The sequence below is a fragment of the Prosthecobacter sp. genome (assembly GCF_014879935.1).
Taxonomy (GTDB): Bacteria; Verrucomicrobiota; Verrucomicrobiia; order Verrucomicrobiales; family Verrucomicrobiaceae; genus Prosthecobacter.
This window is the reverse complement of record NZ_JACSRD010000113.1, coordinates 1-57,671: the sequence shown is the minus strand read 5'-3', so window position 1 is coordinate 57,671 and position 57,671 is coordinate 1. Positions and strand designations below refer to the sequence as shown.

The following is a 57,671-nucleotide window of genomic DNA, read 5'->3' as shown; positions in this document are numbered from 1 at the left end:
TTGGAAAAGATTCCCGAAGGCGAACAGATCAGCACGTTTACTAACGGCGAGTTCATCGACCTCTGCGCCGGACCGCACGTGGGCTATACCTCGAAGTGCAAGAACGTGAAGCTGATGTCGGTCAGCTCGTCCTTCTACATGGGCGACGAGACGAAGCCGCAGCTCCAGCGCCTCTACGGCACCGCCTTCCCGACGAAGGAAGAACTCGACGCGCACCTCGTGCAGCTCGAAGAGGCCAAGAAGCGCGACCATCGCAAGCTGGGCCGCGAATTGAAGCTCTTCCACATCGACGAGGACGTGGGCCAGGGCCTCATCCTCTGGACGCCCAATGGCGCGACGCTGCGCCAGGAACTGCAAAACTTCATCAGCGAGGAACTGCGCAAGCAGGGCTACTCGCAGGTCTTCACGCCGCACATCGGCAAAACGGTGCTCTACAAGACCAGCGGCCACTTCCCTTATTACAAAGACAGCCAGTTCAGCCCGGTCATCGAGAACGACGACCTTAGCAAGATCATCAAGGAAGGCTGCGGCTGCTGCGAGATGATGGAGCGCCTCGGCGCGGTGTCCGCGAAGCTGCGCAGCCAGCTCAATGAGCGTGCCGGCACGGAAGTCGTGACCGAGGACCGCGTGCTGCCGGACGACAAATTGCTCGATGGCTTCCTGCTGAAGCCGATGAACTGCCCGCATCACATCAAGATCTTCGACAGCCAGCCGCGCAGCTATCGCGACCTGCCGGTGCGCCTCGCCGAATTCGGCACGGTGTATCGTTGGGAGCAAAGCGGCGAGCTCAACGGCATGACCCGCGTCCGCGGCTTCACGCAGGATGACGCGCACCTCTTCTGCACCGAGGAACAAGTCGCCGCCGAAGTGCTCGGCTGCCTTTCTCTGGTCAAAATCGTGCTCAACACGCTCGGCATGCACGACTACCGCGTGCGCGTGGGCCTGCGTGATCCCGACAGCAGCAAGTTCACCGGTGATCCTGCCAAGTGGGACGCCGCCGAAGACGCCTGCCGCAAAGCCGCCGCCACGCTCGGCGTGCCCTTCACCGAAGAACCCGGCGAGGCCGCGTTCTACGGCCCGAAGATCGACTTCGTCATCAAGGACGTCATCGGCCGCGAATGGCAGCTCGGCACCGTGCAGGTCGATTACGTCCTGCCCGTGCGCTTTGATTTGAGCTACATCGGCCCCGACAACAAGCCGCACCGCCCCGTCATGATTCATCGTGCGCCGTTTGGCAGCATGGAGCGCTTCTGCGGCGTGCTCATCGAGCACTTCGCCGGACACTTCCCCGCCTGGCTCGCCCCCGAGCAGGTCCGCGTGCTCACCATCAGCGAAAAGAGCGAGCAGTTCGCCACCGAAGCCCTCAACCAGCTCAAAGCCGCCGGTCTGCGTGCCACCTACGACGACGCCTCCGAAAAAATCGGCGCGAAGATCCGCAACGCCCAGCTCGACAAGATCCCCTACATGCTCGTCATCGGCGAAAAAGAAGCCGCCGCCCAGTCCGTGGCCGTCCGCCACGCCAAACGCGGCGATCTCGGCGTGAAGTCGCTCGCGGAATTCGTGAGCGAGATCACCGCGGAGGTGAAGGAGCGGAGGCTGTAGCTGCGAAGGGTTATCGGGACTGCGAGGGTGTTGTTGATCTACACCCTCGCCATCGCCAGCAAGGCCTTCACTCGTTCCATTTCCGTCGCCGACGTCTTCGCTACAAAGCCCCGGGCGTGGGCGAAATGGACATCGGGTTCTTTCTCGATGCGGGTGAAGTCGTAGTGAGGCGCATCGTTGTGCCGGGAAAGGCCGTAGCCGCTGCCGCGACGGTCGGGGTAGATGAGGGCGACGACGCTTGCGTTTTTGCCGATGCTTTCCAGGTAGCGGCCGATGCCAGCGGAAGGTTCGTCTCCCAACGGTTCGATGCGGGGCAAGAAAAGCACCTCATGGTCGTCCATGCTCCAAATCTGCGCATTCAACGCGATGAAGTCGAGGCGTGCCCGAAGCTCACGCAGATAGTCCAGCAGGTCCTGGCCGATGTAACTGAGGATTTCCCACAAGGGCTCGCCGGGTTCGAGACGTTTGGCTTTGGCAAAGCGACGCAGCACCGTGACATCGACTGGCGAGTTCAGCTTGTTCATCGCCTCGCGGTTCACACCGAGCCACTTGGCGGTCACGTTCGGGCCGCGAGTATCAAACCACTCCGCAGGCTCAAGCCAGTCGCAAAACTGGCGGGCGTCCTCATAGACGCCGAGATGCTGCAGCACGAGGCTCAACGCGCACACCGGCGGATGATCGGCTGGAAACTGATGGTGGTCGAAGTTGTGCCGTTCGGGCGCGTGCTCGCCGCCGACATCGACCACAGCCGTCGAAACGTCCGCCAGCTCCTCGGCTGTGGGCTCACGCCTCACGATGGGCACGCGATGAACGGCGGCTAGAAGGCTGCAGGCCAGGAATTCGTCTTTATGGGCACCGCCGGGATGAGTCAGAATGAGCTTCAGGGACATGAGGATGGCCTCCGCCTCTCCGCCGAACGGAAGGCGGGTGCAAGTGCGGAATGGAAACCCACTGCAACGTGCAGGCGCTGCAAGTTCAATCCCACAGTCCCAGCACTCGCAGCGCCTTGTGTCGTGTCGCCCTGGTTGGGAAGGAGAAGTGAACGTCAATCGGATGCGCTTTGCCGGAAGCCATGACGATCACGTTGTCTTCATGAACGTCGGTGACCAGAATGTTTCCGGCTGATCCGCCATTCACCCAGAACTTGGATTGGCGGCTGTTCTGTTGTTCATGGATGAGACCCTGGGCTTCAAGCAGTTCCACAAGCTCGTCCCAGTCTGGGTGCCGACCAGCAACGAATGGCTGTGTCAGAAGCACGTGGAGATGTGACTGCTCAAAATAGAGGCCGTGCAGCCGGATGTCGTCGCCGAAGAAGTGATTGGCAAGCAAGTGGTCAGTCAGGTACTCGAACAGCAGTTCTGCTGGCTTGTGGAAATCTCGAAGGTTTCCGGATCAAACACACGCGGATCATGGTCCTTCAAGACGCAGTTCATTCCTTCTGGCACCACAACCACATGTTCCATGCCTTTGCCCACAAACTCGGCACCGCTCATCAGGTGACGGTGCTGGTCTCGAGAATCAATCCCACATCATGGCCGAAACGGGCGAGTGCGCGTATTTCCTGCTCTGTTGGATCTTCCGGATGGCTGCCTTCGTCACCGGTCCCTGGGACTGCAACTGCTCCCGCAGCGCCTCGGAGAAGCCCTTGCGGACCTCCGAATAAGCCATGAGCTTTTTGGAGATGTTGTGGTTCGTTGGCATGCGGAGATTCCAATCGCTTGAACGATGCTTTCAGCCCTGGGTGATGCAAGGAGAATGTCCGGCCTCGATCTTGTGAAGCAGAGCGTTGAGAACGGCCATCTCCGCCCGGCTCACGCCACCACGCCCTTCACCAGGTTTCCGTGGATGTCCGTGAGCCGGTAGTCGCGGCCCTGGAAGCGGAAGGTGAGGCGTTCGTGATTGAGGCCGAGGAGATGCAGGATCGTGGCATTCAAATCGTGCACGTGGACGGGATCACGTGTGATGTTGTAGCAATAATCATCCGTTTCGCCGTAGGTGATGCCTTTTTTCACGCCCGCACCGGCCATGAAGAGGGTGAAGCAGCGCGGATGATGATCGCGGCCGTAGTTCGTCTCGGTCAGCGTGCCCTGGGAGTAGATGGTGCGGCCGAATTCGCCGCCCCACACGATGAGCGTGTCGTCTAGCAGGCCGCGTTGCTTCAGATCCCTGATCAACGCGGCGGTGGGCTGGTCGGTGTCATAGCACTGGCCTTTGATCGCGTTCGGCAGGCCGCCGTGATGGTCCCAGCCCATGTGGAAGAGCTGGATGAAGCGCACGTCGCGTTCCGCGAGGCGGCGGGCGAGCAGGCAGTTCGCCGCGTAGGTGCCGGGGTTCCTGACCTCCGGGCCGTAGGCGTCGAGCACGTGCTGCGGTTCCTTCGAGGTGTCGATCAAATCGGGCACGCTGGACTGCATGCGGAAGGCCATTTCATACTGCGCGATGCGGGCGGTGATCTCCGGATCGCCGAAGAGCTGATGATCGCGTTGATTCAAGGCGGCGAGCTCATCCAGCATGCCTCGACGCATGCCGCGGTTCAGCCCGGAGGGATCGGAGAGATACAAAACAGGATCGCCCACATTGCGGAACTTCACTCCTTGATGCTGCGTGGGCAGGAAGCCGCTGCTCCACAGGCGGTCGTAGAGCGGCTGGTCATCGCGACGGCCGGTGCCGAACGAGGTGAGCACGACATAAGCGGGAAGATCGCGATTTTCGCTGCCGAGGCCGTAGCTGAGCCACGAACCGATGCTGGGACGGCCGGCGAGCTGCGAACCGGTCTGGCAGAAGGTGATCGCGGGATCGTGATTGATCGCCTCCGTGTGCATGGAGCGGATGAAGCACAGCTCGTCGGCGATCTTCGAGATGTTCGGCATCAGCTCGCTGATCCACGCGCCACTCTGGCCATGCTGCGCGAATTTGAACATCGACGGCGCCACGGGGAAGGTCTTCTGGCCCGAGGTCATGCCGGTGAGGCGCTGGCCCATGCGAATGGAGGCCGGCAGATCCTCGCCGCGGCGCTTTTCCATCTGCGGCTTCGGATCGAACAGGTCCATCTGCGACGGAGCGCCGCTTTGGAACAGGTAGATGATGCGTTTCGCCTTCGGCGCGAAGTGCGTTGGCGAGGCAACAAGTTGTGACGCGAGCGCGGTGGAACCGAGCGCGAGACCGCTTTGCTTGAGGAAGGCACGGCGATTGAGGCGGTCTTGGAATTGAAGCGTGGCGGAGGGCATGTCAGTCGCGGGTGATGGTGCGGTCGAGATTGAGCAGGATGCTCGCCGTCGTGGTGTAGGCGGCGAGTTCAGGCGCGGGGATCGAGGCATCGGGCTTCGAGGCGCCGGTGGCGATGAGCTGGGCGGCCGATTCGGGGTTCGCCTGGAATTCAGCGAGGCGTTGTTTCAAACCGGCGAGCAGCAGACGCTTCGTGTCGGCATCCGCAGCGCGTGAGGTCACCAGGCGGTAGGCGAAATCGAGCCGCGCTTCAGGCGTGTCGCCGCCTTCCTGGATCACACGCTGCGCCAGGGCCCGTGCGGCTTCGACAAAGGTCACCTCATTGAGCAGCGCGAGCGCCTGCAGCGGCGTGTTGGTACGGGAACGCTTCACGGTGCAGAGTTCGCGGGAAGGGGAGTCAAACAGCAGCATCGTCGGCGGTGCGGCGGTGCGCTTCCAGATGGTGTACATCGTGCGGCGATAGAGTCCCTCGCCCGTGTCGGCCTTGTAGCCGCGCAGATTGCCGTACTTGCTCGTTTCATCCCACACGCCTTCGGGCATGTAGGGCTTCACGCTGTCGCCGCCGATCTTCGGCACCAGCAAACCGCTCAACGCCAGCGCCTGGTCACGCACGAGTTCGCCCGCGAGGCGGAAACGCGGCCCGCGTGCGAGCAGGCGGTTGTCGGGATCTTTGGCGAGCAACTCGGGCGTGACCTTGCTCTGCTGCCGGTAGGCATGGCTCGTCACCAGGAGCTTCTGCATCGCCTTCATGTCCCAGCCCGTGCGCACGAACTCGGTGGCCAGCCAGTCGAGCAACTCGGGATGCACCGGATAGTCGGCCTGCGAGCCGAGGTTCTCCGTCGTCTTGCACAAGCCGTAGCCGAAGGACTTCTCCCACGCGCGGTTCACCCACACCCGGGCCGTGAGCGGATTGGCCGGATCGACCAGCCACTTGGCGAGACCGAGGCGGTTCATGGGCGCCCCTTTCGGCAGCGGTGGAAGCACCGCGGGCAGGCCCATGCCGACCTTCGTGGTCGGCTTGTCGTATTCGCCACGGTTCAAGATGAAGGCGTCGCGTGGCTGCGGCATTTCCTCCATGACCATGACGCTGGGGAGCTGCGCCCGGGCGTCTTCCAGCGCCTTCTGCTTCGCGGTGACCACGTCGTTGGCGCGTTTCAGCGGGCTGTCCACGTTGGCGATGAAGAACTTCTGGATCTCGCCCTTCTGCTGCGCGGTGCGCTTCTCCACAGGCACTTCGAGGATGGCCTTCAAGGCCGCGAGCTGCGTGTCGCCATCCAGCTTCAGCGTCTCCGCGGGCGTGGAGGACGCGGAGATGCGGAAGCGGCCGATGTTGTGGCCGCCGATGGCCTCATGGCGGAGACGCAGCAGCAGTTGCGTGCCTTCCGGTGCATTCACCGGCGTTTGCAGCACAAACATCGCTCGGCGTGGATCGCGTTTCGTCGGCCCGTCGATGGCCCAGCCTTTGCCACGCGCACGTTTGAGCACTTTCTCAATCTCGTAGCCTTTCTGCGAGTAGTCCGCGCTGACGCGGGCCAGCGTCTGTTTCTCCGGCTTGCCGCCGGGCTTCTGAACGAAGACATCGAAGTCGGTCAGCACGAAGTTGCCGTTCGAATAACGGCCAAGGCTCTGATTGGGCAGCGAGGCATCGGGCAGGCATTCCAGCAGCAAGGCCGTCACGCCGCCCTTCGGCAGCGGGGCGTCGAAGAGGTAGGTGTCTTGGGCTGGATTCGGCCCGCTGGCCAGGTAGGAGCCATCGCTTTGACGCGTGAGCTTCGCCCCTTTGTCGCCCAGCTTGGAAACGACCTGCGTCGGTGCCAGCGGTGCCCACGCGGTCTGGCCTTGCGCCAGGTTCTTGAGCGCCGTCGCCTCCCATGCGGCGATGAGTTTGCCGAGATCCTTGCGCGCTGCGGTCGCTTGCTGTTTCGCCGCATCGATCTCCTGCTGAAGCGCCGCCAGACGCGCTGCCGCGGCGGGATCAGCCACGGTGACCACGGGTGCCTCGTTGCCGCCGGAGCGGTTCGAGCCGCCGGTGATGGTGCCGCGGTCGGTGGTGTTGTTGAAGAAGGAGAAGAGCTGATAAAACTCCTTCTGCGTGATGGGGTCGTATTTGTGATCGTGGCAGCGGCAGCAGTTCAGGCTCAGCGCCAGCCAGGTGAAGCCGGTGGTCTCGACGCGGTCGATGACGTTTTCGATGCGCCACTCCTCGGCGATGATGCCGCCTTCGCCATTGATGCGGTGGTTGCGGTTGAAGCCGGTGGCGATCTTTTGATCGAGCGTGGCGTTCGGGATCAAATCGCCGCCGATCTGCTCGATGGTGAACTGGTCGAAGGGCTTGTTGTCATTGAAGGCGCGGATCACCCAGTCACGCCAGGGCCACATGCTGCGGCTGCTGTCGGTCTGGAAGCCATGGCTGTCGGCGTAGCGGGCGAAATCCAGCCACTGCATCGCCATGCGCTCGCCGTAGTGCTTCGAGGCCAGCAGGCGGTCCACCAGCTTCTCATAGGCATTTGGGGCTGCATCCTGCTCAAAGGCTGAAACCTCGGCTGGCGTCGGCGGCAGCCCGGTCAGATCCAGCGACAGCCGGCGAATCAGCGTGGCGCGATCCGCCTCCGGTGAAGCTTTCAGTCCTTCCTTGGCAAGCCGGGCGGTGATGAACGCATCGATGGGATGCTGATCCGGCTTCTGAGCCGGAACGGCGGCGCGAACCGGCGGCAGGAAGGCCCAGTGGCCCTGGTATTCGGCCCCTTCGGTGATCCACTGCTGCAGCAGGTCCTTCTCGCGTTGGGACAGCGGCTTGCCGAGCTTCGGCGGCGGCATCAGCTCGTCCTTGTCCGCCGTGAGGCAACGGGCCACCAGCTCGCTGTGGGAGGGATCGCCTGGTTGGATCGCGACCGCGCCGGATTCGGCCGGTTTCAGCGCCGCGTCACGCACATCGAGCCGCAGCCCGCTTTTGCGCTCCTTTTCATCCGGTCCGTGGCAGTGAAAGCACTTGTCGGAGAGGATGGGACGGATGTCGCGATTGAAGACGATCTTCTCCGCCGCCGGTGCCAGGGCAGGGAGGGTGACGAACAGCAGAAACAGGGGGCGCATGCGAGGAAAAGAAACGCCACAGCGACCCGCGTTCTTAGAAAAGCCGGTCCGATCCCCCAGGGATGAGGGATGAGCTTCTGGGAGCCTCCAGTCTCATGGTCTCATCGTCGCCCTTGGCCTCCCCTCATTCCACCACTCCATCGATCCATCAAGCGAATGACGACCCGTTCTCCGTAGCAAGACTGCGAAGGATGAAATGGCGAATGCGGAAGAGTTGGAGACATGGAGGCTTTGAGAAGGGGGGAGCGAAGGGCGACTGGCTTGCGAGCCGAGGACAGGGCCGTTGTCGTTGTTCAAGGCGGGTGCCGTGGGGGCGAAGCGGTGGGGCAGGGACTCTTGCTGCGCCCGTCCGGAGGAGTGACCTGGGCCGGCGTGACCCGGGTCAGGCAACTGTCCAACTCATTCTCTGAGCAGGCCGGCACGGCGTGAGCAGACGAAGGGCGGAGGGACAGTAGGTCGGTGGAGCAGTGGGGCAGTTGGAAACTGGGAGAAGGGGGAGCGCCCCGTTTTCCGCAGCATGACGATGGGGGAGGTCCCTTTGACGATGGTAGGGGCCCCCTTGGGTGACGTCGAGGGTGCCAACGCCCCAAGCCCGGGCGGCGGCAGGCATGAAGCAGCCTTAGTCCTCCGCCGCGCCTTCTTCGCCGTGGCCTTCCTCGGCCATGCGCTGGATGGTGCCGCTGAGCAGGTCGATGTAGCCGTTCACGTCGAGCGATTCGGCTTCAGGCTCGCCACGCACGGCGTAGAGCCAGCCTTGCTCGTAGGGGTCGCTGCGGACGATGCAGGCATCGACCTTGAGGCCGGGATTGCCGCCGGCGAAGGTACCGGTCATCACACAATAGACATCTGACGCGGCCTTGAAGCCTTCCACCCAGCCGATGTTGTCACCGGGGGCCACAGGGTCGCCTTCCTTCATCTTCCAGTCGCAATCGACGAGCTCCCCGAGCATGCGGGTGGCGAACTTGGTGAAACCGACCCGCCACAGGCCGGGCTCGCCTTCCACGGGAGCCATCCAGTAGTGGGAGCGGGAGTAGCGGAAGCTGTCGGGGAAGCGGGCGGAGAAGCGGGCGTGCTTGAAGCGGACGAAATTGAGCATGACGGGCGCGAAAACTGAAAGAAGGCAGACGGGTCAATGAGTGGTCAACGGTCAAGCCTCGTCAAGAGTTGCACACTGGAGCGTTCGTGCGCACGATCCATGACCCACCTTGACCTTTGACGGCGCAGCCATCGTGACTTCAAAGCACTACGCACGGCGGCGCAGGCCGACGTAGGCCATCACGACGCCGACGAGGAAATGCACGCCGAGCATGATCATGGCGAGATTCGGGGCGGCGAACCAGGTCTTCACGAACAGGTCGATCGGTTCGAAGAAGGGTGTCTTTTGCAAGGAGTCGATGATGCCGGACCAGCCGTAGTGCGCGGTGATGAAGGGGTGCACCACATGGCCGAGCGCGGTCGGGAAGCCGAGCAGAGCCCCGCAGAGCAGCACATTGATGCTGAGCAGGGTGAGGGAGACACTGTGGGCACGTTCGGAGGTGCTGGAATTGGCCGAAATGCCCAGGCACAGGGCGAGGAAGGCGGCTCCGGACAGGGCGGGGAGCAGCAGCTTCGCCAGTCCGGCTCCAGGCAGGCCGCCGGAGACGATGTCGAGGAACATTTCCATCCAGACGCCCTGCACGAGAATGATCGGCAGCATGAAGAGCAGGGTGCCCAGCAGCCAGGCCGCGGGGGAAACGCCACCGACGCGCTCGCGCTCATAGATCGCACGACGGGCGGCGATTTCGCGGGCACCGAGGCGCAGGGCCATGAACATGACCAGCAGGACCTGCAGCAGGGTGATCATGGAAACGGTGTGGCTGGCGGGCCAGAGCACCTCCGGCGTGGTCACGCCGCCGGCGGCTTCCTTGATGAGCTTTTTGTTTGGCCAGAGAAGCAAGGCCGCGATGGCAGGGCCACCCGCCAGCAGGGAGGCGTGCACGATCCACTCACGCGGCGAGCGGCGGAGCAGCGACCAACGGCGCTTCACCAGGTGCTGCGCCTGACCAAAGAGGCCGGGCAGGGGAATGATCGGCTTCACCTCGGCTTCGTCGGTCTTCTTCGGCGTGGCCTCCTCCTCGGACTTCTGCTTCATCACGATGGTGCGGTCCGCGTCATCGGGATCTTCCTCCGCGGCGGAGAGGCTCTCAGCGGCACCGCCCAGCTTGAAGGCGGCGTAGTAGGCGTCGCGATGCTTCATCCAGGAGTCGCCCCAGCGTTGCGCCGGGCGTTTGGCCAGACGCGCATAGACCTCGTCGTAGGTCGGCACGGTGAAGTAGTGAGGGATGGCCCGTGCGGGGCCGTGGAAGGCCACGTAGCCCTCGTGCAGCACGACGACGGTGTCATACGCGGCCAGATTGGCCAGGGAGTCGGTCGCATGGACCACGATGCGGTCCGGGCGGTCGCTGGCGACGAGCTTCAGCAGCGCCTCGAACTCGCGTTCGCTGCGCACATCGAGGCCGACGGTGAAATCATCGCACAAGACGATCACGGGATCCGCCACGAGGGCGAGCCCCAGCTTCAGGCGGCGGCGCTGCGGCAGCGCCAGGGTCGAAGTGCGCTCCGTGGCGATGTTTTCCAGGCCCACCGTGACGAGAACGTGGGACACGCGGGAGAGCAGCTCGTCGCGCGTGCGCCCAGCCCCGCGCAGGAGTGCGGCGCTGATGAGGTTTTCGCGCACGGTGAGGTGCTCGATCAGGTTGTCGTCGCCGGAGGGCACCCAGCCGAGCTGGTTCGGATAAAGCGGCTGCTTCAGCAGGTCCCGGCTGCGCAGGGTGATGGTGCCGCCCTCGGGCTCCGTCAGGCCGGCCAGGATGCGCAGCAGGGTCGTCTTGCCGCTGCCCGAGGGCCCGATGACGGCCAGCACATGACCGCCCGGCGCCATGAAACTGACCTGCTCCAGCACGCGGAGCGGTTCCTTGTTCTTGCCGGGGACAACATGGGAGAGATTGTTGATTTCGAGCATGATGACCGATCTAAGCTGCTCCCATGCCGGGAGCCAAGGTCTAATTTTCAGTTCGCCGTTCGCGGTCCGCCGCTCTCTGTTTAACATATCGATCCCGCCCACTAGAACCGCGAACCATGACCTCCATCCTCCAAGTCCATCCTGCCGACGACGCCCTTGTCGCCCTGCGCGACCTCGACCCTGGTGCCAACGTGTCGTTGAACAGCCGTCGTTGGACGCTCCGCGACAAGATTCCCGCCAAGCAGAAGTTTGCCGCGAAGGACTTCGCCGTGGGCGATCTCATCACCATGTATGGCGTGACGGTTGGCAAAGCCACGCAGCCCATCGCGGCGGGTGCGCTCATTCACACGCACAATGTCGTCCACGCCACGGCCGCCTTCAGCGGGAAGCAAAGCGACTATGCCTGGACGCCGCCGGACGTCTCGAAGTGGCAAAACCGCACCTTCAAGGGTTTCAAACGCAGCCACGGACCGGCAGGCACCGCGAACTACTGGATCGTCATCCCGCTCGTGTTCTGCGAGAACCGCAACCTCGCCTTCATGCGCGAGGCGCTGGTGCGCAGCCTCGGCTATGGCAAAACCTCGCCGTATGAGCAGTTTGCCCATCGTCTGGTGCAGATGCACCGTGAAGGGGCCTCCAAGGCGCAGGTCGAGGCCGCCATGCTGGAGGCGGAGGCATCCGCGACTTCCACCCGCGTTTTCAAGAACATCGACGGCGTGAAGTTCCTCGAACATGGCCTCGGCTGCGGCGGCACGCGGCAGGACTCGCAGGCGCTGTGCCGTCTGCTGGCCGGTTACATCAACAGCTCGAACGTCGCCGGTGCCACCGTGCTCAGCCTGGGCTGCCAGCACGCGCAAGTGAGCCTCCTGGAGCAGGAACTCGCCGCGTTTTATCCGCAGATGAACAAGCCGCTGCTGATCTACGAGCAGCAGAAGAGCAAATCCGAGCGCGACATGATGGCGAACGCCATCCGCGACACCTTCCTCGGCCTCGCCCAGGCCAACGAGCAGACGCGCGAGCCATGTGCGCTCAGCAATCTCATCATGGCGGTCGAATGTGGCGGCAGCGACGGCTTCTCCGGCATCTCCGCCAATCCCGCCATTGGCCACACCGCCGATCTCCTCGCCGCGCTCGGTGGTGCGCCGGTGTTGAGCGAGTTCCCTGAGCTCTGTGGCGTGGAGCAGAGCCTGTGCGATCGCTGCGTGAGCGCCGACCTGGCCGATAAATTCGTCCACCTCATGCGTGCGTATGAAGGTGCCGCGCAGGCCTGCGGTTCCGGCTTTGATGCCAATCCCAGCCCCGGCAACATCCGCGACGGCCTCATCACCGACGGCATCAAGTCCGCCGGTGCGGCGAAGAAAGGCGGCACCGCGCCCGTCGTCGATGTCCTCGACTACGCCGAGCCGATCCGCCAGCACGGCGGCCTCACGCTCTACTGCACACCCGGCAACGACGTCGAAAGCACCACCGCGCTCGCCGGTGGCGGCTGCAACATGATGCTCTTCACCACCGGCCTCGGCACGCCCACCGGCAACCCCGTCTGTCCTACGCTCAAAATCGCCACCAACAGCACGCTCGCTCAGCGCATGCCCGACATCATCGACTTCGACACCGGCCCCATCATCACCGGCGAAAAGACCGTCGAGCAGATGGGCGAGGAGATGCTCGAACTCGTCATCGCCACCGCCAGCGGCGACTACACGCCCAAGGCCGTCGCGCTGGGTCAGGACGACTTCCTGCCGTGGAAGCGGGGTGTGTCGCTGTGAGGGGACATGACGGACACGCAGTCAGTGGCTTTCCGAGAAAAACTGAATACTGCGAAGCTTGTCTCCCTCTTTAAAAGTGACTTTGCGAGACCATCGTTCCTTCAAGTTCTCTTCGTAGTACTCGTTTTCTGAAACCTTGTGTTCACCAAGACCGAGTCGCTCAGCAAACTTGTGAAACACCTCACGATCGCCCGGAAACTTTAGCGAGTATGAGTTGTCGCCGACAAAGGTGTAAAGGGATAGATTTTCCTCATAAAAACCCACGAAGCCCATGGCGGTTTTGGCTGTTGGCTTAAACAGAGAAAAAACAAAGCCTGCCAGAGGTAAGGCTGCGACCCCAAGTAGGAACCATGTGACGCGGCTGCTAGAGAAACGACGAAGCATTCGTCAGCATAGCTCGCTTGCCAAAAGGTCCAATAGCTCTCTCATAGCTGGGTGAATCGATTCGTGCTTTTACCTTTAGCTTTTGTCGTTGCTGCCTCAGCCGCTCAAATCCCCGTCGTAGACGCCGCTGCGTTCGCGGAGGCCGCCAAATCCGTCGCTGCGGGTGACACGATCATTCTTCAAGATGGCACCTGGGCGGATGCACGGTTGAAGATTCATGCCAGCGGCACGGCGGAGAAGCCGGTGTCGATCAAGGCGCAGACGCCGGGGAAGGTGGTGCTGACGGGCGATTCGCGCATCTCCGTGGCGGGTGAACACGTCGTGGTGGACGGGCTGTGGTTTCAGAATCCGACGGGTGAGGAGGCGATCGAACTGCGCATTGATTCCGACGAACTCGCTCGTGACTGCCGCGTGACGAACTGCTCGGTGACAAACGAGTTGCAGGCGGCACCGGGGAAGTCGGCGCGGTTTGTGTCGATCTACGGCGCACGGAACCGCGTTGATCACTGTTATATCGCCGGGAAGACGTCCGAGGGCACGACGATGGTCGTGTGGCTGTCCAACGAGGCGAAGGATCAGGGGAGGCATCAGATCGACCACAATCACTTCGGCCCGCGCCAGAAACTCGGCAAGAACGGCGGCGAGACGATCCGCCTCGGCGACAGCAAGACGTCCATGCTGACCGCCGCGTGCGTGGTGGAGCAGAACCTCTTTGAGAAGTGCGATGGCGAAGCCGAGTGCATTTCCAACAAGTCCTGCGGCAATGTTTATCGCCATAACACCTTCAAAGGCGTTTCCGGCACGCTGACGCTAAGGCATGGGAACAAGTGCATCGTCGAAGGAAACGTCTTTGATGGACAGGGTGCCAAAGGCACCGGGGGCGTGCGTGTCATTGGCGAATATCACATTGTCACCGGCAACCACTTTGAGAACCTCACCGGCGACGATGAACGCAGCGCGCTATGCATCATGCTCGGCATCCCGGATTCGCCTGCGAACGGCTACTTCCAGGTCAAACACGCGGAGATCAGAGGGAACAGCTTCAGCAACTGCGAGCACAACATCCTCATCGGCATGAGCGGTGACAAGAAGGCCACGCTGCCTCCGGTTGAAACCTTCATTGCCGACAACCAGATCGACACGATCAAAGGGAAAGCCTTTGAGATCAAGTGCGCTATTAATGGGGTCTTCACCAAAAACAACAGTGACAAGAAGAGCGATCAGCCGAGGCATTCTCGGATCCCTGAACCCACCGGCCCTGGTTGGTGGAAGTAGTTTCGATTGGTAATCGAAGCCGTATGCCCGCTTGATTCGAAGGCCAGTCGAATCTACCCGGACTCATGCGCACGAACGTCCTCGGCACTCCGCTCATCTGCTGCTGTCGCCAGCCCATGACCGGGTTCTATCGCGATGGCTACTGCCGAACCGGGCCGGGAGATGTCGGCCTGCACACGGTCTGTGTCCAGGTGACGGCCGAGTTCCTGCGGTTCTCGCAGCTTGCGGGCAATGATTTGTCCAACCCTGTGCCGGAGTTTGAGTTTCCAGGACTCCAACCGGGCGACCGCTGGTGTCTCTGCGTGACGCGCTGGAAGGAGGCGCTCGACGCTGGAGTCGCACCGGCGGTATGTCTTTCCGCCACACACGAATCCGCGCTGGAATGGGTGGATCTCGCAGACCTGAAGGCTCACGCCCTCGACGAGCCCGGAGAAGTCATCGAGTAATGCGCGGCGGTGCGACCGAAAAGCAGGCGCAGCTTTGTGGTGATCGAGGCGAAGGAACGGCGGATGAGGCTCCACAGGCGCGGGATCACCAGCCACAGCACGATGAGCACGATCGTGAACAGGCAGAGGGCCAGCACCGGTTTCATGACCATGACGAGCGTGCCCGCCGCCACGGTGATGTCTTCAGCGATGCTCAGGGTGATGTTCGATACCGGTTCCGGCGAGTGATTGACCAGCAGGCGCGTGCCGGCCTTCGCGCTGTGTGTTGTCAATGCGGCACCGCCGGCGAGCAGGGCAGCCACGACTTCCATATGGGCGGGCATTTCTCCCAGTGCCTGCATGGCGAGGAGGGTGCCGCCGACGGGGCGGATGAGGGTGTGAAGGCTGTCCCAGGCGGAGTCGAGCCACGGCACCTTGTCGGCCACGAATTCGATAACATACAGCACACCAGCGGTGGCGAGCACCCACTCGTGTCCCAGCACTTCAATGGCCTGGTATTTCGTGGCGAGGTGGAGCACGTCAAAACGCACCAGCATGCCGGTGAGAAACACCGTGAGATACAGGTTCAGCCCTGCGAGCGAAGCCAGCCCCAACGCGAGGCCCAGTTGTTCGAGGATTTGCATGGGCAGCCCTATAACACGACTCGCCGTTGGAGCCGAGACAAGTTTGCCAGGATTTTGGAGGCAGCGGTCGGTTCCGGCTCTCCAGAAGCACCTCCGCCACCGCGACAGTAGCGAGCAGGAACGTGTGAAGATCAGCGAGTTGCTCGGAAAGCTGCGGCCGTTGGTGGGTTGAGCCTTTGGCTCTCAGCCACGTGACAGGTCCGTTGAATTCTGTGGGCATGGGGCGGGCTTTCAGCCCTCGTCCGTGTGTTGTTCGTGGTGTCTCTCGATACCTGGGCCGATGGCCCAGGTGTGGACCCATCATGTGCATCTAGCCATCCGTCTCTCTCGCACTGGATGTCCCTCGAGACCAGGAGCGCCCAGCCTCAGACAACCTGACCTGCATCGGCAAAAATCAGCCGGCAGGCAATGAACTGCGCCGGACAGGCAGTAGAATGACGGCAGTAGCACCGGAACTCCGGGGGCGGGGTGTGGAACAGGGAGTAACATTCATGCTGCCAGCCAGGGGAAGCTCGAATGGGCCGCAGAGGGGCAGAGAGGCAGAGGGCGCAAAGAATTCAAAACTCTCAGACCTCTGCATCCTCTGCTCCTCCGCCCCTCTGCGGTGAAACGAACGTCCGAAACGCCACCTTGAACTGGGAAGTTAGTCGGGAGAATGATTCAGTCCATTCTGTTGTCCCCATTCTGCCTATTCTGTGACTCATTGGATTTCCAGTTCATCCGGAAAGCGCGTTCACAGGGTGCGTTCAACATCGGCAACTGCCCAAACCAAGCCCGGCCATGTCACCGGGCCGATATTCAACTCGTGGCCTGTGAAAATGCTCTCCGCGCCAACTTCTCGGATGAACTGGAGAATCGTCCTCGTTCAGGAGCGCCCGCCTCGCCGTTCAGTTCCACGCGCAGGTTCGTCGGCGCGGCCAGGCTGGTTACATAGGTGGGGGCGCTTTTCACGCCCAGGCCGCTGCTCAGGATCACCTTCCGGTTGCCGTTGCTCGCCTGCTGCACGTCGGCCGCGCGCACGTTCATCGTGCCGACGATCGCCCCGCGTTGTTGCTCCCGCAGCGCGATTGCGTCACGCAGCATCGCCTCCAGATTCAGCACCGCCATGGCCGCGTTCTGGTAGGCGTTGAAATCCGCCAGGAAATCCTCCGGCTGCGGCATCGAGCCCCCATCCTTTTCGCTCTGCGAGCTACGAAGGACACGTCCTCTCTTCGCCAAGGTTTCGAAGCAGACGTCCCGCCGCTCCGAGTGCCCTGTCTCCTCTTCCCAATGTCTCATCGTCTTGTCCCGCCGCTCCAGGCACTGGCGAGCCAGCCTGTGGCGGCCGTCCTTCACTGGGGGAGGATAGGCCGGCTACTTCGTCATCTTCAGCCAGGCGTTGGCGTAGCGTCTGCCGAGCTCGCGGAAGGAGGCGGAGTCGAAGTGAATCTTGTCGCCTTTGTGCTGGAGGCCTTCGGCGCTCACAAAGGCGGTGTGCGGCACTTTGCGGGCCAGATCCTGATGTGCCTGATCGACGATGACGGCCTCAGGTGTCCACGGCACGCCTTCGAACTTGCCCATCTGTCCGGCGATGAAGGGGACCTGGGGTGCTTTGACGAACTCGCGGAGGCGTTTCACGAGATCGTGCAGCTTGGCCTCGTAGGCGGGAGCCAGGTCGGGCTTGCTGTCGCTCTCGCCCTGATGCCAGAGGATGCCTTTCAAGGTGCCTGCGGGCAGGGCGGTGGCGACCCGCTTCACCATGTCGTCCCACGGATGGCTCTTGGTGGCCGGATAGAACACACCGGGCATCCAGGTGTCGATGGGGGAGCCGCCGACCGCGCAGGGGATGAGGCCGATGGTGACGCCGGGATTCGCCTGGGCGATCTCCTGGCCGAAAGTTTTGCCAAGGCCGACACCGGCGGCCGGTTTGTCGAAGTGCATGGGATCCGTGGCAGGCACCCAGCGGCCGTCTTTGCTGAGCATGAGCACGCGTGGATGCGGCGTCTTGTCCGGATCCTCCACCACGCCACGTCCGGCCATGTTTGACTGGCCGACGAGCAGGAAGAGCCAGAATTGATCCTTGGCAGGCGGGGTGATCTCCTGAGCCAGGGTGGTTGCGGCCAGGACGAGGGAGAGCAGGAATGAGAGACGGGTCATGGTGGGGAGAACATGCCAGAACGTGCGTGGAACGGCGCTTCTTCACGATCTTGCCGGGCTGCGTTTGCAGGCTTGTCATCTGCGGCGGCGTCCCGTAGAACTGCGGCCAATCATGAAACTGCCACGTGTCGCGCCCCTGGTCATCGCAGCCGCTGCGATGATCGCCTGCTTCGTCTGGGCGGCTGAAAACGAAGCGGCCGGCGGCAAGCCGACGCATTTTGGCGTGAAGGACGGCAGCATGCCGGAGGATCCGCGTGATTATCCACGCCGCGGCTACGGAAACGAGTATCCGACGTGGCCGGTGAGCAAGGATCTGCCGAATGACGTCTTCACCTTCGCCCGCGTCCGCTACAACTCATCCAGCGGTGGACGTGGAGGCTGGGGGCGGAACCGTAAGTGGTCCACCGATTACCCAGATTCTGACATGAACATGTCCTACCGCCTGCAGCAGCTCACGTCGCTGCAGGTGAATCCGAATGGGGCTGTGGTGGACATCGATCCCGAGCAGGTGCGCCATTATCCCTTTCTCTACATGATCGAGGTCGGGGACATCAATCTGGCCGACGAGGAGGCCAAGACGCTGCGGGATTACATGCTGAATGGCGGCTTCATCATGGTGGATGACTTCTGGGGCACGCGGGAGTGGGACAACTTCGAAGTGGCGCTGAAGCAGATCTGGCCGGACCGCAAGATCGAGGAGATCCCGCTCGAGCACGAGATCTTCCACATGGTTTTCCCGCTCAAGGTGAAGCCGCAGATCCCGCACATCCGCTACGCTGAATATGTCATCAATCAGGGCATCACGTATGAGTTCGACAAACCGGGCTCCGAGCATGTGCACTACCGCGGCGTCTTCGATGACAAGCGCCGCCTGATGATGGTGATCTGCTGGAACACCGACACGGGGGAGGGCTGGGAGCAGGAAGGCACGGACCCGTGGTACTTCCGTGAGTTCTCAGAGAAGTATGCCTATCCGCTGGGCATCAACATCATCTTCTACGCGCTGACGCATTGAAGCAGTGACGGGGGCATTTCTGCCCCCTCCGCCGTCGCCGTCAGCGCGGACCAGGAATGGCCCGGATACTGGTCACTCCTCGCCTTCGAGCTGTGCTTCGGACTTCTTCCGCTCACGCAGACGCGTGTTGTGATCGAGGATGCGTTTGCGCAGGCGGATGCTTTTCGGGGTGCATTCCGCCAGCTCATCAGGGGCGATGTATTCGATGGCACGCTCCAGGCTGAAGCGCACGGGGGGCGTGAGCTGGATGCCTTTGTCAGAACCGGCGGCGCGGAAGTTCGTCAACTGCTTGCTGCGGGTCGGGTTCACCGGGAGGTCGTCGGCACGCGGGTTTTCACCGATGATCATGCCGTCGTACACCTGCTCGCCAGCGCCGATGAAGAGCTTTCCGCGCACCTGGATGGTGTCCAGGGCGTAGCTGGTGGCCTCGCCAGCCTCGGTGCTCACCAGCGTGCCGGTGGAGCGGGTCTGCATCGGCCCGGCATGCGGGGCGTATTCGCGGAAGAGATGGCTGTGGATGCCGTGGCCGCTGGTCAGGTTCATCAGGTCGAACTCGAAGCCGATGAGGCCGCGGGTGGGAACGTAGGCCTGCAGGCTGGTGCGGCCGTTGTGGGCGCTCATGTCCTCGATCTTGCCTTTGCGCTCGGAGATCGATTTCATCACGCCGCCGAGGTAGTCGTCCGGCACATCGACGTAGAGGGTCTCGAAAGGCTCGCACAGCTCGTCATTGATGCGCTGCATGATCACCATCGGGCGGGAGACGAGCACTTCGAAGCCCTCACGGCGCATCTGCTCGACCAGAACGGCGATCTGCATGGCGCCACGGGCGCTCACGTCGAAAACGCCAGCGAGGTCGGTGTCCTTGGCGCTGATGGTCACGTTCATCTTCTGCTCGCGGTCCAGTCGGTCGCGGATCTTGCGGGAGGTGACGTGTTCGCCTTCGCGGCCGGCCAGCGGGCCGTCATTCACGGCGAACTGCATCACAATCGTCGGTGGATCGATCGCCACGAAGGGCAGGGCGATCGCGTCGGCCGCTCCGGCCACAGTCTGGCCGATGTCCACGTCCTCAAAGCCGGAAATGCCCACGATGTCGCCTGCCGTGCCCTCCACAGACTCACCTGTGGTCAGTGTCGTGTATTGGAACACCTTGGTCACTTTGACCGGCTTCGCTTTCTCATCCGGCGTTTTGCCCAGCAGGAACACACGGTCCCCGAGCTTCACGCTGCCGCGTGTGACTTTGCCAATCGCCACACGGCCGACGAAATTATCCCAGTCGATGTTCGACACGAGCATTTCGAAGCTGCCTTCGACCTCCGCCTTTGGCGCCGGGATGTGCTCGACGATCTTTCCGAGCAGGAAGGTCATGTCGTGCTGCTGGCCGGTCGGTGAGTCGGTGACCCAGCCAGCACGGGCGCTGCCATAGACGAACGCGGCGTTGAACTGGTCCTCAGTGGCGTCCAGTTCCAGGAACAGCTCCAGAACCTTGTCATGCACCTTCTGGGGCTCGATGTGCGGGCGGTCCATCTTGTTGATGAGCACGATGGGCTTGATGCCCTGCTCCAGCGCCTTCTTCAAAACGAAACGCGTCTGCGCCTGCGGGCCTTCATAGGCATCCACCACGAGCATCACGCCATCCACCATCTTCATCACGCGCTCCACCTCGCCGCCGAAGTCGGCATGGCCGGGGGTGTCCACAATGTTGATGATGTGGTCATTCCAGTGAACGGAGGTGTTCTTTGCCTTGATGGTGATGCCCTTCTCCCGCTCCAGGTCCATCGAGTCCATCGCACGCTCGGCGATCGCCTGGTTTTCGCGGAAGTTGCCGCTGGCGCGCAGCAGGCCGTCAACGAGCGTCGTTTTGCCGTGATCGACGTGCGCGATGATGGCGATGTTGCGGATTTTATCAGGGGTCATGGGCAGGTTTTTGGGGGAAGGGGGCCGCGAGAGTAGTCGCGAATGCCCAAGTGGCAACCACTTCGCTGCACCTGTTTCGCCCCGAATGAAAGACTCAACGACTCAAGGCCTTCCACACCGCCGGCAGTCGCTCCCGCACGAGTTTCAGGCTGGCGGGTGGCAGCAGCGCGGGCGTGAGCGGGATGTTCCGGGTGTCTTCGATTTCGAGATGGCCGGGAAGGCGGGAGTACTTGTAGTCCTTGTCCAGACTGCCGTCGGCAGCCAGACGGACGCCGCTTTGTTCGGGGCGTGCCACGGAGAGGTAGAACTGGTGATGCTCCAAGGCGGATGTCTCAGCGGTTTTCAATCGCAGCCGGGCCTTTGCGAGCTCGCGGAACAGTTCGCGGGCGGTGGCTTCGGCGGGATTCACGAAGAGGCGTTTTTCGGCGATGAGATCGCGGAAGGCCTCCTCTTTGCGCAGTGAATCGAAGGCGGTGTCGATCTCCGATCTGGCGAGCGGGTAGTGCGTGCAGCCGAGCACGATGGTTTGCAGCGGTTTCGTGGGGTTGGAGTCGCAATAAGCTTCCGCAAGGGCGCGGGCTTCCTTCATGGCGTAAGCAGAGACGGATTCGGGGAAGGCGGTGTCGCCTTCAATGGCACCGGCCAGCGTGGCGCTGCCTTGCTGGGCGATGACGGGCACGCTTTTGCCGGCCAGGCCGAGGGTTTGACTGATCGTGCGCGGATAAACGCCGCTGGCACAGGTTCCGACAGTCGCCAGCACACCGATGCCGCCTTCCGTGTTCGATTCGAGCACTCCCCGTGCCCCGGCTTCGACGACACCGACGACGATCACGGGGATCTTCCATGCGGCGACGGCTTGGCGGATGTCTTCGAGGCCGTAGGCGGTCGCGGTGTTGCAGGCGATGACGAGGGCTTTGACGGGCGGCTTGGTGAACTGCGGCGCTTTGCCATCAGCAGGCCAGAACCGGCGGCCGAGGAGGAAGATGGCGTCCTTCACGATCAATTCGCGCAGATAGTCGGTGCGGTTGACGGCGGAGTAGTTGCCGTAGGGCATGTTGGCCTGATCACCGAAGTAGATGAAGCGTTCCCGCTCGAAGTCCGGCCGTCCGTCGGCCCCAGGCCGCAAGGTGTCGTTATGAAACGCATCGAGCGTCAGCAATGCCTCCAGCACGGTGAGGCCGCCGATGCCGGAATCGAACACGCCGATGGGGAGATGGCGTGTCGCGTCGCTGTTCTGCCAAGCGGAGGCATCAAAGCTGAAGGCGGCTTTGCCGTCGGGATGAGCGTGGGCGTGCTCGATGAGATCCGCGGCAGGCAGCGCTATGGCGAACGACAGGAGGATGAGGAGAGTTTTCATGAAAACAGCATGCGGCCGATGATCACGGCCATGGCGAGACCGACGACATCGGCGGTCAGGCCTGCGGCGAGGGCGTGGCGGATGCGGCGGATGCCGACGCTGCCGAAATAGACGGCCAGAACGTAGAAGGTGGTCTCGGTGGAGCCATACATGATAGCGGCGGTGTACTTTAGCAGATCGGTGCTCTCCGGTCGCAGAAGGATGTCGTTGAGCACGCCGAGCGAGCCGGAGCCGCTGAGCGGACGCATCAGCGCCATGGGCAGCAGCTCCACCGGGAAGCCGATGAAGGAGAGCAGGGGACGCAACACGTACTCGAGGAGGAGCAGGGCACCTGAACTGCTGAAGACGGCCAGCGCGGCCAGCATGGCGACGAGAAAGGGCATGATGCGGGTGGCGACGGCGAATCCTTCCTTCGCTCCTTCGACAAACTCTTCGTAAACCTTCACTCCTTTGGCGAGGCCGACACCGAGCGTGACGACGAGCATGATGGGGATCGCAAGGCCGGAGCCGCCATTCATGAGGCGCTTCCACACGGGCTCGGCTGCGGGTGCGTCAGCGTCCGCAGGCGCTGATGCGGACGGTTTGAGGGCAGGCACGGCTTTCTGCTTTGCCTGGACGACGACTTGATCCAAGCCGGAACTTCTCAGCACGGTTTCACGTGCGGTGGCGGGCAGGAATTCCAGCGTGGCACAGGCACCGAAGATCACGAGCAGGGCGATGAGCCAGGCTTTGCGTTTTGGGGAGATCGATCCGGCCCCCGCCATCGCTGTTTCGGTTGTTTTGGCCCCGGTTTCGCTGTGGTCGTCGGGCTGAATGGCAAACAGGGGCAGACGGCCGTAGAGCTTCGCCGCGACGACGGCCGTCACCACGGTGCAGGCGGTGGCGAGGATCGTCGGCATGATGATCTGATGCGCGCCTTTGACGCGGGCGGCGTTGAGGTAATTGATCGCAGTCATCGGCACCAGGGTGAAGGCGGCCGTGTTCATGGCGAGGAAGGTCACCATGGCGTTGCTGGCCGTCTGCTTGTTTGGATTGAGCTCCTGAAGATGCGTCATGGCCTTGAGACCGAGCGGCGTGGCGCTGTTGCCGAGGCCGAGCATGTTGGCGGCCAGGTTCATGATCATGGCGCTCATCGCGGGGTGATCCGCCGGGACATCGGGAAACAGGCGGCGCATGACCGGGGACAGCGCTCGTGCGGCCAGCTCCAGCAGCCCGGCCTTTTCCATCACGCGCATGACGCCGAGCCAGAAGATCATCAAGCCGGCCAGAGGCAGGGCGATGTCCATGACTGCGGCCTTCGATTTCGACAGGATGGCGGCCACGACGCCGGTGTCGCCGGAGATGTTTCCGAAGAGCGCCGCGGCACACAGGCCGGCGAGGATCAGGAAGGACCAGATGTAGTTCAGCATCTTGTGGCGAAATGTGTGACAACGCGGTAACCAGGAACGAGGGCAATGCGTAATCGTTCCAGCTCCAGCCTCAAGCCAACTCTCGTTCGTTTTTTTCATGCCCATCCCAATCCAGCGTGCCAGCCAGGCCAGCGGTGTCAGCCCTCATGTGATTCGCATCTGGGAGCGGAGATACAATGCCCTGAGCCCGAGCCGCACCTGCACGAACCGGCGGATGTATTGTGATGAGGCGGTGCTGCGGCTGAAACTGCTGCGCCTGCTGACAGAAAACGGGCACCGCATCGGCCGCGTGGCCGGGCTTTGCACGGCGGAGCTGGAGGAACTGGTGCGAAAGCTTCCTGCGAACGCAGAAGCCGTGCCCGCGCCGGCAGGCGGCCTGGAGCTTCCGGGGCAGTTTGTGGAGGCCGCGATCGAGGCGTCGAAGCGATACGATTCCGATGCGCTGCGGGGCGTCCTGTCGCAGGCCCGGCGTCAGCTTGGCCAGCGTGGCATGCTGCATCATGTGATCTGCCCGATGATCCTGAAGGTCGGGGAAAGCTGGCAGCAGGGGACGCTGCGCCCGAGCCATGAACACATCGCGACGGCGGTGATCCGCGAGCTGCTGCTGACACCGGTCCCGGGCAGCCAGATCGCCGCGCATGCACCGGAACTCGTGGTGGCGACTCCGGCGGGTGAACTGCATGAACTTGGAGCTCTCATCGTGGCTGCCTCGGCCCGTGATCTGGGCTGGCACGTGACTTATCTGGGCCCGAATCTTCCCGTGGAGGAGATCGCCGCCTGCGCCGCCGCCCGCAATGCCCGTGCAGTGGCTCTGAGCGTGGTGTATCCGGAAAAATGTCCGGTGATCGAAGGAAAACTGCGGCGCATGCGCGACATTCTGCCTGCGACGATGAAACTGATCGTGGGAGGACGTGCGGCGGAGAGCTACCGGGAGACGCTGAACGAAGTGGACATCCTGTGGGCCAACTGCCTGCACGGGCTGGACGATGTGCTGCTGAAGATTCAGCGGTGACGCCGGTTGCGCGAACAGCGACTCCCTCTAGTCTTGGCGGCCTCATGCTTCTTTACCGCACCAGCCAGGGAAACTTCATCCAGACGCAGGACACATGGCACCGCTTGCCCGAAACGAACTGGGACGCGCTTTTTGACGCGCCCAATCTCGTCACCTACCTCACAGGCATCGTGGCGTCGTCGCCAGCCGTCGCCGCCCCGGCGCCAGAGACCCTCCTGGCACCGATCGTGTCCCAGGAAGTATGGGCCGCGGGCGTCACCTACTTCCGCAGCCGCACCGCACGCATGGAGGAGTCGAAGGACGCGGGCGGCGGCAGCTTCTATGACCGCGTGTATGCCGCCGAGCGGCCGGAGATTTTCTTCAAGGCCACGCCGCAGCGTGTGGCGAATCCGAATCAAGCGATGCATCTGCGGGGCGACTCGAAGTGGATGGTGCCGGAACCGGAACTGACGCTGGCGATCAACAGCCGCGGCGAGATCATCGGCTACACGGTGGGGAACGACCTTTCCTGCCGTGACATCGAGGGCGAAAACCCGCTCTACCTGCCGCAGGCGAAGTGCTTCAAGCTCTGCGCCGCGCTCGGTCCGGCACTTCTCATTCAAAACGAGCCGCTGGCCTCCTCCACGCGCATTCACCTGCGGATCGAACGCAATGGCGCGGCTGCGTTTGAAGGTGACACGACCTTGGCGCAGTTGAAACGCACGCCGCAGGAGCTGGCGGGCTTCCTTTATCGCGACAACACCTTTCCCACGGGCGCCTTCCTGATGACAGGAACCGGCATCGTCCCCGGCGACGAATTCACGCTGCAAAGCGGCGACATCGTCAAGATCACCATCGACGCCATCGGCACGCTGGCGAATCCGATGGCCTGAGGTGCTGCGTTGTTGCATCCCTGGACTTGCATCGCATCATTCCCACATGAGTTCGGCTCTGACATTCGCCCAACCGCAGACTCCTGCCGTGAGTCTGGGGGAGGCGGCGCAACAACTGATGCTCTTTGAACTCGAACCGGAGGACCCGCGTTACACCCGGCTGGATGAAGGCAGGGGAACGAAAGAGCTGACCAAGCTCGAAACTTTTCTTCGAAACGCCGCGAAAGTACCGAATGCCTTCGCCAAGTGCGCCTTTGTCGGCAGCCGCGGCACTGGCAAGAGCACCTACCTGCGGCATCTTGAACGTGATCTGGAGAGAGAGGGGACTTTCACGCCGGTCCACATCTATCTCGATGCCAGCCTGGAGTCTGACTGTCATTACAGCGATCTTTTCCTTTGGATGGTGGATGAGATCGCCCGGCAGTTTGACGGCAGGGGGCATCCTGTGAATGAGGCGGCTCTTTCCGAGGTGGCTGTCTGGTTTGCGGAGAAAACCATCAGCAAGACCACAGAGTGGAAAAAGGAAATTGGCCTGACTGCGGAGGCCGAAGCATCCGCAAAAACCGGCATCCCGGGCATTTTCTCCCTCAAGCTCCTGGCTCGTTTGAAGTCGATGATCGTCGGCAGCGAGCAGTCGCGGAAAGACATTCGTCAAAATGTGCAGAATTACGCGACTGAATTGCGTCACCGTGTGAACGACTTTCTAGATCATGCTCGCGCTGTGCTAAAAGACGCTGGAAAGCCTGATCGCCTGCTAATTGTCCAGGACAACCTGGACCGCATCCGTCCGCGTGAGAGAGCCTGGCACTTGTTCGAAAGCGGAGGAGAAATGCTCGCCGACATTCGGGCTGACGTGGTTTACACCGCCCCGCTCGTTCTCAATCTCGCCCCCCTCGACATAGGCCCTATTTTTGGCAACGTGTTCACGATGCCGAATGTGAAGGTGCGCAAACGTGATGGCAGTGCGCACAGGGCGGGTGTGGACAGCCTCGTCACGCTGCTTGGCAAGCGTCTCTCCCTCAAGGCGGTCTTCCGGAGTGGAAGCGTAGTCCGCTACCTGGCAGAGATGAGTGGCGGTAGTGTGCGCGAGCTTTTGCGGCTGGTGAGTGAGGCTCAGCTTGAAGCCCAGGTCTCCCACAAGCCGAAAGTGGATATGAAAAGTGCCAGGGCGGCAGTCACAAAGAAGGCCGTCAACTTCACCCGCCTGCTCATGCCTATGTCTGTCTATTTTCCGATCCTGGCGGAAATCCACCGCACCAAGGGCGCTTATCAAATATCGGAAGCGGAGGCCACCACCGAGCGGGTGGCTTCCGCGCGTGAGTTTTTTGCCGAACTCATCGGCAATGAGGCAGTGCTTGAATACAACGGCGATGACTCATGGTATGACGTGCATCCCGCCATCCGCGAAACCGGCCCATTCCAAGATGCCCTCGCAAAAACCAGTCAAGCCTAGGCCTGCGGAAGTGGAGGACGGCTCTGGCCGGGAGCTGCGGGCCATGGGGCTGTTTGTCCGGCAGGTCACGGAGTTCAGGCTCGCGCTGGCCTTGCATAATGATCCGGTGCGGCGTGATGCAATGATCCAGGAGCTCGCTGGCGATCTCGCAAAGGATGCGCTGCAACTGCTGGTGGTTGATCTCGACAAAGACGAGCACGGAAGGATGCTGCTCGAACATGTGAAGCTCTCGCTCACCCGTTTGTCGCCTGGTATGCGCCCAGTGGTGATGGTGGTGAATCTGGAGGGCAGGGTTGAGTACAATCCTGAACTCGCAGCCGCGAAACACACAGACTTCCTGGCGTCCGCCAACTTGCATCGCGAATTGTTTGTCGCCGCCTGCCCTTGTCCGCTCGTCATCTGGATGACGGAGATGCTTGAGCAGGCATTCGTGAAGCAAGCGCCGGACCTGTGGCACTGGCGAAGTCATGTTTTTGACCTGCGAACGCGGCGTATGTCGCAATCACAGGGACAGGATGAAGAAGGCGTTTTGATCGGGAGCGATGATCAACGCATTCATCCCGGAGTGCGCGTCACCAAGCTATTGGAGGAGCTTGCTGCTTATAGGGCCAATGGCTCCAGATTTGATGAGATGCGCACGCTCAACGCGATCGGCATCGCCAGGCAGCAAATGGGCGATGCCAGGCTGGCGCGCCATGATTTTCAAGCAGTGTTCGAGATCGCGCGTGAGCTGCAAGCGCCAGGTTGGGAAGCAACAGCGCTTGGAAACCTCGGCGGGACTCTGGCGGAGATCGGCGACCTGGAACTAGCGGAAATATCATTTGCGCAAGCCCTTGAAATTGCCCGTGCCGTGCAAGACCTCAAAATGGAGGCAAACATACTTTCCAATCTGGGAATCATCCGCCGAAGAATGAATGATCTCCCAAAGGCGTTGGAATACCATGAGCAAAGCCTGTCGCTGGCGAGATTGATCAAGGATCGTAAGACCGAAGGCACGGCATTGGCAAACTTGGCCAACGTTCATGCCGACCTCCATGATGATCGCAAAGCCATCGAACTCGCCGAGGAAAGCCTGCTCATCGCTCGTGAACTTGGCGATCGCAGGGGGGAGGCTGGAGCGCTTGGCACGTTGGGCGTCACGCACAGGCATCTGGGCGATTTGCAGAAGGCCATTGATTACTACTCGCAACAAGAGGCTATTTCACGGGAGGTGGGGGATTGGCGCGGGGAGGGCAGAGCCATCTGGAATTCGGCGCTGGCGCATGGAGCCATGGGCAGGCATGAAGAGGGACGTTCGCTCGCTCGCAATGCCTTGGTCATCTACAAATCCCTGGGGCATCCCCTCGCTCGAGATATCGAAGCGTTTCTGAATGAATTGGAAGCTGCGTAGAATGCCATGCAATTCTTGCGTTCACTGCTGCATCTGGCTATGACTCGCCATCAAGCTTCCCACTTTTCATGACACTCACTGGACATCACTTCATCGCTGGTCGCGAGGCCGCGCCTCACGGTCACCTTTTTCACGCCTTCAATCCCAGCACGAGCGCCCAGCTTGAACCAGCGTATGGCGACGCGACCCATGCGGAGGCGGATGAGGCCCTGCGTGCGGCGGAGGCTGCGTTTGACGCGTTACGGCTCGCCACGCCGGAGACACGGGCGGATCTTCTCGATGCCATCGCGGATGAGATCACTGCTCTTGGCGATGCCTTGCTCGAACGCGCCCATGCGGAGTGCGGCCTGCCGATGGCACGCCTCACGGGCGAGCGTGGACGCGCGATCGGCCAGTGCAAGCTGTTCGCCTCGTTGATTCGTGAGGGCTCCTGGGCGGATGCGCGTGTGGATCACGCGATTCCTGATCGCCAGCCACTGCCGAAGCCGGATGTGCGCCGCGTGATGATGCCGCTCGGCCCTGTGGTGGTTTTTGGCGCCAGCAATTTCCCCTTCGCCATCGGTGTGATCGGCACCGACACGGTGTGTGCGCTCGCCGCCGGTTGTCCGGTCGTGGTGAAGGGCCATCCGGCGCATCCCGGCACCTGTGAGATGCTCGGACGCGCGGTTTTGAACGCGCTGCACAAGGTTGGGCTCCCTGCGGGCTGTTTCTCGCTGCTGCATGGCAAAGGAAACGACATCGGCACGACGCTGGTGAAGCATCCCATCACTCAGGCGGTCGGTTTCACCGGTTCGCTGCGTGGCGGTCGTGCGCTGATGGATGTCGCCGCGGCGCGTCCGCACCCGATTCCGGTTTATGCGGAGATGGGCTCGGTGAATCCGGTGTTCGTGCTGCCCGGAGCGCTCAAGGAGCGTGCATCGAAGATCGCGGAGGCGTACATCGGCTCCGTTACGATGGGCGTGGGCCAGTTCTGCACGAATCCCGCCATCGTGCTGGGCTTGAAGAGTGATGGCCTGCAGCAGTTCATCAGCAACGCCGCCGCCATGGCATCCAAGGTCGCGCCGCAGACGATGCTGCATCGTGGGATTTGCGAAGCCTATCAAGCCGGAACGGCGGTGTGGCGGACGATCAACGGCCTGGAACTGGCCGGACAGTCGGAAACGGCTCCTGCGGAAACAGCCAGCCAGGCTGCCTGCCGGATCTTCACCACGACCATTGACGTCCTGGAAGGGAATTCCGAACTGAACAGGGAAGTCTTCGGTCCGTGCTCCATCATCACCGAGTGCCCGGGGCTGGACGACATGCTGCGCTACGCGAACAGCCTCGAAGGCCAGTTGACCGCGACGATTCACGGCACGGTGGACGATCTCCGCGAGTTCGCTCCGCTGGTGCGTGCGCTGGAAAAGAAGGTCGGTCGCATCATTTTCAACGGCTTCCCCACCGGCATCGAAGTGTGCCCTTCCATGCATCACGGCGGCCCGTATCCGGCCGCGAGCCACAGTTTCTTCACCAGCATCGGCACCGCGAGCATTTATCGGTTCGTGCGTCCCGTCTGCTATCAAGGCTTCCCGGAAGAAGCGCTGCCTGAGCTGCTTCAGGACGCGAATCCGCGTGGCGCGATGCGGATTGTCGATGGCGAACTGAAGAGGTAAGTCGGTAGCACCCGAACACCCAAGCTCCTGAAAACGGGGGCATGAAAACGGTGTCAGGCTTCAACCCGGTGACAACTCATGGCACACAGAGGACGGGAAGAGGCGGCAAGCACCCGGGCGATGCCCTCAAAGCAGGTTTCAATCAATCGGCGGTGGTCTTCGGGCGGGTTTCCAAGGACGAAATCCAGGCTTGCTGTTTCGGTGGGGTGGTACCATGATCCGGGCCGGATACGTTCCGCAGGGCCTGGGGGCCTGCGACTTCAAAACCACGCGCACCATGAAGACTCGTCCGCACGATGGCGGCCCGGCATGCGGGCTGCGCTGCCCCCGTTCTCTGCCTTCTACCTCATGCTGGCCTTTCTGCTGCCTGCCTGGATGGGAGCACGGGCGCAGGTGCCGCTGAAGTTCAAGCATGCGAGGATCACGAGTCTGGAGCAAAAACAGGGCGACCAGCCGGTGAAGTCTCTGCCTGAGAGGTATGTGGCTGCGACCAGCGTGACGGAGATCAATCTGGGACAGGTGTGGGGCTACCGAGTTTACCTGCATGGCGCTCTTCTCCAGGTGAGTGCGCCTTCGACGATCATGGCCTCAGGTGGTCCTGGAATCCAGACGGCGAATCTGGCGGGCAGCCATGTGCGGCTGACGGCGACGTATGTGCCGCAGGAGGTGGGCGAGTACCTGGCTAACTGCCTGGTGGAGAACCAAGGCTACCAAGGCTTTTATGAAGTGGAAGATGAAGAGAGCGTGAAGGTGCCGGTGTCATTCAACGGACAATGGAATCCCGGCGTGGTGGCGTTGTTTGAGGAGATCGACCAGCCGGATGAGTATTATGTGCCCGTCACCTTCGCGACGGGTTCGGACGGTGGCTTTGTGCGGGGGACGGTGGAACTGGTGTACACCACCGAGGAGGAGCCCATCCGGGTGGATACGCTGGTGGATGAGGACGATGGCGACCATGCCGAAGGCGATCAAAGCCTGCGCGAGGCGCTGGGGCGGGCCTTTGCCAAGGAGAATGAGCCGGTGGCCATTCCCATCCTGGTATCGGGCACCATTGCGCTGGATTCGGAACTGGTGGCCACGGGAGTCAATGCGGAGCTGGTCACGATCCTGGGCAATGGCGACATCACACTGGATGGCCAGGGCGGGTGCCGCATCCTGAATGTGGCGGCCGGGCGCAAGGTCGAGCTTATGTACGTGAACGTGGAGAATGGACGATCGCCCGTGGGCGAGCTGGGTGGCGGCATTGTCAATAGAGGCAGCCTCCGGCTGTTGCGCTGCCTTTTCAAAAATAACGTGGCGCGTGATTCTGGCGGAGGAGCGGTGGCTACGGAAGGGAGCCAGGCTGTGGGGGTGACAAGGGATTGTTTTTTCGATGGGAACCGGATGATCGGAGATGGTGAGGTGGGCGGCACGCTCGTCGCCATCAATGGTGCATCAACATCGGTGGTGAACTGTGCCATCATCAATTCAAACATGGCCGTGCTGAACGTGGCTGCGACGGCCACCTTCCTGCATTGCACGCTGTACAACGGGCGCAAGCTGATCACGACGGTCAGCGGTGGCACCACCAATCTCGGGCATTGCGCCATCGCGGGCGGTGCCAGGGGCGGGAACGAGCCGGATATCGTCACCTCGCAAGCGGGAGAGACTGTGTCATTGGGCTTCAATGCCTATGAGAGCGCGGACTCCTCCTTCGAGACAGTCACTTCTGACATCCAGGCGGATGATCTCCTGATGAGGTCTGCTGCCGGAGGTGGTGTGGTGCTGCTGGCCTTCAGCCCGTGCGTGGACGCCGGTGATCCCGAGGTGAATACTGGAGGACACATTCCACCGCTGACGGCTGACATCGTGGGCAATCCGCGAGAGTCCGAGGAAGGAAAGATCGACATCGGAGCCATCGAGGTGAGCGCCTACACCGTATATCTGGCCCGGGAACTGACCGACAATGCGCCGGACAAGAACCAGAATGGAGTGCCAGACATCATCGATGTGCTCACAGGCACGCTGTCCATGCAGGGCGGTGCTGGCGCACCGCAGCCGCTGGATTTCATCGACGTGCTCACCGGGGGTCCTGCCGCACTGAAGGCCGGTGTGTTTCCAGACAGTGATGCACCACCCGGCATGGATCACACGATCATCGAGGTGCGCGTCGATGAGCGCGTGGTGGATGGCGACCTGACGCTGGAGACCTCCACCGATCTGGTGACGTGGACGGCCCGCGCGACCTACGCGGGGCAGGGGCCCTCCTTTGGATACAGCCGTTACTTCGTGGATGGCGCCACGCTGGTGGACGAGCGGAAGGCCGGCTTTGTATATTTTCTCCGCGAGAGCGTGCCCAACGACAGCGGGCAGAAACTCTTTGTGAGGCTGCGAGGCACGAAGTTCTAGAGAGCAGGGAGGGGATGCCGCAGAAATGGGGCTCCACCGCCGCCGCCGAGCTTGATCGTTCGCCTTTGAAGGAGTTTGCCATGGATGGCTGGGGGATTGGTCCCAAGCTCCGTTCCGGGATGAAGCGGCGCGTTGAGGACAACGCGCCCTACCCGGAAGGGTGTTCAGGGCAGCTTGGCGAGCGCTTCACGGCCTTTGGCTTTCAATTCGCGGTCGTCGTATTCTTTTTCGGGCATGGCGAGGCCGCGCTGGAGCGCCTGGCGCGCCTCCTTGGTGCGGCCCATCTGCGCGTAGGTGCGGCCGAGCTCGATGTGATGTCGCAAACGTCGCGGATTGATGGCGATGGCGCGTTCGAAGCAGGCCACGGCGGCCTCGTTGGTGGTCACGGGCAGTTTGCCATAGATGAGCGAGCCGAGGGTGCGTTTGACGGCACCGATGCCGGCGAGCACCTGGTGCCAGCGGCCCAGCACATGCCAGGCGTTGTCGTTGTCGGGATTCAGACGCAGCGCCTTGTCCACCGCCTCCTTGATGTGGGGCGTGGCCTCGACCTGGGCCTTGCTGCCTTGGAAGGGAAGCATCTTGCCGTAGGTGATGGCGGGCGACAACTGGGCCTCGGAGTTGTTCGGTGCCAGGGCGGCCGCCCGCTGGCCGTAACCGAGGGCGGTGTTGCCGAGCTTGATCTTGTCCTCGTTGCCGCGTGCCTCGGCCATGAGGTAGCGATACTGGCGGGCGATGCGGAGAAGCAGGGGCACGTTCTTCGGCTCCAGAGCGAGGGCCTGCAGGTAGTAGTTCAAGGCGCGGTTGGCCTGAAACTTCTCATCAAACACGTCTCCCTTGTCCATGAGCAGCTCGGCAGGGGTCTTGGCGGGCGTTTCAGGAGGTGGCGGGGTGATTGCATTCGCAGTTTGCGCGTGCGCTAGGCCGCACGTCAGCACGATGACGATGAGAGCCGCTGCGAGGGTGGAGGAGAGTCTCATGGCGTCAGGATTTGGCGGCGATGATACGGGCGGCATTGATGAGCTGGGCCTCACCCCTGCGGGGACCGATCAATTGCAGGCTGGTGACCGGGGTGACGCGGCCCTGGGGCTGCATCGGCACCGGAATGGCGAGCGCAGGATTGCCCGCGTAGTTCACGCCGACGGTGTTCTGCATGTTGAACACACGAAGCTCGAACAGTACGGTGGAGCCCCAGAAGGGGAACTTCGGCGGCAGGCCTTGCAGCGTGGGAACGGCGATGAGATCGACGTCTTCAAACACGGCGCGCAACGTGCGCTGCCAGGCCGCCCGCCGCTGGAGGGCGCCAGCGTATCGCAGGTTGTATTCGATCTCGCCGAGCGCAAAAACGGCCTTGGTGAGGAAGTCGATGCCCTTTTTGTTCTGGAACTGGCGGTCGGTGAGCCAGGCGTCGGCTGCGGCGACGACTTTGCCATCCCTCTGCGCCTGCTCCCAGCGTTTCTTGAACTCGGGACTCAGCGTGACGACCTTGAAGCGGCTGGCGGCGAGAGCGCGATCAATCGCCTCGTCGATGGCGGGATCGGTGCCGTCGAGGTAAAGGCGTCCGATCTTGATCTGACGTCCGGTCGGTTGATTCGCGACCGCTTTGGCGTAGCGGCCGGCGAATCCGCGCTGGAGGAGGTCCATGCCCTTCACCAGGTCGGGAACATTTCTCGCCATGGGGCCGACCGTGTCGAGATGCTTCGGTGAGATGGGGAAAACACCTTCCAACGGCACGAGACCAAAGGTCGTCTTCAGTCCATAAACACCGCAGCAGGCCGCGGGCACGCGGATGGAGCCGGCGGTGTCGGTGCCGAAGGCCACATCGGCCATGTAGGTCTTCACCGCCACGGCTGAGCCGCTGGAGGAGCCACCGGGGATCACCTCGTTCACGCCGTCAAACCGGTTGCGTGGGGTGCCGAAGTAGGCGTTCTCGCCGGATACGGTGACCGCCAGCTCGGTGAGGTTTGTTTTGCCGACGATGGGAATGCCGCGCTCACGTGCGATCTGCAAACAACGCGCGTCGCGTGCCGCCGGGGCGCTGGTTTTGGCGACGTATTCGGAGCCTGCCGTGGTGACGACGCCTTTCATGTCGATGAGGTCCTTGATGGCGAGGCGCAACTCGCCCTCGCGGGCCTGTTGCGGCCAATAGGCGGTGAATGCATGGGCGCGGGCCCGGCGCGTCTGGCGTTCTTGATAAGAACAGCCGCTGCCGAGAAGCAGCAGCGCTGTCGTGGCGGCAAACGAGGCGCGGATGAAGCGGCGGTGGTTGGGCGTCATGGGGGGAGGTCACCATCCCAGGGACTGGAACTCACCCTTCCATTCGTCTTTGTGAACGCAGATGGCCGCATCGTTCCACATCTCGGCGACGCGGAGGTGCCACGGCGTGAGGTGAGAAAAGCATACAACCGGCAGAATGGCATGGGTCGATGGATGTCGTGTGCCACCCATGGGCGGAAGAACTTCGTGAGCGATTCCGGCCTTCACCTGGAGATCCCTGCCATGAGAGTCCGCTGGTCGAGACGCATTTTTCGATGGAACAACACCGTGCTGGTCATCCTGGCCGTGCTGATCGTCGGCCTGCGCATCGCGCTGCCCCAGCTCGTGCAGCGTCATGTGAACCGGGTGCTGGACGAGATGCCGGAGTACGACGGCCACATCGGCGATGTGGACATGATGCTGTGGCAGGGGGCGTATGAAATCGAGGACATCGAGATCGTGAAGACCACGGGAAAGGTGCCGGTGCCGTTCTTCGCCGCGAAGGCGGTGAAGCTCTCGGTCGAGTGGAAGGCTCTGTTTGACGGGGCGTGGGTGGGCGAGATCGACTTCGAATCACCCGTGATCAACGTCGTGAATGGTGCCTCAAAGGCCACGACGCAGGTCGGCGTGGACAAGCCGTGGCTCGATGTGCTCTCCAGGCTGTTCCCGCTCGACTTGAACCGGTTTGAGGTCCATGACGGCACGATTCATTACCGGGACTTCCACAGTCGGCCGAAGGTCGATTTGAAGGTGGACCAGCTTCACGTCCTGGGCCGCAATTTCACCAACAGCCGGGACCTCGCGGAGAAACTGGTGGCGACCATCGAGGCGAGAGGACGTGCCTTGGGCGAATCGCGGCTGGACCTGGACATGGAGATCAATCCCTTCACGTCGCTGCCCACCTTTGACATGGATTTGAAGATGAGCCCGGTCTCGCTGGTGCGGCTCAATGACTTCTCCCGGGCCTACGCCAACTTTGACTTCGAGAAAGGCACGCTGGCGATCGCGGCGGAGTTTGCCGCCGTGAATGGCAGCATGCGGGGTTACTTGAAGCCCTTGTTCGACGATGTGGACATCGTGGATGTGAAGGAGGATGCCAGGAATCCGCTTCACCTGCTGTGGGAGGGCTTTGTGGGCTCCGTCACGCGCCTGTTCCGCAACCAGCGGAAGGAACGCTTTGCCACCATGATCCCGTTGCAAGGCCGGGTGGATGATCCGAAGGCCGCGGTGCTGCCGACGATCGGCAACATCTTCCGTAACGCCTTCGTGCGGGCCTACGGCCCCAATCTCGAAAACATCATCCAACTGGAGCGGCAGGGAAAAAAGAAGTGAGCGGCCGCTCCTCTCACGCGAAGAGGTGCCGCACACGTTTCGCCCCGCGCTTCATCGCCTTCGCTCCATCGTCCATGAGATCGCTGGCGCGGTCGTAGGCCGGCTCGGCAAAGTCGGCAAGCCGGCTCTGGATGTCCTCCAGCAGATGCATGACACGGCTTTTCGGCGTGGGTGTGGGTGCCAGCAGCTCGCGTGCGGCGATGCCCACCGCGCAGCCAAAGCCGACGGTGGCCAGCGTGGCGGCCATGGGATGATGCCGGATCACGCGTTCCAGTTGGCCGAGGAAGGTGGGTGGCGTCGGAGGCTGTTCCGGCGTTTCTTCATCGGTGGGGGGAATATCGGCAGGATCATTCATGGGATGGTTTCCGGTGGCAGGTGCAGAGTTCAAAGGCCTTGATCACGCCAAGCGTGAGCAGGGCAGGGCGCAGCATTGTCAGCGTCACCGCGCTGGCGCTGGCGACCAGGAAGCGAAGCGGCAGGATGTTGAGGACGACGCCGGCGCCGACGGCCGCGGCGACGGCTTTCGCCGGCTCGTCGCGTGCCATCGTTTCGGCTTTGTCCACAAAGCGGGAGAGCGCATGTTCGGCAGGATGGGCTGGAATGTCAGTGGTCATGGCAGCAGGAATGAAATGAGATGACGGCGGTCCGTCGGACAGGTCACGGACTGAATCGCGTGTGCGCGGGCGGGCGGTCTTAGTGATCATGCATGGCTGCCAGGCGGCACGTCGGCCGCGAAAGGCGAAAATTGCGTCCAAAAGCCGCCGTTGTGCCTCTTATTAGTGGTTATCAAAACGCGCCCATGACTTTCCCTCCTCATCACGAACTCCTCACCAACCGTCGTGACTTCATCCGCCGAGGTGGCGCTGGATTTGGCGCGCTGGCGCTCTCCGCCTTGATGGGCGAATCACCTCTGATGGCCGCCTTGGGCGATGCCGGTGGCAAAGCGGCCACACCGCAGGCCGCCAGGCTCGCGCACAAGGCCGGGAAGGCCAAAAGCGTCATCTTCCTCTTCATGGAGGGCGGGCCCAGCCACATCGATCTCTTTGATCCGAAGCCGCTGCTGCGCAAACTCGCCGGTCAGCAGCTTCCCGACAGCTTTGGCACCGTCATCACCGCCATGGGCGAAAGCCGCGCGCCCTTGCTCGCCGACAAACGCGAATGGAAGCAGCATGGCGAAAGTGGCCTGTGGATCTCCGACTGGCTGCCGCACACCGCGCAATTGGCCGACGAGCTCTGCGTCGTGCGCTCCTGCGTGTCCGACGGCATCAACCACGCCGGCGGCGTCTGCCAGATGAACACCGGCAGCATCTTTGGTGGCCGTCCGTCGCTCGGTGCGTGGGTGAACTACGGTCTCGGCACCGAAAACAGCAACCTGCCCGCTTTTGTCGTCATCAAGGACACCGAAACGCAGGTCGTGAACGGCGTGCGCAACTGGGGCGCTGGTTTCATGCCCGCGACCTATCAAGGCGTCGAATTCGAGGGCGGCGCGACGCCCATCGACAACCTCGCCACGCCGAAAGGGATCAGCGAAGCACGCCAGAAGGGCAAACTCGGCTTCCTCGGCAAATTGAACCGCGATTTCGGTGCCAGCCGCATCGACAACACCGAGCTCGACGCCCGCATCCGCGCCTACGAACTCGCCTTCCGCATGCAGGCCGAGGCACCCGAGGCTGTCGATCTCAAGGGCGAGTCCGAGGCCATCAAGAAGCTCTACGGCATCGATGATCCGAAGACCGAAGTCATGGGCCGCAACTGCCTGCTCGCCCGCCGCCTCGTCGAGCGCGGGGTCCGCTTCGTGCAGCTCTACCACGGTGCCGGCAGCAAGTGGGACGCGCACGACAAGATCGAGGCCAACCACACCAAGTACTGCGGCGAGCAGGACAAACCCGTCGCCGGCCTCCTGCGCGACCTCAAATCCCGCGGCCTGCTCGACGAGACGCTCGTGGTCTGGGGCGGCGAGTTCGGTCGCACACCGATGAGCGAGAAAGGCGACGGCCGCGACCACAATCCGACCGGCTTCACCATGTGGATGGCCGGCGGCGGCGTCAAAGCGGGCACCACGATCGGCGGCACCGACGACCTCGGCCTCCGCGCTGCGGAGGACAAGATCCACGTGCACGACTTCCACGCCACGATCCTCCACCTCATGGGCATCGACCACACGCGCCTCGTGTACACCCACAAAGGCCGCCCGGAGCGCATCGACATGAACGAGGGGAATCCCTTCACCAAGATCCGCGCTTGAGGCGATCTTTTTCCCGATTGAGAAAGCCCTCAGCGGTCGCTACTCTCTGCGCATGACGCTGACACTTCATCTTCCGGACAAACTCGGCGAATACGTCGCTTCGCAGGTCGCCTCCGGATTCTACACCGACGCCGAAGAGGTGGTCCGCGATGCTGTCCGCCACCAGGCGCAACAGCAGCTCGCTTTGGATGCAAACAATGATAATCCGGCCCTCGTCGATGCGCTCCTGGCCGGCGTCCGTTCGCCCAAACGGCCGCTCACCGATGCGGTGTGGACCGAAATGCGCTCGCGGGCCGTCAAGCTGGCTGCCCAATGAGTCTGCGCATCGAGGTCTCCGATCTGGCAGCGGAGGACATCACCCTCCAGCTCGCCTGGTATCTGCGGCACGCGGACGCCGATGTCGCCAACCGCTACGAAGCGGCATTGAAGGCCACTTTTGACAACCTTTCGACCAATCCCGGCCTCGGTCGGCCACGCCGTTTCGCACACCCGGAACTAGCCGGACTTCACAGCCTCACTGCCGAGCAGCCGTTTGATCGCTTTGTCGTGTTTTACCGTGCGGACGGCCGTGTCCTGACCGTGGTGCGCGTCATTCATGGCATGAGGGACCTGCCACGACGTCTGCTCGACCCGCCGGGCGAAGAATGACCTCCGACGCATGAATCCACGGGCCAAATTCGGAGCGTAAAGAGACAGAGCCTTCTCCTTGCCACCGGCGCGAGAAATGGCACCTCATTCACGCATGCAGAATTCCTGGGATGTCATCATCATTGGCGGCGGGCCGGCGGGCGCGACCGCCGCCTGCACGCTGCGCCAGTCGGGCCGCAGGGTGCTGGTGCTGGAGAAGGAGAAGTTCCCGCGCTTTCACATCGGCGAGTCATTGCTGCCCTACAATCGCCCCATCTTCGATGAACTGGGCGTGTGGGGAAAAATCCAGGCGGCGGGCTTCATGGCGAAGCGTGGTGCCCAGTTCTGGATGGGCGATGGCTCCCGCCACACGCGGCTGAACTTCGCCCGCGGCTCCTTCACCGAGTTTCCAGAGTCGATCCAGGTCGAACGTGCCAGGTTCGACGACATCCTGCTTCGTCATGCCGAGGAACTGGGCGCTGAGGTGCGTGAAGAAACGCTGGTGACGGGCTATGACGTGACGAAGGAGCAGGTGGCTGTCCGTTTTCGGGCCAAAGACGGCTCTGAATCCGAGGCGAAGGCGGCTTTCCTGATCGATGCCAGCGGATTGAACAACTTCACCGCCAACCGCGAGAAACTGCGCGACTACTACCCCGGCCACAAAAAGATCGCCATCTTCGGCCACTACAGCGGCGTGCAGATGACCGAGGGCGAGGAAAAGGGCGACATCTTGATCGTGCGGCGGAAAAACTCGTGGTTCTGGATGATTCCGCTCGAAGATGACAAGGTCAGCATCGGTCTCGTGCTCGACCTGGAGGACTTCAAGTCGATGAAGCAGGAGCCGCTGGCGGTGTTCGAGGATGCTGTGGCTGCCACGCCGACCGTGCGCGATCGCATGATCCATGCGAAGGCCATCACGCAGGGGCACGTGCTGAGCGACTTTTCCTACACGAACCGCACGCTCGTCTCCGACCGCGTGGTGCGCGTGGGCGATGCCGCGGGCTTCATCGATCCCATCTTCTCCAGCGGCGTCATGCTCGCGATGCACAGCGCGCAAAAAGGGGCGCGGGCGGTGAGCGCAGCCATCACAGCGAGGAAGGCGATGACCTTTGCGCTCAAACGCTACGAATGGTCCACCAAGAAACACGTCGGCCGTTTCTGGCAGTTCATAGAGAAGTTTTACACGAAGCACTTCGCGCAGCTCTTCTTCCAGCCCAGCAACAAGTTCCGCATGGTCTGCGCCATCAACTGCGTCCTCGCCGGCCGCCCGGAGATGAACTTCGCCACCTGGTGGCGTCTGCAGTTCTTCTTTGGTCTCGTGTGGATCCAGAAACGCTTCGCGCTCGCGAAGCCGATTGAGATCGGTTGATCACCTGGTCTTCACCCGAAGAACCGGGGCGGAACGAGAACCGTTTTCCTTGGTGGCGAAGGCGTGAACGAGACCGCTGTCGGCCGTTTCGTCAGTCTCACGGCAGACGATGAGGGTGACGATTTGATTCGTGTCCGCCGACAAAAAGTCGGCGAGATCCTTGCCGCGCAGCTTGCGCACGCCGCGGTTGATGCCCTGGGCAATCTCGAAGCGGCCGAGCAGCTTCACCTGGCTGCCCACGGGTTGATTGAGCGCGGCTTGAGCGGGATCGTGGGCAGGTGCCTGCTGCCAGGAAAGCCCGTTCTCTTCCCAGGCGTCGGCGGATTCGTTGGTCACACCATACACGGCGAAGGTGCTGTCCGGGACAAAGCTGGCGAAACCGAGTTCGCTGGGCTCGATCGTGAGCACCAGCTCCGCATCCTCGATCTGGCGGCCGGCGAACTGGCTCAAATCGAAGGCGAGATAAGCTTTCCGGTTCAACTCCGGCTTTCCGGTGGTCCATTTCACACGCGCGAAGGGATGCTTGCCGAAGTCTGGCGTCGGTTTGGAGCCCGATTGAATGTAGCTGTCCTTTCCACGGCCAAAGGCGGTCGTGATCGCCTGCCAGCCGTCGCCGGAATCAATCACCGTGGCTGGCTGCCAGCGGCTGGGCTCCGGTGTTTCATCCGAGGTGGGATGAAGCTGGCTCTTCGACCAGCCGCGGTCGATGCCCTGGCCTTTTTCGAGCTTCTTGGAGCCGGTGGCGTTCTTGTCCTCAACCTCCACGAGCCCTTCAAGCACGCGCACCATGTATTTGCCGTCGTCATCGGCGCTGACACCGAATTTCGTGCCCCAGTCGATGACCTTGGCGTCTTTCGTGTCGATGCTGAAGCCCTTGGCCTGTGGCGGAACCTCGGCCACGAGCGTGCCGCGGCGCAGCTTGCAGTTCATGGCATCGAGCACTTCGACGGTGGCAGGAGCTTCGAGCACGAGTTCCGCGCCACTGTCGAAGCGCAGCACCGCGAGACCTTCGATCAAATCGAGCATGCCGGGCTTCAAACGTGCGCCTTCCACCGTCGGCAGGCTGCTGCCGGCCCATTGACACTGCTGGGCACGGATCAGGGTCGCCACGCTGCCATCGCGGCCGTTTTGCAGCCACACGAAGCCGAACGTCACGCATGCGGCTGCGGCGGCCGTGATCGCATGACGCCACCACATGCGCTGCGCGGCGGGTTTTGCCTCGGCGACCGGTTGCGAATGCCACGAGTCATCAAAACACAGTTCGGCACGCTGATGCAGCGCTTTGGCGAAGAACGCGCGGGCTTCGGTCGATTCGCGCAGTTCAGTCTCCAGTGCGGAAACTTCCTCCGCGCTCAGTTTTTGATCCGCGTAACGCTCGGACAGCTCCAGCAGGCGGAATTGATCAGCGGGTTTCATGCTCCGGCTCCTTCCAGTTTCAGTTCCTTCTCCACGCAGTTGAGCAAGTTCATGCGAATGCGGCTCAGGGCGCGATACACGGCCCCGGCGGTGCTGCGGATGCGCTCCGCCACGCCATCGATCTCCATCTCCTCATAGTAGCGGAGCGTGACGAGCTGACGATGCGCGGCGGGGAGTTTCGCCACACAGGATCGCAAGGCATCACGGCGGCGGTCCTCGCCATCGCTGAGTTTCGCGACTTCATCGTGCAGCAGTTCGAGGATGTCATCGCTCAGCGGCGTGGCTTCGCGTTTCTTCTGCCGCCGATAGGTGAGCACCTGGTGAAAAGCCGTTTTGCGCGCCCAGGCGAGGAAGTGGGTGCCCGTCTCGAACTGATCAAAGCAACGCCACAGGATCATCTTCGTCTGCTGGAGGATGTCATCGGCGTCATGCGGGTCCTGAACGAGGCTGTAAACATACACGCCCAGCGCACGGTCATGGTGCGTGAGAAGTTCGAGGAATTCCTGGGTGCGGTCGGCTTCAGACATGGCGGGGAAACATCACGGACGAGGCAATCGTACACAAGAGGCCGCTGCGGGCTGGCCTTGGACACGGAATCTGTCCAAAATGCCCTTTCAGCCGCCTTTTTCAGTCCTGGAACATGACACGCGCCCTTTTCCTGACCCTCGCCAGTACCGCATTCGCCGCACCGGATGCGGAGTCGTTGAAGTTTTTCGAGAAGGAGGTGCGCCCGTTGCTGGTCGAGGCCTGCCAGGAGTGCCATGGGGCGCAAAAGAAGAAGGGTGGCCTGCGGCTGGACAATCTGCCCTACATCCTGCAAGGCGGCGAAACAGGCCCGGCCATCGTGCCGCACAAGCCGGAGGCGTCACTGCTCATCAAGCTCGTCAATTACGAAGACCCGGACATGGAGATGCCGCCGGATGGCAAGCTTTCGGCAAAGAAGATCGAGATTTTGAAGCAGTGGATCGCGATGGGAGCTCCCTGGCCGGAAAACGAGGTCGCAGCGGCGAAACCGGCTCGCAAGCCGGGCCAGATCACGGATGAAGACCGGAAGTGGTGGGCGTTTCAGCCGGTGAGGAGGCCTGAAGTTCCAAGTTTCAGGTTTCAAGTTTCAGGAGCCGAAGCGGCGGCCACGAAGGACAAGTTGAAACATGACAGCCCCATTGATGCCTTCATTCAGGCGAAGCTGGCTGAAAGCGGTCTGAAACCCGCCGCGCCGGCCGATCCAGTGGCCTTCATCCGCCGTGCGAGTTACGATCTGACCGGACTGCCGCCGACGCCGGAGGAGGTGGAGGCGTTCGTGCATGACTGCTACGCATCGAACGGCTCGAATGAGGCTCATGTGCGGTTGATTGATCGCCTGCTCGAGTCGCCGCGCTACGGCGAGCGCTGGGCGCAGCACTGGCTGGACCTCGTGCGCTACGCGGAGAGCGAAGGCTACCGCCTCGATGCCTACCGGCCGAATGTCTGGCCGTATCGCGACTACGTGGTGCGCTCGTTGAACAGCGACAAGCCCTATGACGAGTTCGTGCGCGAGCAGCTCGCTGGCGACGAGATGCTGCATGCGAAGAAGACGATGCCGGAGACGCAGGACGACCTGGACCTGCTGGCCGCGACCGGTTTTTTGCGCCACACGATCTACGAATACAATCAGCGTGACTCGGAGGGTCAGTGGAAGCTCATCGTGAATGAGGTCACGGATGTCACGGCGGATGTGTTCATGGGCCTCAGCGTGCAGTGTGCCCAATGCCACGACCACAAGTTCGATCCCATCCTGCAAAAGGACTACTACCGCCTGCAGGCCTTCCTTTCGAACATCACGTGGCCGGAGAACAGGCTGAATGCCACGCAGCAGCAGCTCGACGCCTACAACGCCCAGCTCCAGGTCTGGGAAGAGGCCACGAAGGAACCGCGTGCGGTCATTGATGCCATCGTCGAGCCGAAGATCGCTGGAGCCCAGAAGAACGCGATCACGAAGTTCCCGGAGGAGATTCAGGCGATGTTTGCGAAGACGCGTGAGCAGCGCACGCCGTACGAGGAGCAGATCGTGCAGCTCGCAGGCCGTCAGGTCTATTACGAGCGGGAACGCTACAAGGCGGACAAGCTGAAGGAGCCGGAGGCCACGCAGTATCGCGAGGCGCAGGCGAAACTGGCCGAGTTTGACCACTTGAAGCCAAAACCGATCCGTCCGCTGCACGCCATCGGCGAAACCGGCCCGCAGGCACCGAGCACGAAGTTCAAGACGCGTAAATCAGGCCAGGTGAGTGCCGCTCCCGGCTTCCTCACGATCCTCGACGCATCGGACGCGGAGATTCCCGCGGCGAAGGCCGATGCGGCGACCAGCGGACGCCGCACCGTGCTGGCAAACTGGCTCACGGATCCCAAAAACCCGCTCACTGCGCGCGTGATCGTGAACCGCGTGTGGCAGTATCACTTCGGCAAAGGCCTCGTCGGCACCGCGAGCGATTTCGGCCACCTCGGCGAGAAACCGACGCATCCCGAGCTGCTCGACTGGCTGACGAGCGAGTTCATCCGAAGCGGCTGGAAGCTCAAGACGCTGCATCGCCTGATCATGAACACGGCGGCCTATCGTCAGAGCACGGCGAGCCAGGAGCTCGCGCTGCTCAAAGATCCGGAGAACCGCCTGCTGTGGCGCTTTTCACCGCATCGCCTCGATGCGGAGCAGGCGCGGGATTCGATGCTCATGGCGAGCGGCGAGCTCGATCTCACGATGGGTGGAGAGGGTGTTGAGAAATCGAAGCCGCGCCGCAGCATCTACCTGCGCAAGATGCGCAACACGCCCGATGCTTTCCTCGCCAGCCTCGACGCGCCGCCCGGTTTTCAGAGTGTGGCGGAGCGTCAGGCCACCACCACGGCCACGCAGAGCCTGCTGATGGTGAATGGCGACTGGCCGCTCGATCGTGCGCGAGCGATGGCGGCGCGGTTGTTGAAGGAAGAGCCCAAGGATGAGGCCAAACGCGTCGCAGCGGCCTTCCAGCTCGCTTTTTCACGCGCGCCGACGAAACGCGAGGCTGGGGACGCGCTGGCGTTTGTGAAGCAGCAGAAGGCGCAGATCCAAAAGGAGGCCCCGCCGCCGCCACCGGCCGCCACGCCGCTGGCGGACGCTCAGAAGTTCTTCGGGCCGAATCCGGCCGCACGAACGACGAAGACCTTCATGCTTCAACCGGGCACGCCGAACGAAAAGCTGCGGGTGAATCTCGAAGGGAAGCTGGAAGGCGAGCAGTTTGCTGTCGAAGCCGTTGTGTTGCTCAACTCACTCTACCCGGACGCGAGTGTGCGCACCATCGCGTCGCGCTGGAACAACGACAAAGCGGCTCCGGGCTGGTCGCTGGGCGTCACGAGCACGAAGTCGGCGCACCAGCCGAACAACCTCATCGTGCAGCTCAACGGATTCGATTTTCAAGGCAGCCCCGCCTATGAGGTGGTGGCCTCGGGCCTGCGCATTCCGGTCGGGAAGCCTTACTACATCGCCGCCAGCCTCGACAATCATCCCGCTCCGGGGCAGAACTTTGGCGGCACGATCACCTTTTATGCGCGTGATCTGAGCGACCCTCAGGCTGAGATGAAAACCGTCACGGTGCCGCATCAAATCACCGGCGGCTACGTGAACAAGGACCGCGCGCTGTTCGTCGGCGGTCGCGATGCTGACAAGCGCAGCCTGTGGGACGGTGCAATTGCCCGCGTGGCGTTGCGTGCCGGCCAACTCGATGCTGGTCGGCTCATGAGCTGGACCGTGAACAGCGATCCATCCTGCGTGGCGGACATCAGCGCGGATCTGGCCGCCGCGATGCTGAAAGCGCCGAAGGAATCACGCTGGAGCTGGGAATCGAGCGCCGTGGCTGCCAGAACGGGTGGTGCCTCCGATCCGGGCCGCGAAGCCCTTACCGATCTCTGCCATGCGTTGCTGAACTCGAACGAGTTCTTCTACCTTCAATGAGCTTCCGGCGCGGCGATGGCGGGGTCGATTTTCTTGAGCGCCGCCCACAGCGCCGGGTCTTCAGGATGACCGTTGAAAAGGACTTTGCCCTCGGGTGAAAGCAGGATCATGCGGGGGATGGAATCGATGTCCAAAACCTTCGAGTAAGGGCGGTCAGCGGGCTCGACCAGCCAGGGCAGGGTGGCATTCTGCTCCTTGCGGATGCGTTCGGCGATGGACTCGGCGTTCTCGTCGTCCTTGTTCATGGCGATGACGACAACACCGTTCGCCGAGAGCTTCTCAGCCTTCTTTTTGAGTGAAGGCATCAGATTCATGCACGGACCGCACCACGAGGCCCAGAAGTCGAGCAGCAGGGCCTTTTTGCCAGCGAGCTGGTCGTGCAGCGTGGTGGCCTCGCCCATCGAGGTGTTGAGCGGAATCTTCAGATCGACGACGAGCGCTCCCATCTTCGATTCACGGCGGAACTTTTCGATGCTTTGCAAAAACACGGGGGCCTGCTGGGGGTTCAGCCAGATGGCTTCGAGGATGTTCTGCTTGAAGCTGGCATCGTCCTTGGCATCGGCGGCTTTGAGGGCCTTGATGTAGGCGATGAAGCCGTTGGCCGCCTCGGCATTGGGCAGCATGGCTGCATTGGCCGGGTCGAAGCTGGAGGCCAGGATCTGGAGCTCCGGCAGCATCTTCACCAGGAAGGCCGTGTCTTGATGGCGGAGGCCCCAGACGAGCTTGGCCTCAATGATCTGCTGGCGCGGGATGCCTGCCTTGTTCGCTTCCTTGGCGAGGGCGAGCAATTCCTCCTCCGTGGAGTCCTGGGCAAAGAGGCGCTGCACCAGGGCTTTGGCTCCGGCGGCGGCTTCTTCGGCAGGCGTCGCCTGGGCGAGGAGGCAGGTGTGGCCGAGAGAGATGATCAAGACGCAGAAAAGGGCTTTCATGACGGCATGATCGTCTCGTTTTCATCGCTGGTGTCGAGTGGAAAGTCCGCTTCGTCGGGATGAATGAAAGATGTCAGGCCTGTGAGCCGACTCCTTTGCCCTCACAGACCATGAAACACACTCTCACCCTGACTTGGATGCTCGCGGCGGCAACGCTGGCGGGCGCGGCGGAAAACAATGTGCCACCGGAAGGATTCACGGCGCTCTTCAATGGCAAAGATCTCTCCGGCTGGTATGGCTGGGGCACGCAGGATCCCACGGACCTGTGGAAGATGACGCCTGAGGAGCAGGCGGCCTACAAGAAGAAGTCTGTCGATGGCGGACTCGTCGATGCCAAAGGCAACGACAAGGGCGACCACGTCAACGCGCACTGGAAGGTGGAGAACGGCGAACTCGTCAATGACGGCAAAGGCTTGTACCTGACCACCGACAAGGACTACGGCGACTTCGAGATGTGGGTGGACTACAAGATGCTGCCTCTCGGTGACAGTGGCATCTACCTGCGTGGCATTCCACAGGTGCAGATCTGGGACTTTACCGAGAAGGATGAAAAAGCCGTTTCTTTGGGCAAACCTTTTGGTTCCGGCGGTCTTTGGAACAACAAGAATCCCGAGGGCAAGAACCCCAGCAAGCTGATGGACAAGCTGATCGGCGAGTGGAACCGCTTTCACGTCAAGATGATCGGCGAACGCGTGACGGTGACGTTCAACGGCGAGGTCGTGGTGAACAACGCGGTGCTGGAGAACTTCTTCGCCAACCGCAAGGCAGGTTACCAGGCCTATGGCAAGGTCGAAGCCAAGGACGCCGGAGCGAAAAAGCCGAACGGATGGATGGTCGATCCCGCATTCGCCAAAGGCCCGATCCAGCTCCAGACGCACGGCAGCGAAATCCGCTGGCGCAATGTTTTCATTCGCGAAATCCCCGCCGAAGAGGCCAACAAGGAACTGCAAGGCCAGTGGGCGGAGCAGGGCTTCAAGGAAATGATCAACGGCAAGGACTTGAGCAACTGGCAGGGCGCTCTGGACAGCTATGAGGTCAAAGACGGCGCGATCACCTGCAAGCCAGGCAAAGGGGGCGACCTTCTGACCACGGAAGAATTCGAAAACGGCATCATCCGCGTCGAGTTCAAGCTGCCGCCGGCTGGCAACAACGGCATCGCCCTGCGCACGCCGTTGGGCGGTCATTCCGCCTCCGACGGCCTGGAGCTCCAGGTGATCGACAGCGATGGCTACAACGCCAAACAAGCTGCCGCGGGCAAGAAGGGCCTCGAACCTTATCAATACCACGGTTCGCTCTACCACTGCGTGGGTGCGAAGCATGGCTACCTGCGTCCGGTGGGCGAATGGAACTTCCAGGAGATCGAAGTCGATGGCCAGAAGATCAAGGTGACGCTCAATGGCACCAAGATCCTCGATGTGGACATCAGCACCTTCGACCGCAGTCAGATCGCGCACCCGCCGAAGGGCCTCGATCACACGAAGGGCTTCATCGGTTTCGCCGGTCACAGCGATCCGGTGATGTTCCGCAGCTTCAAAGTGAAGCAGAAGTGACCTTCCGGGCTCGATGAGCTCGAACGAAACACCCGCCAGATCTCACGATCTGGCGGGTGTTTTGATTTGAAGGCTGAAGACCGATCACGCCGCTTCCGCGAGTTCGGCCGGAGCTTCCGTGTCCTGGAATTCCAGCTCCTGCTCGATGCGCAGGTTGTCCACGATGTAGCCCTGACGTTCCGGCGTGTTCTTGCCCATGTAGAACGAGAGCATCTCCTTCACGGTCTTGTGCTTGTGCTCGACGGGGACCGGATTGCCCTCGGCATCCAGCGTGGCTTCCGCTGCGTCGCGTATGGTGATGGGCTCCAGGCGCATGTTCGGGCCGATGAAGTGCTTGAACTCGTCCGGGCTGATCTCACCCAGACCTTTGAAGCGGGTGATCTCGGCGTTCTTGCCGCAGATGTGGATGGCACGCTGGCGCTCCTCGTCGCTGTAGCAGTAGAAGGTCTGGCGCTTGTTGCGCACGCGGAAGAGCGGCGTCTGCAGGATGTAGAGATGGCCTTTGCGCACCAGTTCGGGAAAGAACTGGAGGAAGTAAGTGATCATCAGCAGGCGGATGTGCATGCCGTCCACATCGGCATCGGTGGCGAGCACGACGCGGTTGTAGCGCAGTTCTTCGAGGTCCTCCTCAATCTGGAGCGCGTTGGCGAGGAGGTAGAACTCCTCGTTCTCATACACGACCTTGCGGGTGAGGCCGTAGCAGTTGAGCGGCTTTCCACGAAGGGAGAACACGGCCTGTGTCTCGACATCGCGGCTTTTGGTGATGCTGCCGGAGGCGGAGTCACCCTCGGTGATGAAGAGGGTGCTGTCCTCGCGGCGCTTGTCCTTCGTGTCGAAGTGGACGCGGCAGTCGCGGAGCTTCTTGTTGCAGACCTTGGCCTTGCGGGCGTTTTCGCGGGCGGCCTTTTGGATGCCGCTGATCTCTTTGCGCTCCTTCTCGTTGGCGTTGATCTTCTCCTGGAGTGACTTCGCCACATCGGCATGCTTGTGCAGGAAGTTGTCGAGCTGGGAGACGACGGTGTTGAGGATGTGGGTGCGCAGGTTGCGGCCGTTCGGCTCCATGTGCGTGGAACCGAGCTTGGTCTTGGTCTGTGATTCGAACACAGGCTCCTGCACCTTCACGCTGATGGCGGCGATGATGCTGCCGCGCACGTCAGCCGGATCATACTGCTTTTTGAAGAAGTCGCGGCATTCCTGGACGATGGCCTCACGGAAGGCGGCGATGTGCGTGCCGCCCTGGGTGGTGTTCTGGCCGTTGACGAAGCTGTAATACTCCTCGCCATAGCCGGTGCCGTGTGTGAAGGCGATCTCGACGTCTTTTCCCTCAATGTGGATGATCGGATACTGCGGCGACTCGGTCAGCTTCGTGCGGATGAGGTCCATCAAGCCGTCCTTGGACTTGAATTTCTCCTCACCGGCCGGCGTGCGCAGGATCAGGGTCAGCCCTGGATTCAGCCAGGCGTAGAAGCGCAGCATCTCGCGGACGAAATCGACGCGGTAGTGCGTGTCCTCGGCGAACATCTCCGGATCGGCACGGAAGGCGATGCGCGTGCCGTTGGGTTCCGTGCAGGCCTTCGGCTTGCCCATGTCATACTGCACGAGTCCCTGGCTGAACTCGATGGAGCGGGTCTGGCTCTCACGCACCGCCTGGATCTCGAAGAACTCGGAAAGGGCGTTCACCGCCTTGATGCCGACGCCGTTGAGGCCGACGGAGCGTTTGAAGGCCTCGCTGTCGTATTTGGCGCCCGTATTGATCTGTGCGGCGCATTCCAGCAGCTTCCCAAGCGGGATGCCGCGGCCGTAGTCGCGCACGGTGACGGTCTGATCCTCGGCGATGTCGATTTCGATCGAGTTGCCGAAGCCCATGACGTGCTCGTCGATGCAGTTGTCGATGACTTCCTTGAGCAGGACGTAGATGCCGTCCTCTGGCAGGGAACCGTCGCCGAGTTTCCCGATGTACATGCCTGGGCGCAGGCGGATGTGCTCGCGCCAGTCGAGGGATTTGATGGAGTCTTCGGTGTAGTTATGGGCGGGGGCGGCCATGGGAAGGAAAGGACGAAATCAGAATGCGGAATGACGAATGTCGTGACCTGAAATGGCAGGAAAGGGGGGGCTGGTCAAGCGCCGGTCATGAGGACGAACCGGTGTTCAGCACGGCCAGGGCGGACGCACTGCGTTGAGGCGGCGATTTTGAGCCGGACCGTGCCCGATCAATCCTTGACCGTCTTGCGGGCCTCGGTGACGAGGTTCATGAAGAGCTCACGCTGCTCGGCAAGCGCGGCAATCGGGTCGCCAGCGGGCATCTTGTGGGCTTCGAGGCACACGTGGCCGTCGTAGTCGGCCTCCACCAGCAGGCGGGCGAGTTTGTCCAGCGGGTAGGTGCTCTGATTGACGCCACGAATATGGACGGTGTGGCCGAGCAGGTCTTTGACGAGGGCGAAGTTGGCCTCCAGCCCAGCTCCGTTGAGATCAGTGTCATTGGAGTTCCAGCAGACGCGCACATTGTCGCGGGCGGCGGCATCCATGATTGTTTTGATGCGCGGGAGTTCGGAGGTGTCCTTGCCGTGGACTTCGAGACGGATCTCCTGGCCGAAGCCAAGGGCGTGGTCGCCCAGTTCGGCCAGCGCCTTGCCGATCTGCGCGAGCGTCTTCTCCTCAGGCACGTCTTTGACCAGGGCGTTCGGCTTCACCTTCACGCCTGTGCCGCCGATGTCGTGGCTGAGCTTGATGAAGGCCTTCGCGCCTTCGATGTTCTTCTTCACGACCTCAGGATCGGCCGCGTGGAACTCGAAGTTGGTGCCCATGCCGACGACATCGACTGGCGAGTCTTCAAAACGACGGCTTACTTCCTGGCGCTGATCCGGCGTGAGCGTGGGATCGACCTTGTGGGCATGCTCCACACGCAGCTCGACGCCGAGAACCTGGGCAGCCTCGCAGTTTTTGATGAGCGTGGGCAGGTCCCAGTCCTTTCCCCATTGATAGGTGACGAGGCCAAAGCGGATGTTCTCGCCTTTGTAGCTGAGCTTGGGTTCGGCGGCGAGAAGAGCGGAGGCGGCACCAGCTCCGAAAACGGTGTGGAGGAAATGACGGCGGGATGACATGGCGTGTGGTTGGTTGCGGCTATCAAGCCGGTTTCGTGGCAGCCTGTCAATCCTGCGGTGGCAGCATCACTGCGCGCCCCCGCTCGACGCGGCGATGATGTCTTTGCGGCGGAAGCCCTGGACGCGTCCGTTGCCCTTGTACAGGTAGATTTTTTTGACGTCTTCCAACTGCATGATCACCCACGGGGAGAGGATGTTCCGGCCGTTCTTGGTATAGACGATGTTGTCCGCCAGATGGACGCAGGAGTGGAAGGCGTCGCCGGTGGTGTTGTCGAGGAAGAACAGGATGTCGCCGAATTGATAGGGCGGCTCGACAGGGGTGAACTGTTCCAGGACCTGGCTGGTCGCCAGACGGGCATCGAGGAGGTATTGATGCGGCTCGTAGTTGAAGAAATTCAGCGAGGTCCAGTGGCAGTCAGGCATGATGCCGTTCTTTGCCATGTCGAGGCCGGGGTAGGTATAGAGCAGCTTGCGTGCGAGCGCCGGCAGAATGTGGACGATGCCCAGGTCGTTGACGCCATCGAGCTCGATGATGGACTGCACCATGGGCTCCAGGTCCTTGCGGCGCACGCCGATGCCCAAGCTCCAGTATTTGATGACCTCTTCTGCGTTGGTATTGTCGTCGAGACGGAGACGGACCATCAAATTGCGGGTCCGCGTGCAGGCTTTGAAGATGGCGCGTGCCTCGGAGTCCGATTGGGCGTAGTTCAGCAGCACTGGAATGTCGCTGAAGGCGATGGTCTCACCCCGCATGTAGCTGAGCTTCCTGATCTTGTTGATGATCTCCGGGCGGAGCTTGCTGCCTTTGTACCACTCCTCGACCGAGGTGCCGATGATCAAAACCGGGTCGGACTGGTATTCGTTGGGCGCATACTTGCTGAGCTCCGTGTAAATCACGGTGCGGGTCTCCGGGCTCAAGGCCTCCAATTCAGGAACGGGCGGCAGCAGATGGACCCACTCGTCCTCCTTGACCATGTTCGGCTGGCTGAGGAGCTTGGTGATCAGGGATTGTGCGACCCCTGCCTTGGACAGGAAGTCGGGGAGGCTCGGCAGGAAGGTTTGCGGGAAAGTCCAGCGTGGCGTCGGGCTCGGCAGGGGAAAGTTTTCGATCAGGCTTTCCGGTGCTTCGAGATAAACATAAGCGCAGAGCATCTTCCCCCACGGTCCGGGATTGGCTTCGAACACGCTTGGCGACGCAGGCTGCGAAGCTGGTTCCGTCGTCTTCTGGGCGCCGCCCAGGATGATGCTGAGGTTTTCCAAGTTGGTGACCTGCGCGTGTCCCGAGTGGGCGGAAAGAAGTCCAAACGTGAGTGTGGCGAGGAGCAGGGCAATCTGGGATCGCGGAGATGTCCGCGAGGGTTGGGTTGGGGACATTGAAGGGGGATGGGAAGCCATAAATACAACCAGCATGACGAATATCATGCTGATTTTCTTGGCGGCGTGACGGACAACGAAGGGTTTGTCAGCGTTCGGACAAAAAATGCCTCGTGATCCGGGCATTTCGCCCGATTGAACGGTTCTTCAGGCTGTTTTGAACGCCCGGATCGCGGTCACTTTGGCGCGGCGGCTGCCGTGATGGCTGTCGGTGGGCAGTTCGACCTCCTCGCCGACGGCCTTGCCGATCAGGGCCTTCGCCGACTCGGACAGGTAGCTGATGATGTTCTTCTCCAAGTCGCCGTCCCAGGCGCCCAGGATGGTGAAGGTCTCCTTCTCACCGGACGGAATGTCCTCCACATCCACGATGGTGCCGATGCCGACCTTGTCGGTGGGCACGTTGGCGAAGTCGGTGCCGCGGGCGTTGCGCAGTTCCCGTTCGTATTTGCCTTGAAGGCGCAGAAGCACCGCCTGCTGGTCGCGGGCGGCCTTGTAGCCGCCGTTTTCGCGGAGGTCACCCTCGGCACGGGCGATCTGGATCTCGCGCTTGTTGTCCGGGATCTTGACGTTCACCAGGTCTTCGAGCTCCAGCTTCTTCCGGTCCATGCTGTCCCAGGAGACAATCAGGGCGTCCTCAGGCTGGGAGGTGGAGTTGTCAGCCATCATCGCCTCCATTTCGGGGCGGGCTTTGATGATGCGGGCCATCAGTGACCGGCGGGTCAGTTCGTCAAAGGAAGCGCTGCCCAGGATGCGCTTCGCCAGCAGTTTGATGTCCTCTTCCTCGGCTTCGAGCACCATTTCACCCAGCAGGGTGCGGTCGTCGGAGAGCAGGTCCTGCAGGCGGCCGGTCCGTTTCGGCCCGCCTTCCATGTGGTCGTTCTCGATGACACCGAGAATGGCGTGGCCCAGATCGATGTCGAACACGGACTCGGCCAGTCCCTTGCGCTCCTTGGCCATCCATATCAGCAGATCGGCGGAGAGCAGACGGTTGCGGAGCGCCTTCTTGAGGGAGTCGGCCAGCACGTCCAGCTCGTCGTTGGCATCCAGCACCGTGGCAATCTCCGCGACGGCACGGCCGCCCGTCTTCGTCAGGTGATGCAGGATCTCCGTCACCCAGCCGCGATTCGGGAAGGCGTCCGGGAAGGCGCGGTAAACACGGCCCAGCAGGGCGGCGGAGACGCCTTTGACCGCATCAGCCAGCACGTCCTTCGTCTCGCACACGAGGTCAGACACCTTCATCGAGCCCATCGGCACGGGAATGGCATGTTCTTCGGCCAGTTCATCACGGGCGAGCAGCAGTTGCAGGCACTCTTTGAGATGCAGCTTCACGCCCTTGCGTGCGGTGTCGGAGATGTCCTGGAACACCGGGATCAGCTCCGTCTTCGCATCCGCAAACAGGTCGATGTCCTTCTGGATGCTGGCCAGCGCGGCCAGCTTGCCCTTCAGATCACGCGCAGCCAGGAAAGTCTTCACCATCTGGGCGCCGGCGCTCTCCGCCTGGTCACGCAGCACGAGTTTCTCCGTCCGCTTCGCCGGCACCACCACGTGACGGTGCGTTTTGAGGGCACGTTTGGCGCCTTCCCACCACTTCTTGTAGTCCGCCTCAGACACCACGCGCGGCTTCAGCAGCTTTTCCAGATCATCCAGGTGAAGGGAGTTGCCGCTGCTCTTCAGCGCCAGTTCCACCAAGGCGGGCGCATTGTCATTGGCCATGGCTTTCAGCGCGTCGAGGTCGGAGTGACGCCGTGCCAGGAAGTGGTCCGCAGGAATGATCTCCAGGGAGCCGATGGCAAAGGCCAGCTTCAGCGGATGCCCCGGTTTCCCTTCGAAATCGATCAGGATGCGGTCTCCGATCAAGTCCCAGGAGGCGATCTTTCCGACACCCCAGCTTTTGTGAACGACGAAGACGCCGGGTTCGAGTTTCGAAAGTTTTTCTCCGTCTGCTGCGGTCAATTTGCCGGCAGCCACAATGTTTTGGACCTCTGGATTCATGGGGGCAGTCAGACTAGCCGTGTGGTGGGAAGTGGCAAGGAAACCTTGCAAAGGGACGACGAAGGCCGCGCGTGCAGGCGGTTCCGGTCGTCTGGGGAACTTTTGTCTTGCCGCCGCCTGCCCTTCTTCGCTAGCCTCCCGGTGCATGAAACTTCTCTCCACGCGTCTTCTGCTTGTCGCCTCGGTGCTGGGGCTGGTCTTCTCCGCCGCCTTCGCCGCCAAATCCTCCAAAGGAGCCCCGCCGGTTGTGGGCGAGCCGTTGGAACTGAAGTTCCACCCGGTCAAAGGCTCGAACGTGAACCTGGCGGAGATGAAAGGGAAGGTCGTCCTCATCGACTTCTGGGCCACCTGGTGCGGGCCGTGCGTGCGTGAGCTGCCCAATGTCAAAGCCGCTTATCAGAAGCTCCACGACAAGGGCTTCGAGATCCTCGGCATCTCGCTGGACGATGATCGCTCCACGCTCACCAAGTTCCTCAAGGAAAACGACATGCCCTGGCCGCAATACTTCGACGGCAAAGGCTGGAACAACGAGATCGCCACCCGCTACGGCGTCCGCAGCATTCCAGCCATGTGGCTCGTCGGGAAGGACGGCAAACTTGTCAGTACCGATGTCCGCGGCCAGTTGGAGGCCCTGGTGGAGAAGGAACTGGCGAAGTGAGGCCACCGGCGGGCATTGGCTTTCTGTCCGTGGCCAGACCCACGCCCCAGGGGCTTCACAGCGTGATGCGGGTGACTCCAAACGCTGCCAGGCGTGACTCGTGCCGGCGTCACGGGTGACTCCACACGTTGCCAGGGGTGACCGGTTGCGTTCCGACGGGTGACGCATCGCGTTGTCATGGGCGACCCCTTCGGTTGTCACGGGTCACTCCAGCGGTTGCCACGGGTCACTCCTGCGGTTGCTATGGGTCACTCCAGTGGTTGCCATGGGTCGCCCCACGAAACGGAAGGGGTGACCCCTTGCCTCGCGATGGGTCAGGGGTGGAATCGCCGCCCCTGACCCCGCGATGCGTGAGGGGTGACTCATGAGATCGGCGTGATGGCATCCATGTAGGTGAAGGAGCGCACGCTGCCGTTGATCTTGTTGGCCACGCGCACCATCAGGGGGCCGCTGAGCGTGGCTGGCACCAGGACGGAGAGGGACGTCGGGGTGATGGTGCCATAGACGGTGGCCCGCACCTCGGGATCGCTGCCGCTGCGGAAAAAGACCCCCTGGCTGGCATCGCTCTTGTCCAGGTCCAGGCGGTGGCCGCTGAGCTCGATCATCGTGCCGGGCGCGTATTTGCCCGGCGCGTCGTTTTCCTGGCTGAGGATGCTGTCGATGTCCGGGCTCACCTTGCCCACCTCGCCCATGCTTTCCAGCGTGAGGGTGCTGCGCCAGGCATCGCGGGTCTCGGCGGTGATGCTCAGGGCCACGTCGCAATTCATCTCGTTGGGGTTGTCAAAGTCCGCCGGTCCGGGCTGGCTGCCGCCGCTGGTGGGTCGGAAGCGCAGTTTGCCCAGCAGGCCGTTGGAGAAGGCGCAGCCGCTGCTGCAATCGAGGATCGTGTCCAGCACAGCGGTGAGGCCGGTCTTGATCTGATCCGCAGTGAGCCCGCCGCTCTTGGTGGCGGCGATGTTGAAGAAGGTCTCATCCGTCACGGGCTCGCCGAGGACAGGACGGGTGGTGAAACCTCCTTTGGGATTGGGCGCGGTGTGGTACTGGAACGTGGGCATGGTGGTGTGTGGGCTGGGTGTTGCATGTGTGTTTGAGGCCGCCTTGCGGCGGAAAGGTTTCTTCTTTTTCGCCACCGGCTTTGGAGCAGGCGTGTCGTAGGGCACAAAGCCCGGATCGCCCGGTTCCAGGTAATAACTGGGGTCCCCCCATCGCAGATTCGGGTCATCCCAGGTGAAGGGGGTTCCCGTGATGGGGTTGATCGCGTCCCAATGAAGTGTCTTCACGGCTGGAGGCGGGTTGGTGACGCGGATTGCATCAAAAACCCGCCGGAATGGCAAGGTTTTTTGTCCAACGCCCCCGCCTCCCGGCCGTAGGCTCGTTCGCCCGAACGAGGGGCTTGGAGGGGGCGTGCGAAGGCCGTGAGACGCTCGTCTTTCGCAGTCTGGCGACTGCGCCTACGAGGCCTCCGTCCTCCAATCCCAGAGAGGGCTAGCGCGCCAAGGTCACGTCTGGCCGTGCTTTCTTGAAGACGGCTTCGTCGAACTTGGGGCACGTGCCCGAGGGCAGTTCCAGCCTCTTGAGCTGTTTCAGGCCAATGACGCCCTGCTCGGTGACCTCGCTGAGGTTCTCGAGACGCAGGGTTTGCAACGTGCGCAGCTTGGCGAGGTGAGCGATCCCCTCGTCCGTGATTTTCGCTGCCGGACCCGCGCCGCCGCCTCGTAGGGTGAGCCTGGTGACTTTCGGGAAGGTGGCCGCCTCGGCAAGCGCGGCGTTCTCCGTGAAAGTGCTGGCGACGAGGAGTTCCTCCAAACCCGTGAAAGCCTTGGCGGCGGCGAAGTCCTCCACCGGATAAGGTTCCCTGCGAGAGAAATCGAAGGAGGAGATGTCGGGGAACAGCGAGGCGATTTCATGACACCACTCGGCGGCCTGTCCTGGCGGGTTGACGAACACCGCCCTGGTCAGGGGAAGGCCCTTGAGCTGCCTCCAGCCGGCCAGGGTGATCGGAGTGTTCGGAAGGCTGAGAATGCTCAGTTTTTTAAGCAGGCGCAGCGGCAGAAGGTCGGCGTCGGTAATCTTGCAATCGTTCAAAGTGAGTGCGACCAAACCACTCAACTGGCCGATTTGCGCCATACCATCGGCCCCAATCTGCTCACAGCCTCCCACATTCAGCCGTTCGAGCTTGTCCGTGTCTTTAAGCAGGGAAAGTTTGCGTCCGCTGAATAAGGGACTGCGGACGATCTGCAGATCTTTCAACTCGGGAAGGCTGGCCAGGTAGTCGGTATCATCGTCCTGCACGGGATAGCCGTTGATTTCCAGGAAGGACAACTGGCGGAGCCCGGCGAGGACGCTGAGATTGGTGAACTCGATGACCGGCTTGGTGGGGCGAGTCTCCTGAATGCTGATGTAAACGAGGTCGAAGGAGCGCTTGGGCAGGTCGGCCTTGCTCTGGATGCGACGTTTGACCTTGCCTTCGAGCACATCCACGACGCCCCCCATGTCGAGCGCCCATTCCGCCGCCTTGCGGTCGTCTCCGGGCGGGAGTTTCTTGGTGGTCCGCACAGTCCCCTGTGCGGTGGCATTGGGTGTATTGGTGGACACTACGTCCTTCGTTCCGCTCACAGGACTGAGCGGACCACTTTGGCCCTGCCCCTCGCGGTACTCGCGCACCGTCTTCGCATGGTCGATGCGGTTCTGCTGGGTGAGCGTGCTTTCGAGCTGCTTGAGCCGGACCGCGAGCGGGTCGGTGAGCGTTTTGAGGTTGGCGGCGCGGGTGGCTTCGAGCTTGGCGAAGGCATCACGGTAGATCTGACGCAGGTCTTTGAGGGCGGGGAGGGTCTTGTCGTCATCCTCGGCGGGGATG

Annotated in this window: 46 protein-coding genes (1 of these 46 running past the window's edge); 19 read left to right on the top strand and 27 right to left on the bottom strand. The window is 62.1% G+C overall.

All coding sequences use genetic code 11. From position 1 onward, the window contains the following. Positions 1-1,602, top strand: partial view of a threonine--tRNA ligase gene (thrS, locus tag IAE77_RS08175; protein WP_294224523.1) — the 3' portion only. Its footprint begins 360 nt before the window's first position; only the last 1,602 of its 1,962 coding nucleotides appear in the window; the start codon falls outside the window, past its left edge; it ends in the stop codon at positions 1,600-1,602. A 38-nt stretch (positions 1,603-1,640) separates the two neighbouring features. Here the strand turns inward: thrS and IAE77_RS08170 are convergent, their stop codons facing one another. The 7 genes from IAE77_RS08170 to IAE77_RS08140 all read right to left on the bottom strand — a co-directional run bounded on the left by IAE77_RS08170 (position 1,641) and on the right by IAE77_RS08140 (position 10,918). After that, positions 1,641-2,492, bottom strand: coding sequence for an MYG1 family protein (locus tag IAE77_RS08170; protein WP_294224521.1), 852 nt, complete (start codon positions 2,490-2,492; stop codon positions 1,641-1,643). A gap of 85 nt (positions 2,493-2,577) precedes the next feature. Then, a complete protein-coding gene (locus tag IAE77_RS08165; RefSeq protein WP_294224536.1) occupies positions 2,578-2,955 on the bottom strand; it encodes a hypothetical protein in 378 nt (125 codons plus the stop codon). Positions 2,956-3,120: 165 nt separating this feature from the next. Continuing rightward, positions 3,121-3,303, bottom strand: coding sequence for a hypothetical protein (locus IAE77_RS08160; RefSeq protein WP_294224518.1), 183 nt, complete (start codon positions 3,301-3,303; stop codon positions 3,121-3,123). Between the two features lie 110 nt (positions 3,304-3,413). Continuing rightward, positions 3,414-4,829, bottom strand: coding sequence for a DUF1501 domain-containing protein (locus tag IAE77_RS08155; RefSeq protein ID WP_294224515.1), 1,416 nt, complete (start codon positions 4,827-4,829; stop codon positions 3,414-3,416). 1 nt (position 4,830) lies between these two features. After that, positions 4,831-7,917, bottom strand: a complete 3,087-nt coding sequence (locus IAE77_RS08150; protein WP_294224512.1) for a PSD1 and planctomycete cytochrome C domain-containing protein — start codon at positions 7,915-7,917, stop codon at positions 4,831-4,833. Between the two features lie 619 nt (positions 7,918-8,536). Next, positions 8,537-9,013 (bottom strand): glycine cleavage system protein H, encoded by a 477-nt coding sequence (locus IAE77_RS08145; RefSeq protein WP_294224509.1) that lies wholly within the window; start codon positions 9,011-9,013, stop codon positions 8,537-8,539. Between the two features lie 147 nt (positions 9,014-9,160). Further along, positions 9,161-10,918, bottom strand: a complete 1,758-nt coding sequence (locus IAE77_RS08140; protein ID WP_294224506.1) for an ATP-binding cassette domain-containing protein — start codon at positions 10,916-10,918, stop codon at positions 9,161-9,163. Between the two features lie 116 nt (positions 10,919-11,034). Between IAE77_RS08140 and IAE77_RS08135 the strand changes: the two genes are divergently transcribed. Next, on the top strand, positions 11,035-12,684 hold the full coding sequence (locus IAE77_RS08135) for an altronate dehydratase family protein (protein ID WP_294224503.1): 1,650 nt from the start codon (positions 11,035-11,037) through the stop codon (positions 12,682-12,684). Between the two features lie 21 nt (positions 12,685-12,705). Here the strand turns inward: IAE77_RS08135 and IAE77_RS08130 are convergent, their stop codons facing one another. Further along, a complete protein-coding gene (locus IAE77_RS08130; RefSeq protein ID WP_294224498.1) occupies positions 12,706-13,068 on the bottom strand; it encodes a hypothetical protein in 363 nt (120 codons plus the stop codon). 63 nt (positions 13,069-13,131) lie between these two features. Between IAE77_RS08130 and IAE77_RS08125 the strand changes: the two genes are divergently transcribed. Beyond that, a complete protein-coding gene (locus tag IAE77_RS08125) occupies positions 13,132-14,343 on the top strand; it encodes a polysaccharide lyase 6 family protein (RefSeq protein ID WP_294224495.1) in 1,212 nt (403 codons plus the stop codon). 65 nt (positions 14,344-14,408) lie between these two features. Beyond that, entirely contained in the window at positions 14,409-14,789 is a 381-nt protein-coding gene (locus IAE77_RS08120; protein ID WP_294224492.1) for a DUF2237 domain-containing protein, read from the top strand. On the opposite strand, the gene IAE77_RS08115 is transcribed toward IAE77_RS08120, so the two are convergent. The 3 genes from IAE77_RS08115 to IAE77_RS08105 all read right to left on the bottom strand — a co-directional run bounded on the left by IAE77_RS08115 (position 14,753) and on the right by IAE77_RS08105 (position 17,548). Beyond that, a complete protein-coding gene (locus IAE77_RS08115; protein ID WP_294224489.1) occupies positions 14,753-15,412 on the bottom strand; it encodes a DUF4126 domain-containing protein in 660 nt (219 codons plus the stop codon). The two genes, IAE77_RS08120 and IAE77_RS08115, sit on opposite strands and share 37 nt — an antisense overlap. Before the next feature lie 798 nt (positions 15,413-16,210). Then, positions 16,211-16,747, bottom strand: coding sequence for a hypothetical protein (locus tag IAE77_RS08110; RefSeq protein WP_294224486.1), 537 nt, complete (start codon positions 16,745-16,747; stop codon positions 16,211-16,213). A gap of 18 nt (positions 16,748-16,765) precedes the next feature. Then, the gene (locus IAE77_RS08105) at positions 16,766-17,548 is read right to left on the bottom strand and encodes a sialate O-acetylesterase (RefSeq protein ID WP_294224483.1); all 783 of its coding nucleotides are present in this window, start codon (positions 17,546-17,548) and stop codon (positions 16,766-16,768) included. A 112-nt stretch (positions 17,549-17,660) separates the two neighbouring features. Between IAE77_RS08105 and IAE77_RS08100 the strand changes: the two genes are divergently transcribed. Further along, positions 17,661-18,563, top strand: a complete 903-nt coding sequence (locus IAE77_RS08100; RefSeq protein WP_294224480.1) for a DUF4159 domain-containing protein — start codon at positions 17,661-17,663, stop codon at positions 18,561-18,563. Positions 18,564-18,635: 72 nt separating this feature from the next. Here the strand turns inward: IAE77_RS08100 and typA are convergent, their stop codons facing one another. The 3 genes from typA to IAE77_RS08085 form a co-directional block, all read right to left on the bottom strand. Continuing rightward, complete coding sequence (typA, locus tag IAE77_RS08095; protein ID WP_294224478.1) at positions 18,636-20,477, bottom strand: translational GTPase TypA; 1,842 nt, start codon at positions 20,475-20,477, stop codon at positions 18,636-18,638. Positions 20,478-20,571: 94 nt separating this feature from the next. Then, the gene (locus IAE77_RS08090; protein WP_294224475.1) at positions 20,572-21,834 is read right to left on the bottom strand and encodes an aspartate/glutamate racemase family protein; all 1,263 of its coding nucleotides are present in this window, start codon (positions 21,832-21,834) and stop codon (positions 20,572-20,574) included. After that, on the bottom strand, positions 21,831-23,243 hold the full coding sequence (locus tag IAE77_RS08085; RefSeq protein ID WP_294224472.1) for a nucleoside recognition domain-containing protein: 1,413 nt from the start codon (positions 23,241-23,243) through the stop codon (positions 21,831-21,833). Before IAE77_RS08085 ends, IAE77_RS08090 begins: the two co-directional genes overlap by 4 nt. A gap of 97 nt (positions 23,244-23,340) precedes the next feature. Between IAE77_RS08085 and IAE77_RS08080 the strand changes: the two genes are divergently transcribed. From IAE77_RS08080 to IAE77_RS08055, 6 genes are all read left to right on the top strand, one after another. Then, positions 23,341-24,255 carry a cobalamin-dependent protein gene (locus tag IAE77_RS08080; protein WP_294224469.1) on the top strand — a complete coding sequence of 305 codons (915 nt, stop codon included), beginning with the start codon at positions 23,341-23,343 and terminating at the stop codon, positions 24,253-24,255. Positions 24,256-24,299: 44 nt separating this feature from the next. Next, a complete protein-coding gene (locus IAE77_RS08075) occupies positions 24,300-25,127 on the top strand; it encodes a fumarylacetoacetate hydrolase family protein (RefSeq protein ID WP_294224466.1) in 828 nt (275 codons plus the stop codon). Between the two features lie 400 nt (positions 25,128-25,527). Beyond that, positions 25,528-26,580 (top strand): hypothetical protein, encoded by a 1,053-nt coding sequence (locus IAE77_RS08070; RefSeq protein WP_345780968.1) that lies wholly within the window; start codon positions 25,528-25,530, stop codon positions 26,578-26,580. 43 nt (positions 26,581-26,623) lie between these two features. Then, positions 26,624-27,970, top strand: coding sequence for a tetratricopeptide repeat protein (locus tag IAE77_RS08065; RefSeq protein WP_294224463.1), 1,347 nt, complete (start codon positions 26,624-26,626; stop codon positions 27,968-27,970). A 68-nt stretch (positions 27,971-28,038) separates the two neighbouring features. Then, entirely contained in the window at positions 28,039-29,622 is a 1,584-nt protein-coding gene (locus IAE77_RS08060) for an aldehyde dehydrogenase (NADP(+)) (RefSeq protein ID WP_294224460.1), read from the top strand. 348 nt (positions 29,623-29,970) lie between these two features. After that, complete coding sequence (locus IAE77_RS08055) at positions 29,971-32,010, top strand: hypothetical protein (RefSeq protein ID WP_294224457.1); 2,040 nt, start codon at positions 29,971-29,973, stop codon at positions 32,008-32,010. Between the two features lie 164 nt (positions 32,011-32,174). Here the strand turns inward: IAE77_RS08055 and IAE77_RS08050 are convergent, their stop codons facing one another. Beyond that, positions 32,175-32,987, bottom strand: coding sequence for a tetratricopeptide repeat protein (locus tag IAE77_RS08050; protein ID WP_294224454.1), 813 nt, complete (start codon positions 32,985-32,987; stop codon positions 32,175-32,177). Positions 32,988-32,991: 4 nt separating this feature from the next. Continuing rightward, entirely contained in the window at positions 32,992-34,284 is a 1,293-nt protein-coding gene (locus IAE77_RS08045; protein WP_294224451.1) for an amidase, read from the bottom strand. Positions 34,285-34,506: 222 nt separating this feature from the next. On the opposite strand from IAE77_RS08045, the gene IAE77_RS08040 reads away from it, so the two are divergent. After that, complete coding sequence (locus IAE77_RS08040; RefSeq protein WP_294224449.1) at positions 34,507-35,595, top strand: DUF748 domain-containing protein; 1,089 nt, start codon at positions 34,507-34,509, stop codon at positions 35,593-35,595. Between the two features lie 13 nt (positions 35,596-35,608). Here the strand turns inward: IAE77_RS08040 and IAE77_RS08035 are convergent, their stop codons facing one another. After that, positions 35,609-35,950 (bottom strand): hypothetical protein, encoded by a 342-nt coding sequence (locus IAE77_RS08035; protein WP_294224445.1) that lies wholly within the window; start codon positions 35,948-35,950, stop codon positions 35,609-35,611. Beyond that, positions 35,943-36,209, bottom strand: coding sequence for a hypothetical protein (locus IAE77_RS08030; RefSeq protein ID WP_294224443.1), 267 nt, complete (start codon positions 36,207-36,209; stop codon positions 35,943-35,945). The genes IAE77_RS08035 and IAE77_RS08030 overlap by 8 nt, the downstream gene beginning before the upstream one ends. 185 nt (positions 36,210-36,394) lie before the next feature. Here IAE77_RS08030 and IAE77_RS08025 point away from each other — a divergent pair, with 185 nt between their 5' ends. The 4 genes from IAE77_RS08025 (at position 36,395) to IAE77_RS08010 (ending at position 39,836) form a co-directional block, all read left to right on the top strand. Beyond that, positions 36,395-37,840, top strand: a complete 1,446-nt coding sequence (locus IAE77_RS08025) for a DUF1501 domain-containing protein (RefSeq protein ID WP_294224440.1) — start codon at positions 36,395-36,397, stop codon at positions 37,838-37,840. A 52-nt stretch (positions 37,841-37,892) separates the two neighbouring features. Beyond that, positions 37,893-38,156: a hypothetical protein gene (locus IAE77_RS08020; RefSeq protein ID WP_294224437.1), complete on the top strand. Its 264-nt coding sequence runs from the start codon at positions 37,893-37,895 to the stop codon at positions 38,154-38,156. Beyond that, a complete protein-coding gene (locus IAE77_RS08015; RefSeq protein ID WP_294224434.1) occupies positions 38,153-38,488 on the top strand; it encodes a type II toxin-antitoxin system RelE/ParE family toxin in 336 nt (111 codons plus the stop codon). Before IAE77_RS08020 ends, IAE77_RS08015 begins: the two co-directional genes overlap by 4 nt. Positions 38,489-38,582: 94 nt before the next feature. Next, positions 38,583-39,836, top strand: coding sequence for an NAD(P)/FAD-dependent oxidoreductase (locus tag IAE77_RS08010; RefSeq protein ID WP_294224428.1), 1,254 nt, complete (start codon positions 38,583-38,585; stop codon positions 39,834-39,836). Here IAE77_RS08010 and IAE77_RS08005 read toward each other — a convergent pair whose 3' ends face one another. Next, positions 39,837-41,252 (bottom strand): DNRLRE domain-containing protein, encoded by a 1,416-nt coding sequence (locus IAE77_RS08005; RefSeq protein WP_294224425.1) that lies wholly within the window; start codon positions 41,250-41,252, stop codon positions 39,837-39,839. It lies immediately after the preceding gene. Then, positions 41,249-41,779, bottom strand: a complete 531-nt coding sequence (locus tag IAE77_RS08000; RefSeq protein WP_294224422.1) for a sigma-70 family RNA polymerase sigma factor — start codon at positions 41,777-41,779, stop codon at positions 41,249-41,251. The genes IAE77_RS08005 and IAE77_RS08000 overlap by 4 nt, the downstream gene beginning before the upstream one ends. A gap of 113 nt (positions 41,780-41,892) precedes the next feature. On the opposite strand from IAE77_RS08000, the gene IAE77_RS07995 reads away from it, so the two are divergent. Then, positions 41,893-45,210, top strand: coding sequence for a DUF1553 domain-containing protein (locus IAE77_RS07995; protein ID WP_294224420.1), 3,318 nt, complete (start codon positions 41,893-41,895; stop codon positions 45,208-45,210). Here IAE77_RS07995 and IAE77_RS07990 read toward each other — a convergent pair. Then, positions 45,204-46,139 carry a TlpA disulfide reductase family protein gene (locus IAE77_RS07990; RefSeq protein ID WP_294224417.1) on the bottom strand — a complete coding sequence of 312 codons (936 nt, stop codon included), beginning with the start codon at positions 46,137-46,139 and terminating at the stop codon, positions 45,204-45,206. The two genes, IAE77_RS07995 and IAE77_RS07990, sit on opposite strands and share 7 nt — an antisense overlap. A 110-nt stretch (positions 46,140-46,249) precedes the next feature. Between IAE77_RS07990 and IAE77_RS07985 the strand changes: the two genes are divergently transcribed. Further along, positions 46,250-47,689, top strand: coding sequence for a DUF1080 domain-containing protein (locus tag IAE77_RS07985; protein ID WP_294224414.1), 1,440 nt, complete (start codon positions 46,250-46,252; stop codon positions 47,687-47,689). Between the two features lie 84 nt (positions 47,690-47,773). Here the strand turns inward: IAE77_RS07985 and IAE77_RS07980 are convergent, their stop codons facing one another. From IAE77_RS07980 to IAE77_RS07965, 4 genes are all read right to left on the bottom strand, one after another. Continuing rightward, entirely contained in the window at positions 47,774-49,732 is a 1,959-nt protein-coding gene (locus IAE77_RS07980) for a DNA topoisomerase IV subunit B (RefSeq protein ID WP_294224411.1), read from the bottom strand. 167 nt (positions 49,733-49,899) lie between these two features. Further along, positions 49,900-50,790 carry a TIM barrel protein gene (locus IAE77_RS07975; RefSeq protein WP_294224409.1) on the bottom strand — a complete coding sequence of 297 codons (891 nt, stop codon included), beginning with the start codon at positions 50,788-50,790 and terminating at the stop codon, positions 49,900-49,902. Positions 50,791-50,856: 66 nt separating this feature from the next. Continuing rightward, the gene (locus tag IAE77_RS07970) at positions 50,857-52,164 is read right to left on the bottom strand and encodes a hypothetical protein (protein WP_294224406.1); all 1,308 of its coding nucleotides are present in this window, start codon (positions 52,162-52,164) and stop codon (positions 50,857-50,859) included. 147 nt (positions 52,165-52,311) lie between these two features. Then, positions 52,312-54,156 carry a GreA/GreB family elongation factor gene (locus IAE77_RS07965; protein WP_294224403.1) on the bottom strand — a complete coding sequence of 615 codons (1,845 nt, stop codon included), beginning with the start codon at positions 54,154-54,156 and terminating at the stop codon, positions 52,312-52,314. 145 nt (positions 54,157-54,301) lie between these two features. Here IAE77_RS07965 and IAE77_RS07960 point away from each other — a divergent pair, with 145 nt between their 5' ends. Further along, positions 54,302-54,814 (top strand): TlpA disulfide reductase family protein, encoded by a 513-nt coding sequence (locus IAE77_RS07960; RefSeq protein ID WP_294224401.1) that lies wholly within the window; start codon positions 54,302-54,304, stop codon positions 54,812-54,814. A 362-nt stretch (positions 54,815-55,176) separates the two neighbouring features. Here IAE77_RS07960 and IAE77_RS07955 read toward each other — a convergent pair whose 3' ends face one another. Together IAE77_RS07955 and IAE77_RS07950 are read right to left on the bottom strand one after the other, a co-directional pair. After that, complete coding sequence (locus IAE77_RS07955) at positions 55,177-56,094, bottom strand: DUF4469 domain-containing protein (RefSeq protein ID WP_294224398.1); 918 nt, start codon at positions 56,092-56,094, stop codon at positions 55,177-55,179. 205 nt (positions 56,095-56,299) lie between these two features. Beyond that, a partial coding sequence (locus IAE77_RS07950; RefSeq protein ID WP_294224395.1) for a hypothetical protein occupies positions 56,300-57,671 on the bottom strand: 1,372 nt, incomplete at its 5' end.

What these genes read in the sequence shown, in the direction of transcription:
- IAE77_RS08145 (WP_294224509.1), bottom strand. Translation starts at nt 9,013, where the DNA reads ATGCTCAATTTCGTCCGCTTCAAGCACGCCCGCTTCTCCGCCCGCTTC.
- IAE77_RS08030 (WP_294224443.1), bottom strand. Translation starts at nt 36,209, where the DNA reads ATGACCACTGACATTCCAGCCCATCCTGCCGAACATGCGCTCTCCCGC.
- IAE77_RS08010 (WP_294224428.1), top strand. Translation starts at nt 38,583, where the DNA reads ATGCAGAATTCCTGGGATGTCATCATCATTGGCGGCGGGCCGGCGGGC.
- IAE77_RS08035 (WP_294224445.1), bottom strand. Translation starts at nt 35,950, where the DNA reads ATGAATGATCCTGCCGATATTCCCCCCACCGATGAAGAAACGCCGGAA.
- IAE77_RS08045 (WP_294224451.1), bottom strand. Translation starts at nt 34,284, where the DNA reads ATGACGCCCAACCACCGCCGCTTCATCCGCGCCTCGTTTGCCGCCACG.
- IAE77_RS08020 (WP_294224437.1), top strand. Translation starts at nt 37,893, where the DNA reads ATGACGCTGACACTTCATCTTCCGGACAAACTCGGCGAATACGTCGCT.
- IAE77_RS08000 (WP_294224422.1), bottom strand. Translation starts at nt 41,779, where the DNA reads ATGTCTGAAGCCGACCGCACCCAGGAATTCCTCGAACTTCTCACGCAC.
- IAE77_RS08090 (WP_294224475.1), bottom strand. Translation starts at nt 21,834, where the DNA reads ATGAAAACTCTCCTCATCCTCCTGTCGTTCGCCATAGCGCTGCCTGCC.
- IAE77_RS08015 (WP_294224434.1), top strand. Translation starts at nt 38,153, where the DNA reads ATGAGTCTGCGCATCGAGGTCTCCGATCTGGCAGCGGAGGACATCACC.
- IAE77_RS08025 (WP_294224440.1), top strand. Translation starts at nt 36,395, where the DNA reads ATGACTTTCCCTCCTCATCACGAACTCCTCACCAACCGTCGTGACTTC.
- IAE77_RS08170 (WP_294224521.1), bottom strand. Translation starts at nt 2,492, where the DNA reads ATGTCCCTGAAGCTCATTCTGACTCATCCCGGCGGTGCCCATAAAGAC.
- IAE77_RS08085 (WP_294224472.1), bottom strand. Translation starts at nt 23,243, where the DNA reads ATGCTGAACTACATCTGGTCCTTCCTGATCCTCGCCGGCCTGTGTGCC.
- IAE77_RS07970 (WP_294224406.1), bottom strand. Translation starts at nt 52,164, where the DNA reads ATGTCCCCAACCCAACCCTCGCGGACATCTCCGCGATCCCAGATTGCC.
- IAE77_RS07965 (WP_294224403.1), bottom strand. Translation starts at nt 54,156, where the DNA reads ATGAATCCAGAGGTCCAAAACATTGTGGCTGCCGGCAAATTGACCGCA.
- IAE77_RS07980 (WP_294224411.1), bottom strand. Translation starts at nt 49,732, where the DNA reads ATGGCCGCCCCCGCCCATAACTACACCGAAGACTCCATCAAATCCCTC.
- IAE77_RS08005 (WP_294224425.1), bottom strand. Translation starts at nt 41,252, where the DNA reads ATGAAACCCGCTGATCAATTCCGCCTGCTGGAGCTGTCCGAGCGTTAC.
- IAE77_RS07990 (WP_294224417.1), bottom strand. Translation starts at nt 46,139, where the DNA reads ATGAAAGCCCTTTTCTGCGTCTTGATCATCTCTCTCGGCCACACCTGC.
- IAE77_RS08050 (WP_294224454.1), bottom strand. Translation starts at nt 32,987, where the DNA reads ATGAGACTCTCCTCCACCCTCGCAGCGGCTCTCATCGTCATCGTGCTG.
- IAE77_RS08120 (WP_294224492.1), top strand. Translation starts at nt 14,409, where the DNA reads ATGCGCACGAACGTCCTCGGCACTCCGCTCATCTGCTGCTGTCGCCAG.
- IAE77_RS08140 (WP_294224506.1), bottom strand. Translation starts at nt 10,918, where the DNA reads ATGCTCGAAATCAACAATCTCTCCCATGTTGTCCCCGGCAAGAACAAG.
- IAE77_RS08105 (WP_294224483.1), bottom strand. Translation starts at nt 17,548, where the DNA reads ATGACCCGTCTCTCATTCCTGCTCTCCCTCGTCCTGGCCGCAACCACC.
- IAE77_RS07985 (WP_294224414.1), top strand. Translation starts at nt 46,250, where the DNA reads ATGAAACACACTCTCACCCTGACTTGGATGCTCGCGGCGGCAACGCTG.
- IAE77_RS07995 (WP_294224420.1), top strand. Translation starts at nt 41,893, where the DNA reads ATGACACGCGCCCTTTTCCTGACCCTCGCCAGTACCGCATTCGCCGCA.
- IAE77_RS08075 (WP_294224466.1), top strand. Translation starts at nt 24,300, where the DNA reads ATGCTTCTTTACCGCACCAGCCAGGGAAACTTCATCCAGACGCAGGAC.
- IAE77_RS08060 (WP_294224460.1), top strand. Translation starts at nt 28,039, where the DNA reads ATGACACTCACTGGACATCACTTCATCGCTGGTCGCGAGGCCGCGCCT.
- IAE77_RS08160 (WP_294224518.1), bottom strand. Translation starts at nt 3,303, where the DNA reads ATGCCAACGAACCACAACATCTCCAAAAAGCTCATGGCTTATTCGGAG.
- IAE77_RS08070 (WP_345780968.1), top strand. Translation starts at nt 25,528, where the DNA reads ATGGTGGATGAGATCGCCCGGCAGTTTGACGGCAGGGGGCATCCTGTG.
- IAE77_RS08040 (WP_294224449.1), top strand. Translation starts at nt 34,507, where the DNA reads ATGAGAGTCCGCTGGTCGAGACGCATTTTTCGATGGAACAACACCGTG.
- IAE77_RS08155 (WP_294224515.1), bottom strand. Translation starts at nt 4,829, where the DNA reads ATGCCCTCCGCCACGCTTCAATTCCAAGACCGCCTCAATCGCCGTGCC.
- IAE77_RS07975 (WP_294224409.1), bottom strand. Translation starts at nt 50,790, where the DNA reads ATGTCATCCCGCCGTCATTTCCTCCACACCGTTTTCGGAGCTGGTGCC.
- IAE77_RS07960 (WP_294224401.1), top strand. Translation starts at nt 54,302, where the DNA reads ATGAAACTTCTCTCCACGCGTCTTCTGCTTGTCGCCTCGGTGCTGGGG.
- IAE77_RS08150 (WP_294224512.1), bottom strand. Translation starts at nt 7,917, where the DNA reads ATGCGCCCCCTGTTTCTGCTGTTCGTCACCCTCCCTGCCCTGGCACCG.
- IAE77_RS08130 (WP_294224498.1), bottom strand. Translation starts at nt 13,068, where the DNA reads ATGCTTCGTCGTTTCTCTAGCAGCCGCGTCACATGGTTCCTACTTGGG.
- IAE77_RS08135 (WP_294224503.1), top strand. Translation starts at nt 11,035, where the DNA reads ATGACCTCCATCCTCCAAGTCCATCCTGCCGACGACGCCCTTGTCGCC.
- typA (WP_294224478.1), bottom strand. Translation starts at nt 20,477, where the DNA reads ATGACCCCTGATAAAATCCGCAACATCGCCATCATCGCGCACGTCGAT.
- IAE77_RS08055 (WP_294224457.1), top strand. Translation starts at nt 29,971, where the DNA reads ATGCTGGCCTTTCTGCTGCCTGCCTGGATGGGAGCACGGGCGCAGGTG.
- IAE77_RS08115 (WP_294224489.1), bottom strand. Translation starts at nt 15,412, where the DNA reads ATGCAAATCCTCGAACAACTGGGCCTCGCGTTGGGGCTGGCTTCGCTC.
- IAE77_RS08065 (WP_294224463.1), top strand. Translation starts at nt 26,624, where the DNA reads ATGGGGCTGTTTGTCCGGCAGGTCACGGAGTTCAGGCTCGCGCTGGCC.
- IAE77_RS08100 (WP_294224480.1), top strand. Translation starts at nt 17,661, where the DNA reads ATGAAACTGCCACGTGTCGCGCCCCTGGTCATCGCAGCCGCTGCGATG.
- IAE77_RS08080 (WP_294224469.1), top strand. Translation starts at nt 23,341, where the DNA reads ATGCCCATCCCAATCCAGCGTGCCAGCCAGGCCAGCGGTGTCAGCCCT.